Below are 57,671 nucleotides of genomic sequence, written 5' to 3'. Positions count from 1 at the left end.
CAGTGCTCCAATAATATGGAGCAAATACATAATCATTGTCAAAATGTCCATCCTCCTCAAAAATTTCAGTCAGTGTGCTATACATCACATCTCATTATACTGGGGAACTTATCCAAAGAAAAGAAAACCTCCGGATGATCCGAAGGTTTTCTGTCTGTTCCTGTCAAAAAGTTTTCAAACTTACAAGTTAACTACTGAAATGACGTTACGAACCGAATCCGCAGATTTGTCGAGTCCAGCTTTTTCTTCCGCAGTCAGTTCCAGTTCAAATATTTTCTCAATTCCGTTACCACCCAGAACGGTTGGCACACCAAGGAACAAGTCGTTGTAGCCATATTCCCCTTCAAGGTAAGCAATAACCGGAATGATTCGTTTTTTGTCTTTCAAAATGGCTTCGGTCATTTGCACCAATGAAGCTGCTGGTGCATAATATGCGCTGCCGTTTCCGAGCAGGTTAACGATCTCACCCCCGCCAACACGTGTGCGTTGTACGATGGCTTCAATGCGCTCTGCCGGGATGAGGGTATCGATTGGAATACCGCCAACGCTGGAATAACGAACGAGTGGTACCATATCGTCTCCGTGGCCGCCAAGAACGAATCCACGGACGTCTTCAACCGATACATTCAGCTCTTGTGCAATGAATGTGCAATAACGTGCAGTATCCAGAACACCGGACTGGCCGATTACGCGGTTTTTAGGGAAACCAAGCGTCTGATAAGCTGCATATGTCATTGCATCTACCGGGTTGCTTAGAATAATGACGATGGAATCAGGGCAATATTTTTTCACATTTTCACAAACAGACTTCACGATTCCTGCATTCGTGTTGACCAGATCATCACGGCTCATACCTGGTTTACGGGCAATACCTGCCGTAATAATAACAATCTCCGAACCTGCAGTATCCTCGTAGTTGGAAGTACCGACGATATTGCTGTCGAAGCCCTGAACAGGACTAGCTTCCCACATGTCGAGCGCTTTACCTTTAGTCGGGTTTTCCAATTGCGGAATATCAACCAGAATAACATCCCCGAGTTCTTTTTGGGCAAGCATCAAAGCCGTTGTAGCTCCGGTAAATCCGGCGCCGACTACTGTGATTTTTTTGCGCTGAATAGTCACGATTCACATCTCCCCTTACAGGTTTTTAATGATTTGATCAGCAAATTCAGAACATTTCACTTCAGTAGCGCCGTCCATCAGACGTGCAAAGTCATAAGTTACTGTTTTGTTGTTGATGGATGTTTCCATACCTTTGTAGATCAGGTTAGCCGCTTCTTGCCATCCCAGGTGCTCAAGCAACATTACGCCGGACAGAATAACGGAACCAGGGTTCACGACATCTTTGTCTGCATATTTAGGTGCAGTACCGTGAGTAGCTTCGAAGATAGCATGTCCTGTTACATAGTTGATGTTCGCTCCTGGAGCGATACCAATTCCGCCAACTTGTGCAGCCAGTGCATCGGACAGATAGTCACCGTTCAGGTTCAACGTTGCGATTACATCGAACTCACCTGGACGAGTCAATACTTGTTGCAGAGCGATATCGGCAATAGCATCTTTCACGATGATTTTGCCAGCATCTTCAGCTGCTTTTTGAGCTGCATTAGCTGCATCCGTACCGTCTTTTTCTTTAATGATATCGTATTGTGCCCAAGTGAACACTTTGTCAGCGAACTCGTCTTCAGCAACTTCATAACCCCAGTTTTTGAAGGCACCTTCTGTAAATTTCATGATATTGCCTTTGTGTACCAATGTAACGCTCTTACGGTTGTGATCGATGGCATATTGTACTGCTGCACGTACCAAACGTTTGGAACCTTCGGAGGAAACTGGCTTGATACCAATACCGGAAGTTTCAGGGAAGCGGATTTTGTTTGCACCCATCTCCTGTTGCAGGAATTGGATTACTTTTTTCACTTCTTCTGAACCTTCTGCGTATTCAATACCTGCATAGATATCTTCCGTATTCTCACGGAAAATGACCATGTCTACCAACTCAGGACGTTTAACCGGAGAAGGTACACCATCGAAATAACGAACAGGACGCAAGCAAGTGTACAGATCCAGTTCTTGACGAAGCGCTACGTTCAGGGAACGAATTCCGCCGCCGATTGGTGTAGTCAATGGTCCTTTGATCGCTACGATATACTCGCGAATAGCTTCAAGCGTATCGTTTGGCAGCCACTCCCCGTATGTATCGAATGCTTTTTGTCCAGCAAACACTTCATACCATGCGATTTTTTTGTTGCCGTCATATGCTTTTTCAACAGCTGCATCCAATACACGTTTGGAAGCTTTCCAGATGTCACGGCCTGTACCGTCACCTTCGATAAATGGAATGATCGGGTTATTAGGTACTTGCAGTGTACCGTTATCAATTTGAATTTTTTCGCCTTCAGTTGGGTGAGCAAATTTTTCTAATTTCATTAGTATAATTCCTCCTTGGGTTTCGTAGATGCAGTATGATAACACACCGCTTGTCTTATTGGAGGAAGGGTTATGAACGTGCTGCTAATTTCAGCCAACATGTTACACCCCTTCACCCCGTCCTTTTTATTATACTGGTTTTGATGCCATTAGCGAAGTTCGATTGAAACGTACTTCTGATCTGTTGGGCCTGTGTACTCGGCACGCGGACGAATAATACGGTTATCCGCAAGCTGTTCCAGAATATGAGCAGTCCAACCTGATACCCGGCTAATCGCAAAGATCGGTGTAAACAGGACCTCTTCAATACCTAATTGGGTATATACGGAAGCGGAATAGAAATCTACATTTGGTTTCAGACCTTTTTGTCCTGTCACCAGTTCTTCGATCTTCACTGACATATCGTACAGGCGTGTATCGTTGTTCATTTCACCCAGTTCCTTGGACATCTTTTGCAGATGTTTCGCACGTGGGTCTCCATTTTTGTAGACACGGTGTCCAAAGCCCATGATCTTCTCACGGTTGTTCAATTTTTCTTGAATAGCTGCTTCCAGACGATCAGGTGTTCCAATCTCATTCAGCATTTTCATAACGGCTTCATTTGCACCGCCATGCAATGGCCCCTTCAATGCGCCAATCGCAGAAGTTACTCCCGAATAGATGTCGGAAAGCGTAGCTACTGTTACACGTGCTGCAAATGTAGAAGCGTTCAACTCGTGATCCGCATGCAGGACAAGCGCTTGATCAAGGGCTTTAACAGCGGTCTCGGCTGGTTGTTCTCCAGTCATCATATATAAAAAGTTTTCTGCGATGGAAGCGCCTTCTTTTGGAGCCACAGGTTCTTTGCCCTGACGGATACGGGCTATGGCTGCCACAATGGTTGGCAACTGCGCTTGCAGCTTAACCGCTTTGTTCTCGTTCGCTTCCGCTGTCATCTCGTCAGCCTGCTCATCGTACAGAGCCAGTGCGGATACCGCGGAACGCAGTGCTGCCATGGTACTCATGTTTTTCGGATACAATTGGATTTGTGCAATCAACTCGCTCGGAATCGGCGCGTAATCGCTCAGGCTTTTGCGAAGGGATTTCAGTTCATCCGTAGTTGGCAATTTACCAAACCACAGTAAATAGGCAACTTCTTCAAAGCTTGCATGTTCTGCCAGATCGTCAATATCGTAACCACGGTATGTAAGCACACCGTCTACAATGGAGCTGATCGAAGAGGTTGTTGCAACGATGCCTTCCAGACCTTTGGTAGCTGTCATATTACATCTCTCCTTTAATAAACGAAATCAAGAACCCATCCAGAGTGTCATCTACGTGCTCAAACGCACTCGTCCTTCTTTTGTAACCATTTACATTTTAAAATTAATAAATACCTCAATATCCGGTTTTCATATCTGTCAATCGGTATTTCCTTATCTCATCATACTGGATTTTGTCGTTTATGTGAACATGATGCGAGGTCATCCGCACATCAAACTTCTTTATCGGAGTGATAAAGCATTTTTGAAAACCTTTACAAAAACAAGGTTGACATTTTATTCTTTTTATATAAATCCGTGCTATAAATCAAGTTTTTATTGCTATATTTTGTGAACATGAGGCATACTCTAGGCAAAAGAAAAGATATAATTCGACGACATCCTGGCGTTTCAAATCAGTGTATTTGCTCTATATTAACTAGATAGCTTCCTATGCTTCCTTCGTGGTAGCTTGAAATGGAATAAGGAGAGTTGATGCTTGGATAGAATCATAATGAAACGCCTGTTGCGCGGCTTATGGGTGATTATTGCGACCATACTCATTGCCGTTGCTATATACCTGCTGTTCCCGCTGTTATATCCTTTTGCCATCGCCTGGATTATCGCTTATGCGATGAACCCTCTGGTGAAGTTGCTTCAATACAAGGCCCGATTTCCCCGCTGGCTGGCTGTAACCTTATCACTAATCATTTATTTCGGGGCCATTGTCGTCGTATTGTCTGCTGCGGTAACCCGTATGGTAAAGGAAGTCATTTCACTAACGACGAGCTTTGACCTTCATGTCGATGAGATTAAGGCTACGTTCATCCGTTGGACCCAGAATGACACGATTCAGAGTTTAATTGGACAGATCAATGAATTTTACAAGGAAAATCCCAACTATCAGGAGACCATTAACAGCAATATTAGCAAAACAACCGAAACGGTAGGTACAGCTGTAACGGACCTGGTCACCGGATTTTTCAACATGATCCTGAACCTGCTCACTTCTCTCCCCAATATGGGAGCCGTACTAATCGTGGTTCTTCTATCAACTTTCTTTATTAGCAAAAGTTGGACCAGACACAGTATTACCGTATCGGGCTGGGTGCCCTCATCCATTCGCAAACCGATTACCGACATATGGAATGATCTCAAAAAAGCACTGTTCGGTTATGCACGAGCCCAGTTGATCATGATCTCTATCACCGCATTATTTGTCATGATTGGATTGCTTGTGCTCCAGGTTAAATCTGCCTTTACGATCGCTTTGCTCATCGGTCTGGTGGATCTGCTTCCTTATCTCGGCGTTGGCTTGGTGATGGTTCCCTGGGCAGCATACCTGCTTATGAATGGAGACTTGTACCTGGGGATCGGCATCAGTATTGTATATCTCATTGTGCTGATTGCTCGCCAAATCATTGAACCCAAAGTGCTTGCCAGCAGTGTCGGGTTGGATCCTCTGGCCACATTGGTTGGCATGTTTGTCGGATTGAAACTGTTCGGTGTACTCGGTTTGATCATCGGCCCTGTCAGCCTCGTTATCCTTGATGCATTTAATCGAGCGAACGTGTTCCGTGATCTCCGAACATATATTATTAACGGACGTGTCCGATGAAATCATGATTTCTGCTTTCTGTGATCCGCATATAATCAAGACTAAAAAAGGCACCGCTCATCAGACTGAATCTGATGGTGGGTGCCTTTCTTCAACTGATGCTGGTATATCCTATTTTTTCGGACCACGATAAAACTTAATACTTCCGTTTCTCATTTTTTTCTCCAGCCAGCCCAGGAAGAATAGACGGTACACTGAACGTGTTACTGGGAACAACAGTGTAAAACCGATCAGATCTGTGATAAATCCCGGGATCAACAGTAGAAAACCACCGACAAAAATAAATAGTCCATCTACCATTTTCCTTCCGGGCACCTTACCGCGCTCCATCTCGGATTTGGCATCAATAAGTACTTTTCGTCCTTCAAACTGCAACATTGCTATACCGATCAAGGACGTGAGAATCATGAGAAGCAATGTCTTTCCGGCTCCAATCCAGTCACTCATAAGAATGAAACCAAACAGTTCAATCACCGGAATGATTAATAGCAGGGCCCACATCCATCTTCGCATTACGTATTACCCCTTTCCTGAAAGCCACACTTTCTCAAGCGCGCTGTAGAGCTCAGAAGCTGCCTTATCCAGCCTGACTGGCTTCCAGTCCCCATTGACCCATACATGTTGGGTAGAGCCTGTAACCAATCGTTCACCAGGAAGGGACTCCTCAGATGACCATACTCGTTGCCCGCTGCCTATCTGCTCATTAAGGTCTGGAGTCATGCGCCTTATGTCATACTCATAGTTCAGTCGCAGACCACTAAATGCAGCAATACGGGTGAAAATGATGATGTCATCATCATACCGGGCAGGTTTATGATATTTCACATCCAGTCCGGTTACCGGAAGCAGTAACCCCTGTTCCTCCATTTTACGATATGTATACCCCATTTGGCGAATCATCTCGGTTCGACCGATTTCAAACCAATTCAAATAGTTGGCGTGATAGACCACACCCATCTGATCACTTTCTTGATAACGCACGCGAAGACGTGCCGTGTACCAACTGCCATTGCTTTGTTGTTGCATGTTACCGGCCTCCTTCGATAAACCAATTATTACGTATCTAGAGACGACAAAGTCTCATAAAGATGGAAAAAAAAGCAACGGGACGCAAACGCCCCATTGCTTCATTCCTGTTGCTTCTCGTCCAAACACAATTATGCGTTGTTTGGAATTTGGCTTACTTTGATCAGGTTAGTGGAACCCGAACGACCCAAAGGTACACCCGCTGTAATAACAACAAGATCTCCTTCTTTTACAAGTCCGGATTTCACGCCGCCTTCAATTGCATTTTCAAACAAAGCGTCAGTGGAATCAACAAGTCTTCCTTTGACTGGTGTTACACCCCAAGCCAATGCAAGACGACGGGAAGTTCTGTCTTCCGTTGTCACCGCGATGATTGGAGATTCTGGACGATATTTAGAAATCATGCGTGCTGTATGACCGGATTCAGTCGAAGTAATGATCGCTTTAGCGTTCAGATCTTGAGCTGACAGGGCAACAGATTGGCTGATTGCTTCAGTAACTGTTGTTTGTTGAGCAACACGTTGTTTCAGATACAGCTCTTGGTAAGGCAGAGCGGATTCTGCTTTTTCGGCAATACGGGACATTGTCAGAACGGATTCAACTGGGTATTTACCAGCAGCTGTTTCACCAGACAACATGATTGCATCTGTACCGTCGAAGATCGCATTAGCCACGTCACTTGCTTCTGCACGTGTTGGACGCGGGTTGCGTTGCATGGAATCCAGCATTTGTGTAGCTGTGATAACCGGTTTGCCTGCAACGTTACATTTTTCGATCATGCGTTTTTGTACCAATGGTACTTCTTCCGCAGGAATCTCTACACCCAGGTCTCCACGAGCAACCATCAGGCCATCGGACACTTCAAGGATTTCATCCAGGTTGTCCACACCTTGTTGGTTCTCAATTTTGGAGATGATTTGGATATGTCCAGCATTGTGTTTTTCAAGCAATTCACGAATCTCAAGGACGTCGCTTGCTTTACGAACAAATGAAGCCGCGATGAAATCGACACCTTGCTCGATACCAAATACGATATCGTTAGCATCTTTTTCAGTAATACCCGGCAGAGAAATGGCAACGCCAGGAACGTTAACACCTTTTTTGCTTTTGATCGTACCGCCGTTAACGATACGGCATTTGATCTCGGTGCCTTGTACTTCCACCACAGTCAGTCCGATCAGACCGTCGTCGATCAGAATTGTAGATCCCGGTTCAACATCACTCGGAAGATCTGCATACGTAATGGAGAGACGTTCTTTGGTGCCCAGAATTTCTTCTGTTGTCAAAGTGATGTACTCGTCTTGAACCAATTCGATTGGCTCCACTTCGAGTTTACCTGTCCGAATTTCCGGTCCTTTGGTGTCCAGCAAGATCGCTACTGTCTTGTTCAGCTCTTCGCATGCTTGGCGAATTGCTGTGATCCGTCCGCCGTGCTCATCGAAATCACCGTGGGAGAAGTTCAAACGGGCCACGTTCATACCGGCCATAATCAATTTTTTGGTATTCTCCAATGATTCACTGGATGGACCAATCGTACATACAATCTTTGTTTTGCGCATTTTGGGTTTCCTCCGATTTTAAAGGTCTATCTTTTTATCTCTTTTTCTTTTTCCAACTATTAAATTTACTATACTTTTGCTCATTTGTATAGGAAATTCGTCACATCATTCAGCATTTCCCGACAAATTACCTGCTGTATCGACTTCAACAGGTACTTGAGGGGCCTCAATTTGCACCTCAGGTTCAAACGTGACTGATCCAATCTTACGGAATTTCTCATACCGATCCTGCTTCAATTGGTCACCAGTCCAGCCTTTCATCTCGTCCAGATGACGAACCAATGCCTCGCTAATTGCAGCCGCAGATTCTTCATAATCCCGATGAGCACCACCGCGTGGCTCAGGGATTATTTCTTCAATGACCTCCATCTCCAGAAGGTCTTTGGCCGTTATTTTCATCGCTTCGGCCGCCTGATCTGCCTTGGATGCATCTTTCCAAAGAATGGACGCAGCACCGTTCGGAGAGATCGCTGAGTAAATCGCATGCTCCAGCATCAACACACGATTACCCACAGCCATAGCCAGGGCCCCGCCGCTTCCGCCTTCGCCGATGACCACTATAATAACAGGCACCGAGAGCTTCGCCATTTCCAGCAGGTTACGGGCAATAGCTTCCGATTGACCTCTCTCTTCAGCAGTATTACCCGGATACGCCCCTTTAGTATCAACGAATGTAATAATTGGACGACCAAATTTGTTCGCTTGCTTCATGAGACGCAGCCCTTTTCGGAATCCTTCTGGATGTGCGCTCCCAAAAAAACGGGCGATATTATCCTTCGTATCTTTCCCCCGCTGTTGGCCGATGACCGTTACTGTTTTTCCGTTTAGCTTCGCCAGTCCGCCAACAACCGCCAGATCGTCTCCGAACATGCGATCACCGTGCAACTCAATGAAATCGGTAAATATCAATTGGATTAAATCCAGTGCCGTCGGACGCTGCTGATGCCGCGCCAGATGCATTTTCTGAGCAGCCGTTATGCCGGTATAAATCTCTTCTTCGAGTCTATGATAACGTTCTTCCAGGCGTGCAATTTCATCAGTGAAGTCGATGCCTTTTTCCTGTCCAAACTGTACGAGCTCTTCGATCTTCTTGCGCATCTCAACCAGAGGCGCTTCATATGGCAACTCACCCGCCATTTAGACCCCTCCTTTTTCACTATGCATGTCTAGAAGCTTGCCAAGGGTGGCTCGAAGTTCTTTACGATGGACCACCATGTCCAGCTGACCGTGCTGCAAATTAAATTCTGCCGTCTGGAAATCATCAGGCAGTTTCTGACGGATCGTCTGCTCAATGACGATTCTACCGGCGAAGCCAAATACAGCTCCCGGCTCGGCGATGATGATATCACCAAGGCTCGCAAAACTGGCCGAAACTCCACCTGTCGTAGGATCGGTAATGACCGAAATATACAATCCGCCCTGTTCATCCAAACGGGACAAAGCCGCACTAGTTTTCGCCATTTGCATAAGGCTAAGAATACTCTCTTGCATCCGGGCACCCCCAGATGTTGAGAAAATGATCAAAGGTAAGCGTTTCTCTGTTGCATGCTCAATCGCACGGGTAATTTTCTCCCCTACAACCGAACCCATACTACCTGTGAAGAAGTCGAAGCTCATGACAGCAACAACCACAGGCAAACCTTCTAAAGTTCCCTCACCCGTAATGACAGCTTCCTTCAGTCCTGACTTCAGGCGCTGTTGTTCCAGTTTGTTACTATATCCAGGGAATTCAAGTGGATCAACTGATACCATATCAGCGTCATACTCCACAAACCCTTGCTCATCTAGAACCATGGCGATACGTTCCATTGCATTCAAACGCATATGGTAGCCGCAAGCCGGACATACTTTCAGATTTTTTTCCAATTCCTTGCTATATTGAATCGTGCCGCATTTGCTGCACTTGTTCATAAGTCCTTCAGGTATTTCCCGTTTTGGACGTTCTCCAGCTTCCTGACCTTCGCCACGAAGCGCACGCTCGGAAGGTATGGTGGCGTACTTCCGTTTTTTCTGGAATATATCTTTGAACACAACTACACCTCTCCAGCCGTTGATTTGATGGCCGCAACCTGCAGTCCGTTGCATGTAGCAACTTCATCCGCGCGCTGCGGTAAACCGCTTACGACCCATACGCTGCCATGGGCCTTGTCCAGCATTCACAACAAAAAAATCCGCCGGTATAAGGCAAGGATCAGCGGCTTCTGTCAGCACGATTGATGTTACCTGCAATAACCGAAAGATTGTTGCGCTGATGTTTGAATCTGTCTTGGTAGGGTCTCTGGGAGCAATCTGGTCAGTCCTTGTCCTAACAAAAAAAGAAGGAAGGACAGCAGCATACAATACATGCAAGTCGATTCCTCTTTCCGCTTACGCGGTCAGTCCCTTATGTACCATTGGTACTTCTTCATCTGCCAAGGCACGTCTGATATCGAATGAATCAGGAATGCAGAATCGAATTCAGCACTTCCTGAACCTCTTCCAATTCCCCTGAAGGGACGCGAATCTCAAATTGCTGCTTGGATAAACTGATGGGACGGGTCTGTACCAGAAAACCTTCTTCCGAAAGCTTGGTCTTAATCTTGTCCGCAACCTTTGCTGTCGGTGCAATGTAAATCACCGTCCACATGCCATGTCCGCCCCCTAAGCTAATGTTCAGAGCCCGTATATTGGACTAATGATAACATACCTCACTTTTTTTCTGCAAGGAAGGGTTCGGGACCTTTGGGGAGAAAACGAGATCTAGAGGGACATTTGTCCCGCGAGGATAACCGATATGGTTGATGCAATGTTCCTAAGACTTTCTTTATCAAAAAGGAATTCGAGGCCGCTCAGGGCAGCAACAGCCACCCTGGATGACCTTTCATTGAACAAACAAAAGATACCAAATGAATGAAAACACAAATGAAGAAAATCAGATATCCGATGGATATTTCTTGGCTTTAATATTTTTGTGAGCAATTCGGGCAGAAGCAGCAGCGGCGAGCCCGGCAACCAGGTCGTCCAGAAAAACATGTATAGCTGGTCCTGCTTCGTTCAGATCATGAATGACACCAATCTTTTCTTTATCCAGATAACCAAAACTGGTTAAACCGATCATACCATACACATGGGTAATGCCAAGAGCAAGAGTCTCGTCCACTCCATACAGGGATTCATCCGCCTCCATAATTGCCTGCAAAGGCTGCGGCAAAAGGCGTTTCTCAGCAAGCTCGTCGAGGGCTATACCTGTGTACAGCGTATATTGCACCTCACGTTTCTGCAGTACTGATTTCACACTCGTGACACAGTCATCCATAGTCAGTTCCGGGTGGTACCCTTTTTGCAGACGATATACAATTTCCGCGATTGCATCAATCTGTACACCCCGCCGGGCCAGCATGGCTTCTACGATTTCATATGACATATCTCGACCTCCCGCATCGCTCCCCCGAGGACCCCCAGGTCCTTCGGTGTTCTCAAGTGTATGCGGCAAACTTCCAAAATGTTCATAAAAAATGCGGAATGCACATTCGCTTTGATAGTCTGCTTATCCTATAAATTATGTAAAAAGATTCACATATTACATTCTTGCTTGCGTTCAATATCTCCTTCGCCTGCATACCTGATGGAATTGGTAAAATAAATACAAAAAAACCTGCTCGGCAGTTGGCCGAACAGGTTTCATCATTGGAAATAAGAGAGGTGTCCCAAAAGTCATGAGCATGGCTTGAGATACCTTTCAAGTTTTATTCGATTCGGACCTAACGAATCCAGCGCACGTTATTAGCTCCAATTTCCACAGAACTGCGGTTTAACGAATCACAGAGATGTTATTTCGTCATTCTATAAAGTCGTGCCGCAGTTTTGTACCGGAGTAACGTCACTGAAGTTCGTTAAATTTTGCATTTTACGATCATCCGCCTTTAAGGCGCGGTAGATTCGTTAGCGCTTTGAATCGAGAAACAATCTCTTGCGTGACAGCCTATTATTTTATTTTGACCGTGCCCTCACCCAGCATTTTCTCCATCTCGGAGAACAAAGAGGGCGAAGGTTTAATCCGGTAGGCATCACTCAATGCGAGCAGCTTCTGCTGCTGTTCATAGAAGAGCACCGTCGCCACCGGGCCCGAATGCTGCTGAAGCAACTGTTTCAGTCGGGCCAGAAGCTCGGGCTTCTCCGACTGCGGGGTGATCTTCACGAACACCCGCTGCTCCGCCACTCGTGGCCCACGACTCTGCTCCGTGCCGCTAGCGGCCTCAGGGGCCCGACGAGCCACGGAAGCGGCCCCATTGGCATCGGCCGCCCCAGATCCACCCCCAGCGCTGTGCGACGCTGCCGGACCCTGGCCTCCGCTGCTGCGCTGAGCTCCAGCATTCACGCCTGCGCTGCTGCGTGCAGCTACGGCTCCCGCGCCGCTCGCCTGCCGTGGCGGAGCCGCCGGGCGCGAAGCACTGCCGCCGCCGGGCTTGCCGCGCCGTTCGCGGCTGCGCAGCTGCTGTTCCAGTGCCGCCGGTGACAACGGCGCCACTTCCTCAGCCAGCAGCTTGAACCCTTCGTCCTGCTGCTGCACTTTGGCGCGCACGACGAGCAGTTCACCTTTCCCGACATGCTGCTGGCTGCGCCGCCATACTTCGGGAAAGAGAACCACTTCACAGCGTTCAATCTGGTCTTCCAACTCCATGAACGCCATAGCCTTGCCCTGTTTCGTCGTAATCGACTTCACAGACACGACCATCCCGGCTGCCACGGCCATCGTATCGTCAGCCGCTTCCGTCAGCTCCATAATGCGATCTGCGCCGCTGGATTCAAGCACATCTTCATAGTCATCTAATGGATGACCAGATAGATACAAACCTAACAGCTCACGTTCCAACTCCAATTGCTGACTCCCGGAATAAGGCGGAATTTGAGGATATTCAATCTCCCAGTTCGGCGTCTCGACAAAATCAAACAATTGAATTTGCAGATCCTCGCGTTCTTTGCGCCATTTCAAAGCCGCTTCCACAGTCTCATCCAGCATGGCAAGTAATTGGGCACGGTGCCCAGGCAATGTGTCAAAGGCTCCCGCCTGAATAAGCGATTCAATTACACGTTTGTTGCATACCCGCAAATCGACGCGACGACAAAAATCGAGCAAACTGTCGAACGGTCTTTCCTGCCGTACAATCATAATACTTTCCATCGCCTGGGTGCCTACATTTTTCACCGCAGCCAGACCGAAACGTATCGCCCCGGTTGCTGTATCTGCATCAGAGTTCTGATTCGACAATCCATCTTTCTCCTGTACAGCAGACATTTCATGCTGTTCAGAATGCGAGGACTCCTCTTCCCCAGTTCCATGCAGACGTTCTGCTGTAGAAACAGTCACTACGCCCGAATTAATCCGATCCTCGGACTGCTCTGGCACAGCCGTCGCTGCCTGCCACTCATAGGCACTACCGTCTTCGTCTGGTGAGGGACCCGGGTCATCTGGTAGAGGTGCTTCACCGTACTCCGCTTGTCCGGAATAATGATCATCAACATGTATGGCATGTTCCATCGTAGAACTTGCTGTACCGTCCTCCCCATGTTCTCCCTCTAAACGTTGGGTTTCCGCCGCTTGTCCAGCCTTTGTTCTGTTGGATGATCCAAGTACAGGTGTAAACAGAATGCCGCTCTCATTCACATCTGGTGGAAGTACTTCAATATCCATGCGACGGCATTCCACAACGTACTCCGCTACTTTGCGGTGACTGCCCATAACGGCTGTTAACATCGATGCCATAAAATGAATGGGATAATGTGCTTTCAGATAAGCCGTCTGGAAAGCAAGCACGCCATACGCAGCGGCATGAGCACGCGGGAAACCGTAGTTGGCAAACTTGACGATCATGTCATAGACCAGGTCTGCCTCCGCTTCACTGTATCCTTGCTTAAGACTGCCCTGGACAAAATGTCCACGTTCGAGATCCAGTACTTCCCGTTTCTTCTTGGAAACCGCTCTACGGAGCAAATCCGCTTCGCCGAGAGAGAAGCCCGCCATCCGGGAAGCAATCTGCATAATTTGTTCCTGATATACAATGATGCCGTACGTATCCTTGAGGATGGACTCCAGATCCGCATGCGGGTAATCCACTTCGATCTGTCCATGTTTGCCCTGAATGTATTTGGAGATGAATTCCATTGGGCCCGGACGATACAAGGCCAGCACGGAAATAATATCTTCAAATACACTTGGCTTCAGCTCCTTCAGGACACGACGCACTCCTGCGGATTCAAGCTGGAATATCCCCATCGTGTCGCCTCGACCAAGCATCTCATATGTGAGTGCGTCGTCATCCGGAATATGACGAAAATCCGGAATTTCGCCATTTTCCCCAATCCAGCGCAGACAGCGTTCAATAATTGAAAGGGTACGCAGACCGAGGAAGTCCATTTTGAGCAGTCCAATAGACTCCAGGTTTTCCATGGAATATTGCGTTAAGGCCGTTCCCTCACTGCCCTCCTGAAGCGGAACAGCATCCGTCAGCGGATCACGGGAGATGACAACCCCCGCCGCATGTGTGGAAGCATGACGAGGCATACCTTCCACCTTCATGGCCATATCGAGCAATTCACGTGTTTTCGGCTTGGTCTCATACAAAGCCTTTAGTTCAGGGGTGGCTTCCATTGCCCGCTGAATGTTAATACCAAGCTGTGCAGGAATCAGCTTCGCTGCCTTGTCCACCTCGCCGTAAGGCACATTCAGTGCACGTCCGACGTCCCGAACGGCTGCACGGGCAGCCATCGTACCAAAGGTAATGATCTGGGCGACATGGGCTTTGCCATATTTTTTCGCCACATATTCAATGACTTCGTCCCTACGTTCATCGCTGAAGTCGATATCAATATCCGGCATGGAGATCCGTTCCGGATTCAAAAACCGCTCGAAGAGCAGGTTATACTTCATGGGATCAACGTCTGTAATACGCAAGGTATAGGCAACCAGACTACCTGCCGAGGAGCCACGTCCCGGTCCGGTAACAATTCCCTGCTGATGAGAATAGGCGATAAAATCCCACACGATCAGAAAATAATCCGAGAATCCCATACTGTCTATAACCCGGAGCTCATAATCCAGCCGCTGTTCAAGTGCGGCTCTGAGCTCCGAGTCCGTCCAACGTGATGATTCACTATAGCGCTCTTCCATTCCCTCTTCGCACAACTGACGCAGATAGGTAGAAGGACTTTTCCCTTCAGGAAGCGGTCTGTACTCCGGCAAAATGGATTTGCCGAATTCGAGCTGCAACTCACATGACTCCGCGATGCGAACCGTATTCGCCAAAGCCTCGGGCACATGTGGGAACAAACGCGCCATTTCTTGTTCACTCTTGAGATAGAGCTGATTGGTTCCAATGCGCAGCCGATTCTCGTCATCTACCGTTTTCCCTGTTCCGATGCAGATCAACACATCCTGAAGCTCAGCGTCCTCTTCGGACAGATAATGCGCATCATTAGTCGCCACCAATGGAATATCCAGTTCTGCTGCCAGACGAATCAGCTGAGGGTTCACTCTTTTTTGCTCAGATAGCCCATGATCCTGCAGTTCCAGATAGAAATCGGCACCAAAAATATTTTTGTAACGCAGCGCCGCACGCTTTGCCTCTTCCTCTCGTCCATGCAGCAGATGCTGGGGAACCTCGCCTCCCAGACATGCACTTAAACAGATGATACCCTCGTGATGGGCAGCCAGACTCTCCATATCAATACGTGGTTTGTAATGGAAGCCTTCCAAATGTCCGATGGAGCATAGTTTCATCAGATTTTGATAACCCGTCATATTTTTGGCTAGTAAAATCAGATGATGGATCGGCTGATCCTTGCGGCTTCCCCGCTCTTTGCGAGACCCGGCAGTCATATAAGCCTCACATCCAATGATCGGCTTAATTCCCCGCTCGACGCATGCTTTATAGAAAGGAATAGCACCATACATTACACCGTGGTCGGTCAATGCCAGCGTAGTCATTCCGAGATCCGCGGCCTTATTCACGAGATCCGGTATACGCGCAGCGCCGTCCAGCAAACTATATTCACTGTGAACGTGCAAATGCACAAAAGAACTCATGTTTTTTTCTTCCTTTCGCCATGGACAGTCGCATCAACCTTTTTGCATCAGGTTACTGCACTGTCTTCTTCTATCCGTATTTTTCATCCTTCGGTTCAGACCGAAAGTCGTTTTCTGTATTCATGTAAAATGCTCTATTAATGAAATGAATGAAATATAAGGATTCATCCTAATGGAGCGCGTTTTATTATTCTATTTTATCATAACGTTCGGGGGCACGCCCATACAATAGAAGTACAAGCCGCTCCCCCTGTTACGGACCGAAGACAGGAGGTGTGCTGCTGGGTCTGAAAGGGGTGTTGCCGGATGAGCACATTTTTGTCCAAAGCTATTCTTGATTTCTTCATTGCGTTTGGGATCGTGCTGGGCGGCGCGATGATTGGAGGTATAGGAGCGGTGGTCTCTCTCCAGCCTCCGACACAGACGATGCTTGATGTCGCTGGGAAAATTAAAATTTGGGCGCTCGCAGCGGCCGTTGGCGGTACAATCGATCCGATGCGGGTGATCGAAAGCAACGTGCTGGACGGCAATCTGTCTCCGGCAGTCAAACAAATTTTGTACTTGATATCCGCCTTTATGGGCGCACACATGGGTACTGAACTGGTGAAATGGGTTTGCGGTGGAGGACGGGGTTAGCATGACTCCAGGACAGCGCCCATGAGAATCCCGCCTTTTTCACGTTACCGCCCGCTTATGCGCATGACTGCTGTCTTTGTTCTGGGAATGATCGCCGGTTGTGTCGTGTACAACGGTGTATTTCACCTGAGTTACAACGAGTTGTGGCTCAACAATCAGGAGTTGCAGCTTCAGCTGCATCAGAATGAGGAGGATATTAAAACGCTGAAAAAATACAGTAAACGCCAAACCGTCATCAAGGAAATCAAGGTCCGTGCAGAAGACTCTGACAAAGGTCCGGACGAGGCCTCCCTAAAAGTGATGTTGCAGAAACTGGGGGATGAACTTGAGGTGCTCCGGGGTCGCGACGTCTTCAATATCGATGAGTACAGCAAAATGACGCGGATTATGCTGAACCAAAAAGTGTATACGGTCAGAGAAAAGGAATATACCGTCCAGGTGAAAACGATGCTGGTGATGGAAGGTGTGCTGCAAGTTTGGGTACAGATTCGGATGCACGTTCCGGCTTAGGAAATGGATGACAGCCCCGGAAAAAAACTGCCCTTGCCCTCTGCCTGCATGGTACAATAAGGGCAGTAAATGCTTTCCAGAAAAGGAGCTGCGTCTTTGTGTTCATCGATGTACTCAAATATGCCCTAATCGCCATCTTTGCCCTGGCCATGGTCTGTTCAGCTCTGAACAGCATTCGTTCGCGCAGGACCACTGATCCCATCGCCATAGGTCTTTATCGCTCATGGACCAACATCTGGATGGGTAGCATGCTGATTATTCTTTCCCTCATCCTGATGTTTGTGTTTACCGGTTCTACGCTATCCGTCGTTGTGGAAGCGCTATTTCTGATTATAGGAGCGTACAATCTGTTCGCCGGATTACGTAACCGCAGTTACTATGCTCGTCTTCAGCAGCATGCAGACGGTGGAACTGGCAAGACATCCGGACAATCTGCCTGATGCACTTAGCACGATGTCATTGCTTTTTGCCAAAAAGAGAGTATCCTCATCTATCGAACAAGCCTGAACCATGCCGATTTCGGGGTACAGTTCGCTCTTTCGATAAGAGGATACTCTCTTTTTCTAGGCATGGTCAATGGATTGTAGGGTCATTACCGCTTTGCATACAACATTCCCATCACGGGAAATGACAATATCCATTTTGCAGGTCCGACGACTTGTCTCCAAAATAATGGGACGAACCAGAATCTGATCTTCAATCTGTACCGGACGAACAAAATACGTTGTTACATTATCCACGACATGGTCGTTTCCTGTAACATCCCAGGCTGCGCGCCGTCCCGCCTGTGTCATCACATTCAGCAGAACGCCTTCCGAGATGGTACCAAGGTCTGTCGCCATCTGCGGAATGATGAATCCGTGGAAAAACAATTCGTTCTGCTCTCCGCGCTCTTCCGCAAACCCGTTCCAGATCAGATGATCAAACGTCTCTCCAAGCTGTGGCTGCTTCTGTGCATCACGCATCGCCTGCAATACTTCCTTACGTGTGACGGATGCAATCAGTTTACGGTTCCGATCTACAATCGGCAGGAAGTCAATGCCTTCCCACGTCATGATCTGTGCAGCCGAAGCCAGTGAGGTTTGCAGCGAAGCTGTGATCGGGCGGCGTACGACACACTTCTCAATACTCTGATCCTCTTTTAACTCGCTCACATCTTTCAGACTCACAATACCGATAACCCGGTTCCATTCATCTACTACCGGGAAGCGATGCTCTCCCGTTTCTGAAACCAGCAGATGAAAATCCGCAGCTGAACTGGTCACCTTAAGCACCTGAATGCGGGGTTTCTGACCGATGATATCCTCTACCAACATAATCTTTTTCTTAATCAGTCGATCAAAGATCGCACGGTTAATCATTGAAGCCACTGTGAACGTATCATGTCGGGAGGAAATGATGGGCAGACCCAAATCATCAGCCATCACTCTCACTTCACGGCTTGTACCGAAGCCACCTGTAATTAATACACCTGCGCCCTGTTCGAGGGCAAGGGAGTGTGCATTATCCCGGTTACCAACAATCAACAGGCTTCCCGCGTCAATGTAACGGGCCATGGCCTGCTCTTTCATCGCACCGATCACGTACTTGTGAAGCGGTTTGGCAAGACCGTCACTTCCACCCAGCACATGACCTTCGACGATGGTTACCACATCGGCAAAAGTCAACTGCTCGGTCATACCGCGAGGTCTTTTCTCGATCCGCACCGTTCCAATTCGTTCCTTGGTCACGACCAGGCCGAAGTTCTCTGCCTCTTTTACCGCACGATATGCTGTTCCTTCGCTTACGCCCAGCTCCCGTGCCAGTCCGCGCACCGATATTTTACTGCCTACCTTCAGTTGTTCAATATGTTGAAGCAATTGTTCGTGCTTCGTCACGTTTTCTTCCTGTCCGTCCATCTGTACCACCCCCGAAGATGCATCTGTACTATTCTGTATCTATTATAACACGACCTTAGGAAAATAACCCCATTCTACGTACCTTTCTCCTAAAGAACCTCGCTACATGGATCTGAATAATCGGAGCAGCAAATTACGGGTATAAAAAAAGACCGGTTCCTTTTATGCCAAAGGGAATCCGGCCTTACTTAGACAGATAGAACCATCTCTATTACCATGTCGTATGTGATCCAAACCTTATACAGATTTGCTCTGCTCCTGCTTGTCCACCAGTTTCATCTCCCACTGCCGCAGCTTTGCCCGTCGAACAGCTTCCAGTGCACGCTTCTTCTCTTCATCCACACCAAGAATAAAATGCAGATGTGCACCAATGATTAATAACGAGAACAGCACCCATACGATGCCAAAAATATTAACCCAGTCCATTCCACCAGCAAAGGAAATCCGCGGCAACGCAATAACCAGCATCGACAACGCGATAACCAGATAGATCACATGTTTTGCTTTCTTTAACCTTTTCACCATTCACAGCTCCTTCATTCTTGATCGACTCTATATGTCTAGTCTATGAACGATAAGGAGCTAATATGAGAGGTTCAGGCAAAAAAACGGGACAAGGTTTAGGTTTAGGTTTAGGTTTAGGCTTCAGCGCCACCGTACAGATGACCCAGGCTGTCTGCAATAATTTTGTTCACGTCTTCGATAATGACACTCAGGCGACGTTCAGCGTCAAACAGACGACGGATATTCAGGTTCAGGCTCAATACTTCGAACAGTTTCTCCATTTTCTCCATTTCGTCCGGTGCAGGCATATCCCCACTCATCATACGTTGTTGCAATTCCATCTGTTGATCACGAAAATTATCCAGCATAGCCTTTGCTTCCGGATCTACTTCGATCAGCTTCATCGCAGAAGTAATTTCTTCCACCTCGCTGCTTTCTCTCAGTGCTTTGGCCAAATCATTGGCTTTGTCATAAATGTTCACTATAATTCCTCCTCAAATTGGGTTGTTCTTCTGTTATTCATTCGTATTCATTCGCATTCTCATCGCAACGTTCACCCGTGTTAATACACGTATTTCACTTCCGTCAAACAAAGGTTGCGGAAACATGCCATCCATTACCTACCGAACATCAAATGCATTTAATCCAAATGGGTCAATCACCAAGGGTTATATGTCCTCATATGATGAAGCACATGCCATGTTCAGATGCCGTTCAACTTCGAGATCAGACATCAAGTTGCCGCCCGGAAGGAGATCCGTGATGTCCACTAAAAAAGTAACGATTCAGGTTACCGGCTCGGGCATCCTGCAGGACGACGTCATCATGCTCGGTGAAGGGCTGCTCAAGGCGCTTAAAATCCCTTCGGGAAGGCCGCTTCAGCTGCAATTCGGCTCTTTCCGCCGTGAAGTTACTGTCATCCCTGTTCCCAGGTATGACGGTCTGCGCATCAATCAGACGGTAGCCAGCAAGACCGGCCTTGTTTCCCGTTCGGTCCTGAGCATATCTTATCGTTCAACCAGCCGTACTTTGCGTCTTGGACCCTACATCAGTGTATTGGTCAGCCAGGATTACCCCGATCAGCCCGATCGGCCCTTTGGCTCCATCACGATGTTCTGTCAAGAACTGGTGAACGCCTGCCGGAAGAAGGGCGCCTATGTATCCTTTTTCACACCGGAGGATATTGGAGCGGTAACGGGTTATATGAAAGGCTGGGTGTATGATGACGGCTGGAAAAAGACCGTTCTGCCTATAGCAGACGTCGTCAATAACCGGCTGACGTCCCGTAAGCTTGAGAACAAACCTAGCGTACAGCATTTTATGAAAGAAGTAAAATCGCTCTACGGTACACAAACCTTCAACGAAAAGTTTCTGGACAAAAATGAAGTATTCGATGCCTTGAAGTCCATTTCAACACTGAAGAGGGTACTACCCGAATCCCATTTGCTCAAAGCTTCCGCCACACTCAAAACGATGTGCAATCGATATCCGGTTGTCTTTCTGAAGCCTGTTCGCGGGTCGCTTGGCAAAGGTATCATCCGGGTCTCTCGTCAAAGCGACGGCAGCTTCCTCACCCTCGCTACAAGCGTTGGGGGGACCCGAAAACAAACGTATGCTTCTCTGGATAAACTGTATGCCAGTCTGTCTGGGAAAATGAAAACAACGCGCTACCAGATCCAACAGGGTCTTTCCCTGATTGATAACAGCGGCAGACCCGTAGACTTCCGTGCGCTTGTGCAAAAAAACCGTACGGGCAAATGGAGTGTCACTTCCATCGTCGCACGTATTGCAGGCGGCAGTCACTATGTATCCAACCTGGCACGAGGTGGAAGTCTCAGCACCGTCAAGGAAGCTGTAGCCAAAACCCAATTATCCTCATCAGCCAAAGCTTCTGCGTATGCAGGATTGCATACGGCGGCGCTGGATATCGCCAAAGGCATTGAAGGTGCCATCCCCGCCCATTTCGGTGAACTCGGCATCGACCTTGCCTTGGACACCAGCGGAAGGGTCTGGCTGCTTGAAGTAAACTCCAAACCATCCAAGAACGATAATACGCCACTTAGCGAGAGCAAAATCCGGCCTTCGGTCAAAGCGATGCTGGAATACTCCACCTATCTGGCCGGATTCTGAAGAGTCATCCATTAGAGGAGGTGCAGCGGCATGTTCCTGCAACATCAGACAAACACACTAGCCATCCTGGTTCGGGCAACAGAAGGCTCGCCTCCTTTCGTGGATGAACTCTTCTGTCGTCGTCTCAGTTTGGAAAGCGACCGTTACGGCCTAAATATCATTGTGCTGGCCGTAGCGAATAACCCCAGCGTATCTCGGCTCACACAGGGCTATGTATTTGACAGAGGAGAATGGAACATCGTGCCTCTTCCTGCTGTGGACCTAATCATGGACCGCTGTCTGCTGCCACTTCCCAGAACATTCAAACAGCAGCTTCAGCAGCTAGTTTCCTCAGGCAACGGACACCACGGTCGTTACTGGTCTGCTTCCTTGCCTGGTAAATGGAAGGTATATCGCGCTTTGTCTACTGATATAAGACTGCGTGCTCTTCTTGCGCCTACGACACTTCTTCAGTCGGATACCCGATGGGAGAAATGGCTAGAGCGCTGGCCGAAAGGCATTTTCTTCAAACCTGTATCGGGCACCCATGGTAAAGATACGTTTCGCCTTTATCGCGAAGATCACCACACCTCCTGGATTATGGAGGGCAGAAATACTCGCAATGAATTGATTCACCGTACATTTGAGCATCGCCAGGATGTCTCTGCCTGGCTGGATTCACACAAGGCCGGTAAAAAGATGATCTTACAGCCGTACCTGGAACTGAGTCATCACGGACGACCATTCGACATTAGGGCCTTGATGCAAAAAAATGGGCAAGGACGCTGGTCTCTAACCGGATGTATGGTACGGGAAGGGCCGGCTGGCTCACTCACTTCCAATTTGCATGGAGGGGGAAAGGCGTACCCTGTGCATCCTTATCTGCTGGAACGATATGGGAGCAAGCAAACCAGCACTCTGCTGGAGAAGATCAGGCAGGCTGCTGCCCGCATCCCTACCCTGTTGGAAAGCCAATTTGGCAGACTGGCCGAACTGGGTCTTGATTTCGGAGCAGATGTTCAGGGTCGCCTCTGGCTGATCGAAGTGAATTCGAGACCGGGACGTTCCTCATTCGCAGAGGCGGTTGACCCCCGTATGCACAGTCTGACCTACACCCAGCCGCTTGCCTATGCCCGTTATTTGCTGCAACAACATGTTCTCACGGACGTGAAGCGTCCAATGAAAATGCCGAATACATCCAGCACAGCTGGCCTGAAACCCATCCCGATTCACGGCGGTTGAGGCACGCAGCGCCCCGCTGCCATGGAGCCGAAGGATCTTTTCAGGATAGGAGGATAAATCATGAGTTTGACCTTTTGCAATCTGCATTTCACACAGCAACCGGATAAAGTGGTTTATGTATCCAACGCATTAATGAAAAGCCTAAATCTAACCGGCAAAAAAACGATTCATCTGCGGTTTGGTCGTGACAGGGTGCCCGCAACCATCAAACCGATCAAAAAGGCTGGCAAACATCTCTATCTCGCTTCTGGCATACGCAATCTGATGAACGTTCCGAAACGGGGCAGCATCTACCTCCGCAACTTGCAGAACGATGAAGTCCAGTTGGGTCCACTGATTGGCGTGCTGTCTGACGGACCTTCGTCTGGCTCCAATCCGTTTGGTTCCCGTACCGGTTTTATCAAGCAGTTGCTTCGCGAAGGCAGCCGTAAATCCTATATTTATGCGTTCACTCCAAGAGATATCAACTGGCAGAACGAAACGGTATCCGGTTTTTTCCTTAACGACAATGGAAGCTTCAGTCGCAAAACCGTACCTCTGCCAGACGTCGTGTATAATCGGTTACCCAGCCGCCGCTCTGACTTCTCACCAGCGATCAACCAACTGCGGGAGCGATTCATTCGCCGCAAAATCCCTTTCTTTAACTGGAGTTTCTTTAACAAATCAGATATCTACAATTTGCTGGAGAATGACCCGGCAGCAGGGAGATATATACCTGAGTCCATCACCAACCCGACGGTAGAGCAGATGAAAGAAATGCTGGAACGCCATCAGTTTGTCTATTACAAACCAACAGCGGGAAGTCTGGGCAACGGTATCTATCGATTGACCTACTCTCCCAAACGTGGATATTTTGCCCGATATCGCAAAAAAAGCGGCAACGCACTTCTGCGCTTCGGCTCATTTAACAGCCTGATGCGCATGCTTCAAGGCAGACATGGCAAACAACTTCGCGGTTATGTTGTTCAACAAGGCATCCGGCTTATTGAGATTGACGAATGCCCCATTGATTTTCGTTTTCACATGCACAAGAATGGCAACAATCAATGGGTCGTCGTTGGCATCGGCGCCAAAAAAGCTGGTCGCGGCAGTGTAACCACACATATCAAAAACGGCGGCTCCCTGATGACACCTGAGCAGGCACTCAAACGAAACTTTGGTGACCGCTCTGGAGAAGTGCTTCAGCATGCCAAATCTGTCGCTATTACACTGGCCCAGGCGATTGAAACCCAGCACCAGCATCTGATTGGTGAGATTGGCTTTGATCTGGGCATTGATCAGGAGGAACATGTATGGATGTTCGAAGCGAACGCCAAACCCGGCCGCTCCATTTTCCGTCACCCTTCGCTGCGGCTGGAAGGAAAATCATCAGTGGAGCACATCCTGGAACATTGCCTGTATTTGAGCAAATTCCGGAAGAAAGACGGCATTTGATGAGCTTGCAGGATGATTTTAGACCCGTTATTGCTATCCTGACCATGCATGATGATCAACGGATGTTCAGAGGAAACCATCAAAACTTCCTGGATATTGTGCAGACGGGCGAAAATATGGGATATGTGGTGTACGTCGTGACTGTAAGAGATTTAAACGTGAGCGGCCCCACCGTAAAAGGATACACTTACAACAATGGGAGTGGGAGATGGACTTCACAGTCCTTCCCCCTTCCCCATGTACTCTACAATCGGATTCCCAACCGGGAAGATGAACGCAAATCTTCAGTACAGCGAAAAATTGAAGAATGCATGCATTCTGGAATCGAACTGTATAACCCGTTTTTTTTCAATAAATGGAATCTGTTCGAATGGCTTAAGAAATCCAAATCCACCCAGCAGCTGGTCCCCCATACTCGCCGGATGCGAACAGCAACTGCTCTCGGGACGGTGCTGCGATCACATCCCTACCTATATCTGAAACCAGAGAGCGGCAAGGCCGGCAAAGGCATCATGATGCTCAAGTTCCAGGAAAAAGAACGTCTTCCTTACCGACTTAAAATACAGAGTACCCGAAAAAGCACCACGTACAAAGCAGCAACCCTTTCCAAGTTATGGGCAAGAATTCGCAAGGAGACCGGACACACGCCCTATATCATGCAACAGGGTATTGAGCTGGCGTCATCTCACAAGCGCCCATTCGATCTCAGGGTACTCGTGCAGAAAAACGGCAAGGGACAGTGGAGCGTAACCGGTGTTGGCGCCCGTCTCGCTGGCTCCCGAAGCATTACCACCCACGTTCCGCGTGGAGGTACGGTGGAGGACCCGGAGAAGCTGCTCACCGATCTCTTCGGGGAAGAAATGTCGAATACACTGATGAAGCGGGTGAAGTCCACTTCATTGTTGATCGCGAGACAAGTGGAACGAGGCTCAGGGCATACGCTCGGTGAGATGTCCATGGACCTGGGCATTGACGATCTGGGCGAGATCTGGTTCTTTGAAGCGAATGCAAAGCCGATGAAGTTCGATGAACCGCAGATTCGGCGGAAGTCACTGGAACGTATTTTTCAGTACAGCGCCTACCTTGCCCGTCAGTCCAAACGATGATGAACAGGAATAACAGCAAAAGAAGGTGATTGTTTGTGTCCTCACCTGTTCTGGGCATTATGACGTTGTACTTAAATGAACATCGCGCTCTGGAAGAACGGAGCATATACCGCAGAATGATCCTTGAAGGGCGCAAGCGGGGACTCGATATATATGTGTTCACACCTGCCGATGTACATCCAGGAGGCAAACAGATTGAGGCCATGGTCTTTCATTCAGGAAAAGGCTGGTCCCGGGAATGGCGTTCATTCCCGGATATCATCTTCGACCGTTGCCGCATACAGCGCAATCGCAGATTCCAGCAGCTGCTTGCCTTTCGGCAAAGGTATGGTCACTTGCTCTTTCTCAACCGCCCATTGCGTAATAAGTGGACCATCCATCAGACACTCTCGGCGAAATCAGCCTTTCGTGAGCATTTGCCCGACACTTTTCTGTATCAGGATATGTCCGACGTCAATCGAATGCTGAAGGCCTCCTCCCTGCTCTACCTGAAGCCCATTAATGGAACCGGAGGGCGCGGAATTCTCCGCATTGAACGCAGTGGCAGCGAGGCCAATACAGTTCTCGTACAAGGACGGGACCAGAAGCGGCGGATCATCACCCCGCGTAAAGTCCATCTGTCACGCTTGGGTTCACTTCTCCAGAACTGGAATATGAAAGACAAATATCTGGTTCAACAGGGGATTCAACTCCAGCTTCCGAATGGCCGTGTTCATGATTATCGAATGCTGGTCCAGAAGAACGGCGAAGGACAGTGGGAATTGACCGGATGTGCCGGACGGATGGGTGCGGAGAAAAGTGTTACCTCTAATCTGCATGGTGGTGGTCAGGCCATAGCGATGCACAAACTGATGAAACAATGGATCACGGATGAGAAGCAGCGAACAGAAATTTACGCAACGGCCGAGAAATTCGGGATTGATGTAGCTACGTTTCTGGAAAACACCTATGGCAACTTGTGTGAATTGGCTCTCGATTTGGCGATTGACAAGAGCGGGCACATCTATCTGCTTGAAGTGAATCCAAAGCCTGCGCGTGAGGTGTTTGCCCGCATTGGTGAGAATGATATCTATTCCAAAGCGATCACCCAACCATTGGAGTACGCCTTGTGGGTGTACCGCAATCATGCAAATACAATTCGTCCCCCTCGGGGGGTGAAGGTAACTAAACCGGTCAAACGCGTAAAAGGTAAATCCGCCACCCTCAAAAGAACCAGAGGATCCCGGTGATGACCGTCAGACTTCATTGGTAGTGAACCAAATCCTCCTTGAACTAAAAAACCGACCACTCCAATGTCCGAATGGACTAGGGGTGGTCGTTTTTTTGGGTTTTGTTCTACTCGGCTTCCCGATACAAACGAAGCAGTTCCGTAAAATCAGAGATCAGTACATCTGATCCTGCCAGTTCTTCGTCCCGTCCGAATCCTGCATAGGCACAGCCGATGACGGTCTGGTTATTCATTTTGCCTGCCTCCACATCCGAAGAGCGATCCCCTACCATCCATGCATCCTGAATCCGATGCTTCTCAAGCAGGATCTGAACCAAGTTAACTTTGGAAGGGGTCTTGTACTGTCCAGCACTATACACGCCTTCAAAGAGCGGCATAATCTCATGGGCAAAGGCCACGCCTTTGACATAGTCCTCCAGCCCGTTGCTGGCGACAAACAACCGCACACCCTGTTCTTTCAACGCTTTCAGCGTCTCTTTTACTTGTGGGTACAGCTGCGAGCTTCCCCCATCCAACCCTTCAATCTCCAACTGAAGCAGCAATTCGTCTGCACGTCGATGGGCCGCAACTGAAGCTTCGGGCATAACTACTTTCCATATATCCTCTAGCAACATCCCCAGGCTTCCCAGCATTCGTTCTTCAGGAGGAGTCTCTCCCTCAAAATGCCCTTCGGCCCGCAATGTATCAAACAGCTGATGATAGGCTGGCAACAACAGAGTTTCCGTCTGAAACAAAGTACCATCCATATCAAAAATCATCGCTTCCGGTTTACGCAATACCGTCTCTTTTGTCATGTCCAATGTTCCTTTCGGATTGGGATATGTATTCGGAATCGTTCCCCTTCCATGATAAACATAAACGTTTGGCAGTGTAAACCGCGCAATGTAAAACATCTGTATCGTCGACGCCATACAAAATCCACAAACATTATACTTAAATTAAACAAACTATATACAAGTAAACATCCTTTAAGTATAATACTGAAAATAGTTCTTTAGACACCACACCTAAAGGACTATAATAGCTATTGTTCAAGTTTTTTCGACAAATACATATACCCCAAGGAGAGGCATAACAAACATGAAAAAGCACAGGACCTTCAAAATTTTTTATAAGATTGGTTTAGGTTATTTGCTCGTACTCGCGGTGCTCGCTGGCTCTATTTTATTGATTCAAAACAGTATCAGCCAGTTGCAACGAGAACTGGACTTTCTGGTGGATCACGATATGAAGGTACATGATCTAACCTATGAGATTGAAAATATTATGGTGAACATGGAGACAGGACAACGAGGTTATGTAATTACAGGACAAGAAAACTACCTGGACCCTTATAACACAGGCGTTCAACAGAAGAATATACTCAAGGATCAGCTTGCGGTGCTTGTCTCGGATAACCCGGCACAGCAGGCACTTCTTGAAGAAATCTCGGCTAAAATGGATGACTGGATTCAGATCGCTGGCGAACCGGTTATTGCGCTTCGAAAAGCGAATGATATGGCGGCGATCAGGCAATTTTTTGTGGAGGACCCCGGCAAGAAGGATATGGATGAGATTCGCGGTTTATTGAATACATTTCGCACCAATGAGCTGGCGTTGACTGAAAATCGCACCGAAGCGCTGAAGCAAAAGAACAAAATTTTGAACTGGGAGCTTTACGGAGCGCTTATCGTTGTGGCCTTGATCTCGATCTTTGCAGCCTTGATTCTATCCCGTTCCATTGTAAAAAACATCCGAACAGTAATCCGCGCGCTGAATGACATCGGCTCCTCCAATGGCGATCTGACACTGCGCATTGCCACGCCGATGAAGGATGAAACGCGGGAACTTGCGGAGGCAGCCAATACGATGCTCCTTGGTTTGCAGCAGATGATGCTGGACGTCCAAAGCAACGCTACCACCCTGAACGCCGCATCAGACCGGCTGGACAAAGGCGTGTCCGACAGTCATCTGGCTGGAAAAGAGGTTGCCGCAGCCATGGAACGTGTGGCCGAAGGCGCAGATGAGCAAGTTGCACTTACACAGACGATGGTTGCCGCCATGGAACAATCCCTGACCGGACTCAACCGGGTTGCTGGCTCCGCATCGGAGGCTGCTGAACGCGCTGTACGCACAGAGTCCATTGCACTCGATGGACAGCAGCGAATTAATAATGCGGTTGGCAAAATGGGGACCATCGAACAATCCTTCCTGTCTGTTCAGGGAGCCATTCATGAAATATCCAAAATGTCCGATCAGGTCATCAACATTGCCGATTCCATGTCAGGCATTGCAAGACAAACGAATCTACTCGCGCTCAATGCCGGAATTGAAGCGGCGCGTGCAGGGGAGAATGGACGCGGATTCGCTGTAGTCGCTGGCGAAATTCGGAATCTGGCAGATCAAAGCGCCACCTCTGCCAAAGAAATTACAAGCATTCTGGAGACGGTCGTAGCTGGTATACAGAGCACCGTTCATGAAGTCGAAGGCAGTACACAGCATGTCAGCGAAGGCTTACAGACGATTGAAGACGCGGGCCAAGCCTTTGCGAATATTACGCAGCACATTCAAGACCTCAGCGCTGAGATGCTGGATGTATCCGCTGTGGTTGAAGAGCTCACCACAGGCAGCGAAGCAGTAATGACATCCATTAACGAAGTATCAGCCGTTGTAGAGGACACCGCATCTGCCACGGAGGAAGTATCGGCTATGACCGAGGAGCAGCTTGCGTCGTTACAGGAAATGGCGGATACGTCCAAGCAATTGAACGAAATGTCAGATGCGCTTGATCAATTGGTTAACCGATTCAAGCTGTCCTGACCCTATTGATCAGTCCCAGATAACACAAAGAAGCAGATCCTACTCTATAGGGATCTGCTTCTTTTTTTCAAAATGAAAGAACATTTAACACGAATCCTTTTCTAGCTCAGTACCTTTTTCGATCAGGATTGATCCGGATTACGCAGCGCTTCAAGGACAAGCTGTGCATGATAGCCATCGTTGAAATCGTATATTTTGGCAGGTTGGCCTTGAATACGGGCAATGACGTGTTTAAGTACAGGCAGCTGGCTTAAGGATTCATCCACTTCGACGGGAACAAGCGGCTCTCCGATGCGCCCACTCCATAGTTGGTCCCAGTTTTCCAAGGCAATCGTTCCTTCTGTACCGTAAACCACCATGGATACACGCTCTTCACCTGCAAAATGAGCAATCCCATTTAATTGAATTCGGGTTCCATCCTCTAGCTCCATCGCGGCCTGAACTTCATGTTCACATTCACCTGTATTTTGAGGAAATTGAACCTCACTGTTAATCACACGGATAGCACCAAACACATTTTGGATCATATGAATCCAGTGGATTCCCACTTCAAGAATGAATCCGCCCTGCTCGCGGCTGGTAATCCAGGCATTTTGCTGCCACGCTCGTGGCCACTGAGGGAATTGCAGAATCAGATCGATTTTGCGAATCTCACCAATCGTTTCCTGACGAATCAGCTCTTGCAATTTCACTACTGATGGTTCATGCGGCATGGAGAAATGAATTGCATGTACTACACCAGCCTTCTCGGCTGCCTCGAGCATTGCTCTAGCTTCCTCCACGCTATTGGCCAGTGGCTTCTCACAGAATACATGAATCTTGCGCTTTAATGCCTCCATAACGACTGGATAATGATATTTAGGTGGAACTGCTATGTACAGCAGATCAACCGGATGTGTGTCGAGCAATTGCTTGAAATCCATATACGTCTTCGTCTCCGGATGCGAGGAAGCAAACGATGTCAAATTTTCCTCACTGGAATCGCACACTGCTACAATCTCTACTTTTTCGGATAGTTCTGCCTCTGTTGCCTGATGTATCATATGTATTCCCATTTTGCCCAGACCAATTACGGCCATTTTTATCGTTGTCATTCAACTCACTCCCATCGAATTTCAGTATAACAGAAAGCATAATATTGCCAATCCTTGCACGGATACGAAATGGAAAGCATACGCTTCTAATTTGATCTACACAAAAAAATACATCATATTATATATTATTTTACATTTAATTCTATAAATCTTGTTTATAGGTAATTCGTTGCAGGAATATATAACTAATTTATTTTCTCATATGGGACAAGACATTAAGCGTTTCCAACCTAAGAATCAGGAACTTATACTCATAAAAGCGGTTGACAAAAAACCACAAAAAAAGCTACTCTTCCTATTAACAAGGATTTATTTCCTTTTACAACCTTAGACAACGACATACACTCCAAAAATGGAACTTGACCTGTGGGTCCAAAAACCTATTTTATGAAGCGAGGTGTCCCGCATGAGAACAGTTGCGGACTATTTGGCAGAAGCTCTGCGTAATTTAGGCGTTACTCATGTCTTTGGTATTATCGGAAAATCCATCTGTCCTGCTGTCCTGAAAATGGTCGATTACGGTTTGGAATTCATTCCAGGTCGCCATGAATCCAGTTCAGGCTTTGCCGCATCGGGTTATGCCCTCCAAACAGGGAAACTGGGTGTGGCCTTCGCCACTTCTGGTCCGGGCGGAACCAACTTGCTCACCGCTGCAGCCCATGCCAAGGCCAATAATTTGCCCGTCCTGTTTATTACGGGTCATCAATCCATTCAGGAATTGGGGCTTCCGCAATGTCAGGACTCTTCTTCCTACTTGGCTGATCTGGCGGAGATGTTCCGTCCTGCCACGCTATTCAGCAAACTGGTGGAGCGTGGTGATCATTTCAGCACCATATTGAATCACGCCCTTTCCATTGCACTCGGTCCCAACAAAGGGCCCGTCCATCTCTGTCTTCCTTTTGATGTACAAACCGAACAGCTTGCTGACTTTCGGGTTTTCATCCCGGAGCCAGAACCCCTGATTAGCGTATCCAACTTGAATCGTATCCTCCCCTTACTTCAACAGTCCAGTCATCCTTTAATTATTGCAGGCAAAGGCGTCAGCCGCGCCAGAGCCCATGATGAATTGCTCCATTTTGCCGAACATTTCAATATTCCTGTCATTACTTCTCCTGGCGGAAAAGGTGCCATTGCTTGGGATCATCCCCTATATCGTGGGCCCTGCGGTGTTGGTGGCTTCCCTCATGCAGATGAACTACTGAATCAAAGTGATCTCTATATCGTACTCGGTTCACGTCTAAGTGATATGACGATCTGTAATTTGAAGCCTGAGAACCATCCTGCACATCTGATTCAATTCGACGCTGATCCTACATTCGTTGGTAAAATACTTAACGCTCAAACCTTACATATCACCGGAGACTTGAAGGACAACCTGCAGTTTTTGCTCGGTACACTGACAGAACAACCTATTGTTCCAAAAGAAACGACAACTGTAGATTACACCGTACCTCTCCCGGATCTGCCGAACCTGTCCCTGGCATCCGTGCTGGAAGAAATGAGTGAACTGCTTCCATATGATCATAAGCTGTTTGTAGATGATGGTAGTCATGGTTTTCATGCCGTTCAACGATATAAAGTCAAGAAACCCGGCAGCTTTGTGTTTGACGCCTACTTTGCCTGCATGGGTAATGCCATCGGCATGGCTATTGGGGCCAAGACTGCCGCACCGGAAGAAACCATCGTATGCATTACAGGTGACGGATGCTTCATGATGCTTGGAACCGAGATTAACACTGCTGTATGCAACAATCTGCATGTCATCTTCATCGTCGTGAACAATAAACAGCTGGATATGGCACTGAAAGGCATGGAAAAAACAACAGGCCGAATCGATGGCACCTTGTACGAGGTTCCCGTGGATGCGGCAAAGTTTGCGGAGTCTCTCGGCGCTGTTGCTTTCCGGGCGGAAACACGGGCCGAATTCACATCTGCTCTACAGACCGCGCAGCAGCTGAACCAAGTTACTGTAATTGAGCTTCTTACCGATCGCGACGAGATTCCACCCACGGCTCACCGTACCGTGACTTTGAATTAGGAGGAACATAGGCATGAGTGAACAAGTGACTCAAGGATTGGAGCGTTTTGCAAAGCTTTCGGGTGAATATGGTGCAAAAGCATTGGCACCCATTAAGGATCAGTTCCCTGAGCTCGCCGAATTTATTATGGGAACGGCTTACGGTGATATTTTTCAACGTACCACCATTACCGATCAATGGAAGGAAGTTGCGATTATCTCCTCACTGATCTCACAAGGGCAGTATGAGCAGTTGGGGGTTCATTATACGATGGCGCTAAGTGTCGGTGTAACTGTAGATCAGCTCAAAGGAATTTTGCTGCATCTGGCACCTTGTGTTGGAGCACCGCGGATCATCAGTGCTTTTAATATATTGCTCGCTACACTGGATGAAATCCAATAATTCACTCTTCTACATTTTTATACACGATTCGACTTTTTTATTGATCTTATTACATCTCTACCTTTATAATATGGTTAAATTATCCTTCGAATCCGCCTACATCTCAGAAGCATTCAGCGAGGGCCTCAAGGCCTATGTCTTGGTGAGCGGGATAGCCTTAACTCATTTAAAGGAGAGATAACAATCATGGGAAGTTTTATACTGAATACTGACGTTCCGAACAAGGTGTTGAACATTGAACTGGAGGGCTCTTTCTCTCAAGAAGACGGTTTACGTTCCATCTCGGCATATCAGGACACGATCGCTCCGATTAACACCAAGGAGTATGAGCTGAATATTGATTGCAAAAAGTTGAATGTTACCGCTCCGGAAATTGTGCCTCTTCTCGAGGGCTGCCTGCAGATGTTCAAAAAAGATGAATATAAAAAAGTGGTGTTGACGCTTGAGAATAATGCCATTCTGAAAATGCAGCTGTCCCGTCTTGGACGGTCTGTCGGACTGGAAAATCTTGAGATCATCTCCACGGTTACGACCTAATAAACCAGGCGGACAAGCTGAGGGTTCACCCATCCGCTCAGAAGGAGAATGAAGATGGCTGGAATTCGTATTGTAGATATCGATATCTATCATCCAACGAACAAGGTGGGCAATGACTTTTATATTGAACATTTTGATGCAAGAGGTGTAGATATTCGGGGATTGTTAAAGGCACTTGGGCGTGATACACGTTACAAAATTGACAACGATGATGAGAACTCACTAAGCATGGCCTTTGAGGCCGCCAGTAATTTGCTCGAAAAGACCGGACTCACCGGTGCCGATATCGATCTGATTGCTTATGCAAGTCAAACGCCGGAATACATCTTTCCTACGAATTCCTTAATGATTCATCGCCTGATTAACGGGGCATCCCATACGATCTGCATTGATAGCAATGCCAACTGTGCGGGCATGACCGCAGCCTTTGAACAAGTTAGCCGTCAGATGATGAGCAATCCCAGAATTCGTCGTGCTTTGATTATTGGCTCGGATTACGTGGCTCCTCACGCCAGTCCGGATGATCCTGTATACTTCGCGAATTTTGGGGACGCAGCAGCAGCTGTCATTGTTGAGCGGAATGAGCAGGCTGTCGGGTTTATTGACTCGATCTATCAGACCGATACCTGTGTGTACGGCAATTCTCTTTTCCCGGCACAAGGTCTTGCAAAACTGGGCCAAACCGGTGTTGACGCAGGAGCCTTCCATGTCAAATTCATACCGTTTGATGATTCCATCTGTGTAGGTGCAGCCTCTGAATCGATTCGAACTTTGCTGAGTCGTAACGAAATCGGAGCAGATGAGATCAAAGCCGCTTGTTTCTCCCAATTATCCATTGGCAATATACGTGCTGTATCCGAAAACATTGGCATTGGCGAAGATATCGCCGTCTACATCGGAGACGAGTTCGGGTACACCTCAACCAGCAGTCCGTTTATTGCATTACATCGAGCCATTACATCCGGCCAAATTCAGCGTGGTGATAAAGTGCTGTTCTGGACCGTTGGTGCTGGGTGGCAAAATGTTGCCATGGTCGTTGAATACTGAGAGCTTGACACGGAATTCCAAAAAGCAGGACCATCCTTTTTTAACAAAAAAAAAAGGATGGTCCTGCTTTTTTATTATTTTATATTTGAATGATAACTTACATTGGATAACATTCCATTCCCATTACTTCAAAACCAACGAGGAGCATGCTCTAAACGTTCCTTTCATCGCAAAAACCGCTCCCTTTGCAGAGAACGGCAATGAGAATTGATATGTTGTCCTCATCAGAAAATCTTCTTTGTCTCCCGATCATCCTTCAGAATCTCTACGGCCTCACGAAAACGCAAGGAATGCACAATCTCCCGTTCTCTCAGAAACTTGAGACTGTCCTGTAGATCCACGTCATCCGTCAGATCGATCAACCACTGATATGTAGCCCGAGCCTTCTCTTCCGCTGCAATATCCTCGTACAAATCTGCGATTGGATCCCCTTTCGAAGCAATATAGGCTGCTGTAAATGGTACACCGGAAGAATTCGTATAGAACAAAGCAGAATCACGCTGTGCATAGTTCGGCCCAAGCCCCGCTGCTTCCAGTTGCTCCACAGTCGCATCCTTTGTCAGCTTGTAGATCATTGTTGCAATCATCTCAAGATGAGCAAATTCCTCCGTGCCTATATCATTCAACAGCCCGATAATCTTGTCCGGAATTGTATACCGCTGGTTCAGATACCGCAGGGCAGCCGCCAGTTCTCCGTCTGCGCCTCCATACTGTTCAGCCAGCAATTTCGCCATATGAGGATCACATTTGCTAACCCGAACGGGATATTGCAATTTTTTCTCATACACCCACATGCAGACGCCTCCTCTTTTAAATCAAATTCTACCTGTTACGATCCCTCGAGTTCCCGGCCTGGAACGACTGCAAGGAAACCCGAGGATGTTATCTCACACTTGCCAAGGCCATGGTGTCTGGGACCATTCCCACGGATATTTGGAGAAAGCATGCCCAAAGTTCATCAGCGGTCCGTACAATTGCTGAAACTCATGTGCCACTCTCATCCGCTCCTGGCTGAATTTGTTGTATTGCTCGATGCTTTGATAGTCGCCCGGGTGGGTATCCAGATACAGATTCAGCTCAACCAATACAAAATCCAGGGCCTGAAGTTCCTCCAGCAGCTCATAGTATTTTGCATCACAGGCTTTGGGTGCTTCAGGTTCCATCTGCTTCCACCTTCCTTCCCTTCGAGCTCGCAGGTGTATAAGGACTGTATAAAGCAGGCCACAACGTTCCAATTCTTAAAGCTTCTGCGGGACTGTACTGCGGCCAGCCCATCGGCTGAAATGGGATAAACAATTGCGGAGGAACCAGGTACGTCCGAATCGTCTTCGGTGGACATGGATCAAACGGCCCCACAAAAGGGGCGTAAGCACGAAGCTGCGGATCTGACACAGAACAACGCCTCCTTCATCACTGATTTGGTACATTCGACATCCCTACATTACAAGCTTTCATTTCCCGTCTCTATAACCATATGTCGCTGTCCCCCAAGTTAATCCCATATTTAGCGGAACGCAAAAAAAGACCTTCGAACAACTTCCCCCGCTGGGCAGTGTCCAAAGGTCACTTCATTTGATATGGCGGCATAAGCATCAATGATTATTTCATCAATACTCAGTCCCTGTTACGTTCACGATCATCATCCTGCATCGAACCTGGTTCCTTTTCTATTTCCACCTTATCTTCTTCAGGATCGGGTCGCTTATATACCTTCACACGGGTAATTCGGAGACGGGTGGATTCTTCCACTTCAAAGACATAACCGTTTTGCTCCCGTGTTTTACCTTTGACCGCGCTGCCTTCCAATTCCTTGAATAGCCAGCCGCCAATCGTATCGACTTCCTCATCCTCAATGACAGCTCCTGTCCATTCATGGACCTCTTCAATCAGGGAACGACCATCGATGGAAAAGGCTTCTCCACTGCGCTCCATATGCGGACGTTCGTCTTCGAACTCATCATATAGATCACCAACGATCTCTTCCAAAATCTCTTCAGCAGTCAGCAAGCCGGCTGTACCGCCATATTCGTCGACCACCAGCGTCATCTGGGAGTGCTTTTTCTGCATCAAACGAAGTACATGACTGATCTCCATCGATTCAGGAACATTCAGAATTGGTCGAACAAGCGCAGCCAGATCATGCTGCTGGGCTGGTTCAGCGAGAAGCAGATCGGTAATGTGGATAAATCCGATAATCTCATCCTTATCCTCAACAGCTACAGGGTAACGGGAATGCTTCGTTGCATTAATGATTTTCAGGTTTTCTTCCAGCGACATATGAGTGTACAGACAGTCCATATCCGTACGTGGCAGCATAATTTCGCGTGCCAGCATATCGGAGAAATCAAAGATGTTATCCATCAGTTTGATTTCATCCTTGTCGATAACACCACTCTTCGCACTTTGCTTCATCAAGATGCGAAGCTCATCTTCCGAATGGGCCTCCCCTTCGCTGGCGGGTTCGATGCCCGCCAAACGCAGCAGTGCATTGGCTGATACGTTCAGTACCCAGATGAATGGGAAGAAAATTTTATAAAATAACAGCAACGGCGCCGAGAGCAACAAAGCCACACCGTCTGTTTTTTGAATCGCCAGAGATTTGGGCGCAAGCTCACCCAGTACAATGTGCAAGAACGTAATGATACAGAAACCAATGATGACCGATACCGTGGATATAAGTCCTGTGTCCGCTACACCAAGCTTGAACATCAGAGGTTCGACCAGCAATTCGGAAATAGCCGGTTCACCTAGCCAACCAAGCCCCAGCGATGTCAGCGTGATTCCGAACTGGGTTGCCGATAGATAGGCATCCAATTTACCATTCACCTTCAGTGCATAACCAGCCAACTTATTCCCTTCACTCTGTAATTGAGTGAGGCGTGTTTGTCTAACTTTGACCAGAGAAAATTCCGCTGCGACAAATACACCATTCAAAAATACGAGCAGAAACACACAGACCAGATTAAAAACCAACTGCCCAAGATGAAATTCGGTATGAATACCCAAGTCGAAACTCCCCTTTTCTCTCTATTTCAGGAATACACCTGGAATATCAACGTGTAATTGCTTTTCTCGATTTGAAATCCACACCTTTATAATACATATCTGCCACCAGCAGATTCGGACCGCAGCAAGAAGCAGCATCACAATGACAGTTCACTGTCTGATTCAAAGGATGTTCCGCCGACCACTCATGGAATACGTCATCCAGCTTCCGGTCACGAATGTTGCCAAACGCCGGGATGTCGGCAAAATCGGTAACATACACGTTCCCAGTGAACATGTTCACGTTAACGCGGTTACGACCATCGGGATCATTACGAACCGTCACTTTAGGCTCGCTATACAGGCGGTTGATCAGTTCGCGATCCTGCTCTGCTGCACTGCATGCGAAGAACGGAAGTGTACCAAACAGCATCCACATATCCTTGTCACGCACATCTAACAAACGATGAATTGCTGCTCTCATATGATCAAGGGAAAGCACCGGCAGCGAAGAAGCAAAATTCGAATTATACATCGGATGCACTTCATGACGGACACAGCCCATCTCACGGATCAATTGATGAATGCCCTCAAGCTTGTCATGAGTACGGAAGTTAATCATGGACTCCGCAGAGATAAACATGCCCGCTTCACTGAGTTTTTGGGAATTTTCAATCATTTTCTCATACATCTTCACCGCGACTTCCCGTTTTACAGGTCTACCACTGTTGGCAAACCCAACTTGGTGAAAGTCATCGGCATTCAGATAATTGAATGAGATATGCATAACGTCCAGATAAGGCAGAAGCTGCTCGTACCGACGGTAATCCAGCGTCAGATTGGAGTTAATCTGGGTACGAATGCCCCGTTCCTTGGCATATTTGAGGAGCGGAATGATCATCTCATCCACGGTCTTCTGGCTGAAGCTCGGCTCACCACCCGTCAGACTGATCGTCTGAAGGTGCTCAACCTCATCCAGCCTTTTAAGCATCAAAGGCAGCGGAAGCGCAGGTGCTTCGCGCATCGTTAACATATCTCCTACCGCACAATGCTCGCAGCGCATATTGCACAGATGAGTCACGGTCATTTCTACACTGGTCAGCACATGGCGTCCATATGTACGCAAAGAGCCGATCGGATCCCAAGGATCATTAGTCGGCGATAAAGGCATCGGTTCTACCGATCCTGAGTTTAGCATGGTCATTGTTCTTCACCTTATTCCTTTTATTAACCTAAAAAGTTTTATTTACAACATACCCCGTCTGCAACTTTTGGAGTTATCTTTAATCATAGCACAATTTCCTGTGCTCTGGCATGAGCATGCTCTGTCCATTACATGACAAAAAACGCCCGCGTAATATCAAGGCCTTGCTGGCCCGGATATTACGAAATGAGCGTTGACCCATTCTCCATTTGACGTCAGGATATCAAAATAATTCGCCACGCGCTGAAGCTGGCGTAGCGTCTTCCACACCCTCAACACCTGTAATCATAACAGACAACGCTGTAGACAAATCGATCTCGTAGGGTGCACTTAATGTCTGTCCGTCTGCATCCTTGAGAACACGAATACGTGGTCGTTGCGGAATGCGCGTATGGATGTCTGCAACAACCCCGACCTCCCCTGTACTCAGCGTGACGGAGATACCTAAGGGATAAATGGCTACGCAGTCACGGAACTTCTCCAGCATTCGCTGTTCATATAAAGTTCCTGAACCCGTGTACAATACTTCCACAGCTTGATGTGGCAGCAAAGCTTGTTTATATACCCGATTGGTTGTCATCGCATCATACGAATCGGCAAGAGCTAGCCATTTGGCGTACTCATGAATCTCTTTGTCTTTCAAACCAAAAGGATAGCCGCTGCCATCAATCCGTTCATGGTGTTGTAATGCGCAATGGGCAGCAAGGAGCGGTATACCCGGTTCGTCTTTGAGAATACGATGTCCATATGTAGTATGCTGCTGTATGATTTTGAATTCCTCATCGCTCAATTTGGCAGGCTTGTGCAGAATTTCTGGAGCAATCTGTGTTTTTCCAATATCATGTAACAAGGCACCCAGACCAATCTCCATTAATTGCTGGCGGGTATAACCCGATGCCACACCAAGAACCAGCGTATACACACATACATTAAGAGAATGATTATACAGGTTAAAATCACTGGCGTTCATATCCATCAGCATAATCATTGCTTCCTTCTGACTGCCGATGTCCTCCAGAATCGTATTCATTAACCCGCTAAGTGCTTTTCCGAAGTGTGGGATTCGGCTTTTGGTTTTGAGACCCGACATACTCTGAAACTGCTGTTTGATCTCAACTAACGCTCTGCGCCTGGTCTCTTCCTGCAGCATATCCGGAATGATGATATCCTCTGTTGCTGCATCCGAAATATACACATATCCAATCCCCAGGTCCTTCAGACGTCCAATCAACCGACTGGTCAGCTCCACTCCCTCACTGAGCAGAACCAAACCCTCTTCACTATAAATTCGTTTCCCCAGCTTCATGCCAGGCTGCAATAGGTTTATATGTACTAAACGCACAGCCTATCCTCTCCCGCTCCGTAGATGTAATTTCCACTAGCCGCCGCTTCAGCAGAAGGCAAGTACTTGTTAGATTTTATGCCAACGGGATCGCAGGCTGTCATCCAGCGCCCCAGGCCTTTTTAATTCCGTTTCGAGCAGGTCACGTATGAATTCAGGAAGTCGATACGATATATCCGTTCCAAGAGCAAGGGACGGATATCCCACGTTAAAGGTAAACATGTCGAGTGTTCCTACCACATATTCATGTTCATCATGAACCGGCTCGCCCTCAATATATATGGCACGGATTTTCTCATATGGAGGCGAATGGGGGTCATACTCCACATCCATACCATCCATGCACAATGTTCCTAAAATATCCCCACGAAATCCAAACCCGATAATCGGTTTACGTGAAAACTCTGACAACAGGGACTGCTCCAGAGCCTCCCGAATCTGAATTCCATTCAAGCATATTGTACAGGCATTAATGGGAGATGGACATAGGGAATGTAACATTCCCTTCGTGATACTCCCCTGCGGAAGATTTCCAAGGAGCTGCCCGGCGTTAACAAGAGACAACTGCGCTCCAGTGAACTGCCGAACTGCCTGGGCAAGCAATGACGCAAACGGTGACTCATGATCGTAATCAATGGTCAGCGTCCTGTCCGTAATAACGGCTGTTTGGCCCAGCGCACGCTCAGCTTCCGTCCGGTGTGTATCTATAGCCAGCGATACGCTTTCTTCGAGCAACATGTTCTGGACCGGAACACAGCCGCTGCTCACCAGTGTAAGTTCATTCGCTTCATATTCCCGCTCCAGTACCACCTTACCGAGCCACTGGCCAAACTTCCCTGCCGCTCCAAGCACCGTCTGACCAATGATTAATGGTGCTTCCAGTACATGATGTGTATGTCCGCCCAGAATGACATCGATGCCCTGGATCTGTTCGGCCAATCTGCGATCTGTGGAAAGCCCCAGATGAGACAAAATAACGACTACATCCACCTGAGGACGCAAAGCTTCAACTTGCTCACGCAGCGTCTCTACCGGGTCCAATACATCCCAACCCAACAATTCATAAAAAGCGGTAAAGGGTGCTGTAGCACCAAGCAAACCGATGCGAAAAGGCCCCTTCTCCAAAATGAGAGAGGATTTCATCCAGACTGGTGGCAGGCCTGTAGCCTGGTCCACAACATTTCCACATACAACAGGACACAGAAGTCCAGAGTAAGACTGCGCCAGTTGCTCTGATGTAAATGTTAGTCCTTCGTTGTTCCCGATCGTTACCGCATCATAACCAGTCAGGTTAATGACATCCACGTTGGCTGCCCCCAGGGTACCCTCCGTCTCAACTGCCATCCGGTCCATATGATCTCCGATATCCACTACCAGAAATTCTCCAGCCTGTTCCTTCTCGTATCCGATCATGGCGGCGATGGAGCTCATGGAGCCAAAATGACTATGAATGTCATTGGTGTGTAGAATCGTTAATGTTTGCGCCTTCTTGGTGCTCATCACACCGCCTCCCTCATATCGTCGATAACGTACATTCCTCTAATGGATAAGCATAACATTTTCCGCGTCGTTATGATATATTTATAGGGTTTAGAGATTAAAAAGAGGTGAGTAATTTCCATGAAATTAACAATTCAACTATTTGCAGGAATCGCTGAACGTCTGGGCACATCCCTGCTTGAATATGATTATCCCGGAACGGATCCAACTCCTATGCAATTAAAAGAAAAACTGGGCCTTGCTTACCCTGAAGCGGCTGCTCAAATACGTGTTTCTTTTCTAGCAGTAAATCAGCAGTATGCTTCTGCCGATATTATAATCAAGGCCCAGGATGAACTCGCCTTAATTCCCCCTGTATCGGGAGGAGATGGTTCCCATTTGAATGGTGACGGACATCGTTCTACCCATCCTGAGCATCGTACGGATGACGGATTATTCCTGATCACCCAGTCCCCGCTGTCCGTCGAAGCTACAACGGAGCTCGTCATTACGGCAAACCATGGAGCTGCCCTTACCTTTGTTGGCACCACCCGTGAAATGACCGGACAACAACGAACGGTTCATCTTGAATATGAGGCCTATGTACCTATGGCACTTTCTCAGATGGCAGCTATCGGTAGTGAAATCAATGAACGCTGGCCAGGCGTAAAATGTGCGATTAGCCATCGGATTGGGAAGGTAGACGTAGCAGAGATCAGCGTCGTTATTGCCGTTTCCTCCCCTCATCGCAGTGACTGTTATGACGCAAGCCGTTACGCGATTGAAAGACTCAAACAGAATGTACCCATCTGGAAAAAAGAAATATGGGAAGATGGTTCCGAGTGGAAAGGTCATCAACTAGGACCCTGGAACCCTACAGACAATTAAATAACTAGTCATTCGACCTGTTCGACGGGTGATGAAATTAGTAAATAAGTCGTTGTCAACCCATTTTTTTCTTGTTATTATAATCATATATGTCGATATTAGTCGAGGAAAAGGTGGTTTATACGTGAGAGTGCATGTTACTGATCTTAAAACTGGCGACCTGTTAAAAAATGATGTGTACAACAGTTCGGGTCTCCACATGCTGATGAAAGGTTCCACACTCAGCGACGATGATATTGCCAAGCTGCTGCAGCACGGAATCGATTACGCAGATGTAGAGCATACAACATCTGACCTCCACTCTGATGCACAAACCTTACCTTCCGATCAAACCCGTCTGTTAACTAACCTGTTTAACGATACGATCAAAGGTACAGAATCTCTGTTTGGACAAGCGATGGAGAAGGGTTTTATTGATGAGACTCAGGTCGATGAAATACTGATAACCCTAACGGGACAGCTTGAAAAACAAAAGGACGTTGTCTCCTTGCTGCTGATGCTTGACGGGGATAACGACTATACCTACAACCATTCCTTACAAGTCGGAATGCTCGCTTTTTATATCGCCGGCTGGATGGGCTACAATCCTGAGGAGTGTCTAACCGTGGCCAAAGCAGGATATCTTCACGATATTGGCAAGTCCAAGATTCCTTCTGAAATTTTACATAAGCCGGGCAAGTTAACGCCGGAAGAATTCGAAGAAATGAAGAAACATACGTTATATGGTTATGAGATTGTCAAAGAGTCCACTCAGGACGAGATCCTTGCAACCGTTGCCCTCCAGCATCATGAGCGCGAGGATGGAAGTGGCTACCCTTACGGACTGAAAGGTGACGAGATTCATCCATTTGCCCGTATAACGGCTGTAGCCGATGTGTACAGCGCGATGACGACTAATCGGGTGTATCAGACCAAGCAGGAATTAATCTCCGTGCTATGCGAACTGTACAGCCTCAGCTTCGGCCAGTTGAATGCTGAAGTTACGCAGGAACTCATCAAACACATGCTACCCAATTTTATTGGCAAAAGGGTTCTGCTCACGACCGGCGAAACCGGTCTGATTGTCTTGAATAACCCTGCGGATTACTTCCGCCCACTCGTTCAGACCTCTACAGCCTTCATTGATTTAGCGAAGGAAAGAGATGTAGCTATCGTTGAAATTTATATCCAGTAACCATTAGCATTTAGGTATGCGCAGCAGCAGTTAGAGTAACCCAAGCTCAAGAGAATTTCTTACACGCTTATATTATTTGACGCAAAAAAGGGGAGCCGTTAAGGCTTCCCTTTTTGTATACCGATTTGTTCATATCATATTAAATAAAGAATGCTTTAGTGATGATAACCAACAGGATGAACAGTACCAAGATCGCACCCGTGTTTGTGAACATATTGTATCCGCCTACGCCGCCTACGTTGCCCCCACAGCCATATCCTACTTCGCTCATGTGATTGCCTCCTCTTCATCAGGTATACCCTAACATATGACGTTTGCGTTGGGATGAACCGGGCGAACTGGAAACATTCAATAAATGGTTGTCTGCCTGCTTTTGCCTAAATCAATCTTCACGTATACTCCTGATCTGTTCGTTAACTTGAGGAACTGGAAGAGACCTTGATTCCCTTCTCCTTACGATACATGATGACAAGTAATCTCCAAAAGTCATAACTGCCTGTTTCGTTCATTATATATGGTTGGTAGTAATGATGAGCTTCCTCAGCCCAAGACGGACAAGCCATACTGGAAATGCTCTTCTGCTGCTGAATCCAGGCTGACTGGGATTCCAGCATCTTCTCCATCGCTGTTAATCGTGCCCTTTCCTCCGTCGTCATTGGGGTCCCCTCCTGTCCTTCAACCGTCGAACTATATTCAGATTGCAAATATATCCCTGGATCAACAACACCATTTTCACTAGCCGTGTATCCATACGAAGGGGAGCTCGTTTTGCGTACCTCATAATGCATATGCGGACCCGTGCTTTCACCCGTGCTCCCCTGGTTGCCAAGAAGCTGTCCTTGTTTCACTTGCTGTCCAACTTTCACTGCAATTCTAGAAAGGTGAGCATAACAATGCAAGTAGCCCCTATGATCCTGTACTGCAACCGTAAGCCCGTAACCGCCGAATCCTGAGCCTGTAGCACCTTCCGCAGCAAAACGTACAGTCCCGTCCATAAATGCATGTATGGGCCCATTCCATGGCTCTGTGACGAGATCGATTCCACGATGAAATGTCTGACCGCCAGAAATAGGATGAATTCGATAGCCAAATGAACTCGTAATCCGATATCCCTTAAACGGATTTATGCTCATGTATTCACATCCTTTTCTATCATTAGATGCTTAAATCTAGTAAATGGCTTGTGCTATTGATCTTATTTTATTACAAATAAACCCAGGATAGAGCATCCCAGTTCGTTTCTACTGCAATAAAAAAAGATCGAGGGATAAACTCCCTCGATCTTTCTTGAAATGCTATTTAGTTCACGTGAAACTGATTCAGCACAACTTTGCCACAATCAGAATCGACGTTTCGAAACGGGTTAGGGCAGTTGGATTAACCAATTGACCCTTCCATTTCAAACTTGATCAATCTGTTCATCTCTACCGCATATTCCATCGGCAGTTCCTTCGTGAACGGTTCAATAAAGCCCATGATGATCATCTGTGTTGCTTCTGCATCGGTCAAACCACGGCTCATCAGGTAGAAGAGTTGATCCTCGGACACTTTGGATACCGTAGCTTCATGCTCAAGCATGATGTTATCATTCATGATTTCATTGTAAGGAATCGTATCGGATGTGGACTCATTATCCAGAATGAGCGTATCACATTTGATATTGGATTTTGCGCCCTCCGCTTGGCGACCAAAGGAAGCCAGACCACGGTAGGTTACTTTACCACCATGTTTACTGATCGACTTGGATACAATCGTTGATGTTGTATCTGGAGCCAAGTGAATCATTTTCGCGCCTGCATCCTGATGCTGATTTTTACCAGCTACAGCGATGGACAGAACCGAACCTTTAGCTCCGCGGCCTTTCAGTACAACTGCTGGATATTTCATCGTCAGTTTGGAACCGATGTTGCCATCGACCCATTCCATCGTTGCATTTTCTTCAGCAACCGCACGTTTCGTAACCAGGTTGTAGATGTTTGGTGCCCAGTTTTGAATCGTTGTATAACGAACACGAGCATTCTTCTTACAGATGATCTCAACAACCGCACTGTGCAGTGAGTTCGTGCTGTAGATTGGAGCTGTACAGCCCTCTACATAGTGAACGAAGCTGTCTTCGTCCGCAATGATGAGTGTACGCTCGAATTGTCCCATATTTTCGGAGTTAATCCGGAAATAGGCTTGCAGAGGCACTTCACATTTTACGCCTTTAGGCACGTAGATGAAGCTTCCTCCGGACCAGACGGCACTGTTCAATGCAGCGAATTTGTTATCTGCTGGTGGAATAACGGTTGCGAAATATTCACGCAGGATTTCCGGATGCTCTCTAAGTGCAGTATCCGTATCCATGAAGATTACGCCCTGGTCTTCCAATTCTTTTTGCATGTTGTGGTATACAACCTCGGACTCATACTGAGCCGATACACCTGCGAGGAACTTTTGCTCCGCTTCAGGGATACCCAGTTTATCAAAAGTTTCCTTGATTTCGGAAGGAACCTCTTCCCATGTTTTTCCTTGCTTGTCAGAAGCACGGACATAATACTGAATTTCGTTGAAATCCAATCCGTCAAGATCTCCGCCCCATTTAGGCATCGGCATTTTTTCAAATTGTTTCAGGGATTTCAAACGGAATTCCAACATCCATTCCGGTTCGTTCTTGATTTTGGAAATCTCCGTAACGACTTCTGCAGTCAGACCTTTACCGGTTTGAAAGATGGATTTGTGTTCATCACGAAAACCATATTTATACTCTTCCATTTCTGGTGCTTTTTTAGCCATCTTGCTCTACCTCCCTATCGTTATTGTACATTGTCCTCTTCGTCAATTCCTTTGCGTAAAGCATTCCAGGCCAATGTGGCACATTTGATGCGTGCAGGGAACTTGTTCACACCGGATAGGGCTTCGAGATCTTCATAATCGTCGAAATCGACTTCTTCCCCTTTCATCAGTGAGGAGAAACGGTTAGCCATGTCGAGTGCCTGATCCATCGTTTTGCCTTTGACTGCCTCGGTCATCATCGATGCCGAGGACATGCTGATGGAACAACCTTCCCCCGTATACTTGGCTTCCTGAACGATTCCGTCTTTCAGCAAAAGTTGCAGTGAAATCCGGTCGCCACACGTTGGATTGTTCAAATTCACCGTGACAGCTTCATTATCAAACGTTCCGCGGTTCCGCGGGTTTTTGTAGTGGTCCATTATGACACGCCGGTACAGATCATCAAGTTGCATCGCCAAAATACTCCTTTGTCTGGATTAAGGCGCTGACAAGCCGGTCCACATCTTGTTCGTTATTGTATAGATAGAAACTGGCACGAGCTGTTGAACTGACTTCAAGCCAGCGCATCAGCGGTTGGCAACAGTGGTGTCCAGCACGAATGGCTACGCCACTCGCATCAAGCACAGTTGCCACATCATGCGGATGTACATCACCGAGGTTAAATGTAACCACTCCGACATGACGCTTAGCTGGCCCATAAATGGTCAGTCCGTCAATCTCGGCCATACGTTCCGTTGCATAAGCTGCCAGCACACTTTCATGATGAGCAATCTCATCCATGCCAATCTGCTCCAGGAAATCGATAGCAGCGCCCAATCCAACCGCACCTGCGATAATCGGTGTTCCACCTTCGAATTTCCAAGGAAGCTCTTTCCAATTGGATTCATAGAGACCCACATCATCAATCATTTCACCGCCGAACTCAACCGGCTCCATGGACTCCAGCAGCGCCTTTTTGCCGTAAAGTGCACCGATCCCGGTTGGTCCGCACATTTTATGGCCGGATAATGCGTAGAAATCACAGTCCAGATCCTGCACATCCACCTTCATGTGCGGTGTGCTCTGTGCGCCATCCACAACGATGACAGCACCATTGCGGTGTGCAATTTCAGCAATTTGTTTTACCGGATGAACAACACCCATAACATTGGATACATACGCGATTGCTACAATTTTGGTATTGTTCGTAATCGTCTTCTCCACATCAGCCAAATCAATGTTGCCATCCGGCTGTAGCGGAATGTATTTCAATGTCGCTCCCGTTTCCTTGGCTACTTGCTGCCATGGAATCAGATTGCTATGGTGTTCCATCTGCGTAATAACAATCTCATCGCCTTCTTTGCAGACTGAGCGTCCGTAGGACGAAGCCACCAAATTCAGAGCGGTCGTTGTCCCACGGGTGAAAATAATCTCCTGTGTGCGCCGTGCGTTGATAAACTTGGCAACCTTCTCACGTGCGCCTTCATAAGCATCCGTTGCACGGCTTCCAAGCGTATGAACACCACGATGCACATTGGAGTTCTCAAATTCATAATAATGTTTAATCGCTTCGATTACAGCCAGCGGCTTCTGGGAAGTCGCTGCGTTATCTAGGTATACGAGCGGGTGTCCGTTGATTTCCTGGTGGAGGATCGGGAACTGCTCGCGGATAGCCGGGTTCATTGTCCCAGTTTCCGTTCGATGAGAGACTGCAATTGGGTACGCAGTGCTTCCAAAGGAATATCCGCCACCACCGGAGCCAGGAAGCCGTAAATGATCAGGCGTTCCGCATCCGTACGGTTAATCCCGCGCGACATCAAGTAATGAATTTGCTCCACATTGACTTGACCTACAGAAGCCGCGTGACCAGCTGTTACATCATCCTCATCAATGAGAAGGATTGGGTTGGCGTCTCCACGTGCTTTCGGGCTCAGCATCAGTACTTTCTCTGTTTGCTGTCCGTCCGCTTTGGTAGCACCTTTCTCAATCTTCGTGATTCCGTTAATGATTGCAGAAGCCTCTTCACGCATAACTGCACGTGTAATCATCTGACTTGGCGTGTTTTTGCCAAAGTGACGAGCTTCTGTTGTGTAGTTCAGTTTTTGGGAACCGGAACCTACTGCGATAACTTTGGAATCGGAGCTTGAGCCGTTCCCTTTAAGAACCGTCATCGTGTTGCTTGCAGTATCACCGTTGTTCATCTCACCAACGATCCACTCAATCGAAGCGTCGTTCTCCACCACTGCACGGCGGAAAGATACGTCAGTAACACTTGTGCTCAGTTGGTGAACTGATGCGAAACGGACTTTGGCACCAGCTTTCACGAATACTTCCACAACACCGTTATGGAATACAGGTGAAGACAGTTCGCCAGATACATAGTTATCCACATAAGTAACGGAGCTGTTGGACTCAGCAACTACAAGCACATGCGGTGCAAATGTTGCAGTAGCATCATCTGTAAGCAGTACCGCTTGCAGCGGAACTTCAATCTCTACGTTTTTCGGAACATAGAGGAATACCCCACCGTTCCAAAGTGCTGCATGCAGTGCAGCAAGGGAATGCTCATCTGCTTTCACAGCCGTATTCAGATATGGTTTTACCAGATCGCTGTGTTCGCGAACCGCTGTAGCAAGATCCGTGAAGATAACTCCTTTTGCTGCAAGATCAGCAGACAACTTGGAATATACCGTACTGGAATTACGCTGGATAACCAGACTGCCTTCCGCTTGGTCCTTAACCAGATCTTTAATGGAAGCTGGTACTTCCTCAAGGGAAGCAATCGCTTCACTAGCTTTATACGTGCCGTACTCGCTGACATTCCAGCGTTCGATTTTTTGTTTTTCCAGTTTAGGAAGCGCAAGCCCACTTGCTAGCTTAAGGGCTTCGAGACGCTGCTCGGTCAACCAGCCGGGTTCATTGTTGCTTTCCGACAAGGCGCGAAGCGCTTCAGATTCAACCGGAAGAATTGTTTGTGTAGTCATTGATTATCCTCCTCCGTTTTGTCTTTACGCTTGACCTACAGTTTCGTCTGTGATTCCCAGCTCTTCCTTAACCCAGTCATATCCTTCAGCTTCCAGACGGTGAGCCAGTTCAGGTCCGCCAGACTTCACGATACGACCTTGCATCATTACGTGTACGTAGTCAGGAGTAATGTAGTTCAACAGGCGTTGGTAGTGAGTGATGATCAGGAAGCCGCGATCTTCGCTCTTCATTGCGTTTACACCGTTTGCTACGATTTTCAGAGCATCGATATCCAGACCGGAGTCGATTTCATCGAGTACTACAATTTTTGGATCAAGCAACATCATTTGCAGAATCTCGTTCCGTTTTTTCTCACCACCAGAGAAACCTTCATTCAGGTAACGGTGAGCAAACTCAGGGTTCATGTCGAGTTCTTTCATTTTACCTTCCATTTGGCGAATGAACTTGATCAGGGAGATCTCGTTACCTTCACCACGACGTGCGTTGATTGCGCTACGCAGGAAGTCAGAATTCGTTACGCCAGCAATTTCACTCGGGTATTGCATAGCCAGGAACAGACCTGCACGAGCGCGCTCGTCTACAGCCATATCCAGTACATCTTCACCATCAAGTGTAATCGTACCTTCTGTTACTTCATATTTAGGGTGCCCCATAAGTGCAGAAGCCAGTGTTGATTTACCTGTTCCGTTCGGACCCATGATTGCGTGGATTTCTCCACCTTTCATTTCCAGGTTGATGCCTTTCAGGATTTCCTTACCTTCGATCGTCGCTTTCAAACCTTCAATGACGAAATTCGTAGCCATGTGTATTGTTTCCCTCCATTGATTAAATTGATGTTTACTGTCGAAAACGAAAAAGCACCTATTAATATCTGAACAGGGCTTCCCCTGAATTTCTCCTGTACTCCAATCTCCAAAGCAAGAATCACTTTAGAATAATTCTAAACTGATTCTCAATGATTATCAAGTCATTTCCTAAGAACTCTTGTCCCTTACAGGAAACATTATTCTATCTGATTCTATAATAAAAGCCAGATTGAATCAAATGACAAAACTTCTACGTCATAAATAGACAGTGAGAAAAATCACAGGGATTCAATCTTTTATCAAATCTGATCCTCTCAATTGAAAAAGGACCTATCCATATCATGGACAAGTCCTTCCGATAAATAACATTACATTTTGAGCGTCTCGTTAATCTTCTGTACCTGTTCGTCAAAATCCGCAACGTCCACCACCGGCGTCATTTCGCGCGGCACCGGACCATTCGGAATGGAAATCCATGAACGGCATCCGTTGTATTCAGGTAATACGGGAATCTCCATCGGTTCCTTCAAACGGTACACTCGGAGTATCAATACGTGGAGTGGATCTTTGCGTTTCCACTTTAGGCGATCTTCGGCAAAATCCGCAGTCCACATATGAAAGTCAAGAAGTCGATCCAGCATCTCCTGATCTCTGATCTCCAAATCCTGTGTCACTTCAGCATATGCTGTGAGATGGATCGTCGAAGCTTCAGGCACCCATTCGGCCAATGATTCCTCAACATAGAAATGATCAGAGGACTTTATCAGTTCTTTACGCTGATGTTCATAAGTCGGATACAGATAGAACGCTGGACTTTTCAACTCAAAACGTCGGGTTTCCTCCACAATCCCGCCTTTGCGCATCACCATAACTTGGCGACCCGTTTCCAGCGCTTTGATTGCGGAGGCCCATTCTTTTAACGCTGGTATCGTTGTGCCTATCATAAAGTTCTCCTCCCGAAGTCAGTCTTGTCAGCAGTATAGACGCTAGGCGTCATCCTGACAACGTGAAAGTAGGTGGGAGTAACTGTATGGTTTATAAGCCAACAAACTCGATAAATGCGGATGGAATTAGCCCAAGAAAGAGCGCAGCATCCACATATGTTTCTCCAGATCAGCTTTGAAGCCTGTCAGCATATCAGATGTTGGTTGGTCTTCCGCAGCGTCTGCCACTTCAATACCTTCCTGGTACTCGTTCGACAATGTAGCAAAATCTTCGATCAGATTCTGTACCATTGTGTTGGCATCTTCGCCACCAGCTGCTTCCTGAATAGAGGAAATCTCCAGATATTCTTTCATCGTAGCAGCTGGGCTACCTTTGAGGGTAAGAATACGTTCAGCAATTTCATCCATTTGTACAGTCACTTCATTGTAGAATTCTTCGAATTTTACGTGCAGTGTGAAAAAGTTAGGTCCTTTTACATACCAGTGATAGTTATGGATTTTAACATACAGGACGTTCAGGTTTGCCACCTGACGATTAAGTACTTGTTCCACCGATTTTGCTTGATCTGTTTTGTTTTTTGTAGCCATCTTAATCCCATCCTTTTATTATAAAATTAGTCTGACATTCACTAAAAGCAGGTTATCCTGCCGTAAATGACAGAGATTTAACATTTCGGCACCACCCAGTGGTGGGGAGCCTTGTCGGCGGTATTTCTGTCAACCGTCCGGCCTATTTGTTTTTACCCGTACACCGGAAGTTCGAAACAAGTCCAGTATGGGCTGTCTCAAAAAAAGGGTACAAAATCACAGTTATTTCCGATATACTGACATATACCAAGCAAAGAAGTGGGTTTTCCTGTTTCTTCATATATATGGAGGTGGCATTCTTGTCCCAATATCACCCTTTTACACCCCAGGATGCAATCGAACTGGCCAAAACTTTACCGGGTCCGTTTGCGGCAGATGCGAATCTGGAATGTCGTGAGATCGGTGACGGCAATCTGAATTTGGTCTTCCATATCACGGATCAGAACTCCGATAAAAGTATCATTATCAAACAGGCTCTTCCTTATGCGAAAGTGGTCGGAGAATCATGGCCATTGTCTCTGGTACGTGCCAGAATTGAACGGGAAATCCTACAGGAAGAGTATCGTCTATGTCCGGGAATGGTGCCGGAAGTGTACCATTATGATGATGATCTCGCCTTAACCGTGATGGAAGATTTGAGCGATCATGTGATTATGCGTAAAGGCCTCATCGATGGCGGAACATATCCTCTTTTTGCACAACATATTGGGGAGTTCATGGCAAGAACATTGTTTTTCACGTCAGATCTTGGCATGAACCAGCAATTGAAGAAAGAGAAACAGGGCAGATTCGTCAATCCGGATCAATGTAAAATAACCGAAGATCTGATCTTTGATGAACCGTATCGCATTGCGGAGAAAAATAATTATGAGGCTTCCATTGAAGATGAAGCGGAAGCACTTCGTACAGATGGAGAACTTCATCTTGAAGTAGCCTTGCTGCGCGAGAAATTTCTCACCCATGGTCAAGCTCTACTTCATGGTGATTTGCATACAGGCAGTATTTTTGTCACACCTGAATCCACGAAAGTCATTGATCCCGAATTTGCCTATTTCGGCCCAATGGGATTTGATGTAGGAGCCGTGCTTGCCAATCTGCTTCTCCACTACGCGTCGCTGCCAGGTCGAATTCAGGATCAAAAGGCTCTTCATGAGCGTGAAACGATTTTGCTGGATATGGTTCGTGACGTATGGACTGAATTCGAATCCCGCTTCCGTGGTCTGTGGAATTCCGATCTGGTTGATCCTATGGCCAAAGCACCTGGATATGAAGATCTTTATGTACAACAATTATTCAGAGACTCTGCTGGCTTTGCTGGCGCAAAAATGGTCCGTCGTATTGTTGGACTCGCGCATGTCGCAGATATCGATACGATTGAAGATGCGACACAACGTGAACGTGCTCAGCGCAAAGCGCTGGCGATCGGTAAAGCACTCATCAAGCGTAATCGCAATCTGAACACCATTGGTGAACTTCTAGATACAGTAGCTACTGCGGTTACTTCTATTAAAGCCTGACTCAAAGAATGCATACAGCTTAACTCAAGGAACGGAGGAACATCCATGACAACCCCTGAACATCAGCCTCTGTCCTCCCTTATATGGAAACAGGACAAGCTTGAAATGCTTGACCAGCGTCTGCTGCCTGAAACGATTTTGATGCTGAAACTGTATACACCCGAGGAAGTATGGGAATCCATCCACTCGATGAAAGTACGCGGTGCTCCCGCGATCGGGATCGCTGCTGCATTTGGCGTCGTGCTCGGTGCCAAGGCATATGACGGACTTGCCGTACAAGGCTGGTTGGATCATGTAAAATCCATCTGTGCTCATCTTGCCACTTCCCGTCCAACGGCTGTGAACTTGTTCTGGGCGTTGGATCGTATGATGCAAAAAGCCAGTGACCTCGCTGAATCCGGTGCAAGCATCGAAGATAGCAATGCTGCCCTTGAAGCGGAAGCACTTTTGATTCAAAAAGAAGACGAAGAAGTCTGCCGTCTTATCGGTGAAAATGCTCTTCCTTTGTTCGCAGACGGTATGGGTGTGCTCACACACTGTAATGCAGGCGGACTTGCAACCGCAAAATACGGAACGGCGACTGCACCGATGTACCTCGCTCACGAGCGTGGCATCAATCTGAAAGTATTCGCAGACGAAACTCGCCCTGTCCTTCAGGGTGCACGCCTTACGGCCTTCGAGCTTCAGCAAGCGGGCATTGACGTTACTCTGATCTGCGACAACATGGCAGGCATGGTCATGTCCAAAGGCTGGATTCAGGCAGTTATCGTGGGTACAGACCGCGTCGCTGCCAATGGGGATGTAGCTAACAAAATCGGAACATACAGCGTAGCGGTCCTTGCCAAAGCGCACAACATTCCATTCTATGTAGCCAGCCCACTGTCCACCATTGACCTGTCTACGCCATCCGGAGACCTCATTCCGATTGAGGAACGTGCTGCGGAGGAAGTAACCGAAGGATTTGGCAAACGTACAGCACCGCAAGGTGTGAAAGTATTCAACCCAGCGTTTGACGTCACACCTAACGAATATGTAACAGCCATTATTACGGAAAAAGGCGTCGTTCGCGCTCCTTTCAAAGAGAATCTAGCTGCCTTGTTCGCCAAGGATGAAGCTTAATTAGTGGAAACATGTTTTATCGTTTGATATAGGATTTGTACATGTAAATTAAAGAGAGGACTTCCCAGTAGGGGAGCCCTCTCTTTAATTGTTGATTATTCAGGGATTAGATCATCTTGAGCAATGCTTCTACACCCGTCATGCCAACCGTAATGCCCATAGCTTCGGCTTCCGTTGTCACCGACTCCATAGGTGCATGCAGCAGCTGTTCCAATGTGCGCACGCCAACCGCCCGAGCTGCAATAATTTTGCGATCCCCAAGCTTCTCATTAAGTAATCCCACATCGAGTGCTCCGCACATGATATATCCTTTGGATGTATTAATCGTCAGTAATGTCGTTTTGGGCAACTTCACTTCTACCCCGACCAGAACATGTTCTCCAACCACAATCGGCTCCATCGTCACCATAATTTCCCGATACACCTCCTCTTCCACAGGTCACGATAATTGTATGCCTCATTCTGGATAGCGGTGTGGACACCTGCGGAAAAGGATTGGAAATGCATATGGTTTTACTTGATTTCGCCTAAGTGGTTGCTCATTTTCTATGTCTCCAGCACTATGATTATTGCCTTTTTAATGATATAGTGTATTGAAGCATGTTTTTGCTGACATATCTTTTAACGGGGCTGGGATCAATGAAAGAAACCTTATCCAACGAAGAAGAAATCGGCTTTTTATTCAATGTCGATATTCTTATTAAGAGCCGCTCGAATGCATTGGCACTGCAGTCCCTGTTGGAGTTTATAAACAAAGAGGAACAAATTGCAGACTTCCGGATTCAATCCGGCATAGAGCTTGGCAAAATTATTGAAGTGACTCTGCAGTCCAAAAAGGACTCATTCGCCTTTCTTCATAAAGAAAGAAAAAAATCACAATCCAATGCAAGACAGAAGAACTCTTCACCAAATCAAGCGACGGCTTCAACCGTTCCAGTTAAACCACAAAGTGAAATCGAAACACCTGCTTCCCAGAAAGCTCCTTCAACCGAAGCATCCAACACTACCAACGGAAATTCATTCGATGTATGGATTGATACCCTTATCAAAGAAAACCGTCTTACTCGGATCGTTGTGAACAACAAGAACGGCCGGCATCAGAGCATTCCATGCCGAATCTTGAATTTTGATCGGGATACCAGCATTGTAAGCGTCTACCATGTGGATGAAAAACAAGTGTATACGTTCCGAACCAATGAAATTGATGAGTTTCTCTAACTCAATGAGCATTCAAACAAAAAGCAACTTACGGGGGAATTCCATAACATTTCCCAGGCAAGTTGCTTTTTTAGGTATTCATTCATGTAACAATGAACTGGTACATCGTAAGTTGTCCATAACTATGCCCATCCATTGTAAATCATCATGAGCGATCTTTTCCCCGCTGCCAGACGTCTATTGCTAATAACAACCATCCGACAATAAAGGCTACCCCGCCAATTGGGGTGATGGCTCCCAATATTTTAATACCTGAAATACTCAGTACATACAGACTACCCGAGAATATGATAATTCCGATAAATAGCAGGCGTGCTGCCCACTTGAGCTTGGTGGACGGTCCAAGTTGACCCGCTGTAAGACCAATAATCAGCAGTGCGATTGCATGTATCATGTGGTACTGCACTCCGGTTTCATACACGGCTATGGCGTCTGCACCAATTTTTCCCTTGAGCATATGTGCACCAAACGCACCAATAGCTACCGAAAGCATTGTCAGTACAGCACCAAGCATCATCCATTTCCGTTGCATTTAACTTCTCTCCCTTAATTCATCTCTCAACTATTATTTTAGCGAATCCTTGCAGTGTTTACCAGCCAGCTCCGATGCGGAAGGCATTTATATGTCTGGTTATATATACTTTGTTGCGCTTTTGCCTCAAAATCGACGAAAACTGGCGTTAAACCTTGATTTTTATCGATTTTTATGGAAAAGTAAAAAGGAATGCCTTCATTCTCTTGATGAGAATCATAATACCCGGATTAGGTTAATTACACTCATGACCACGATTAAGGGAGGGATAAACCATTTATGGATAATCAAAATAACCAGAATAACAATAATCGTTATCAATCCGGTTACGGCACGAATTATTCAGATCCCAATCATGACAACCTGTTTACACCTTCCCCCTCCGCCCTTGAAGATCCATCCATGGGTCGATTGAAACATTCCGGGCCTGGTATTGCAAGTTTTGTGATTGGATTGGTCTCAATCATTGGTTACATGCTGACTTTTTTTATTGCCACAATGGCTATAAATAGTTCAATTGGCGTTGTAACCACACCGATCCAAGTGGAGGAGATTGCATTACATCCAGCAGTTGCCCTGGCTTCTCTGGCTGTTCTAGTTTGTCTGATTCTTAATCTGGCCGGAATCATTCTCGGCGTGATTGGGCTTATTCTCAAAAATCGAAAAAAAGTCTTTGCTATTATTGGAACCATTCTCAGTGGAGCCATGATCCTGGCGTTTGCAGGGCTTATTATTGCAGGTATCTATATGATGTAGAAGCGTATATCCGCTTTACATTCATTCTTCAAAAATGATAATGAAATAACACTGATTCATCTCAACATGATCCATTTGATCCATTCTATTGCCAAATTTTCGTATCCAAAGGAGATTGACATGTCACGAATCAAAATTTTCACGGACAGCACAAGTGATCTGGCCCCAGCATGGATCCAGCAGCACGATATCGGTATCATCCCTTTATATGTCGTGTTCGGTGAGGAATCACTGAAGGACGGTGCTGAAATTAAGCCGGAGCAGCTCTATGAACGTGTAAGCAGGGATGGGCGTCTGCCCAAAACAGCAGCACCTTCACCTGCTGATTTCATGACGGCATTTCAACCTTACATAGAACAAGGGTATGATATCTTATATATCAGCTTGTCCTCTGAACTTTCGTCAACTTACCAAAATGCAAGATTGGCCAGTTCCGAGTTCCCGGAAGGTCGCATCTCTGTCGTGGATTCTCTGAATCTTTCTTCCGGAATTGCCCTGCTGGTGATGAAGGCAGTTCATGCAGCAGAAAAAGGGCAAAGCCTGACGGAGATTACACATCTCGTTGAAGCCATCAAGCCAAATGTGCGAACTGAGTTTGTCATCGATACGTTGGAGTATCTGTATAAAGGTGGACGCTGCTCGGGCATGCAAAACCTGATTGGCAGTCTGCTGAAAATTCGCCCCGTCATTCGGGTAGCCGATGGCAAGATGTCTCCTGCCTACAAAGTCCGTGGCAAACGGGAAAAGGCGCTGGAACAAATGCTGCAAAACACACTTAACCATAAGGAACAGATCGATCGCGATCTCGTTATCGTCGTGCATACCATGGCCGAGGAAGACGCGCTTGATTTGCAAAAGTCTCTGCAGGAGCAGACTGGAG

The 57,671-nt window shown here is 47.2% G+C and carries 56 protein-coding genes (2 of these 56 running past the window's edge); 21 read left to right on the top strand and 35 right to left on the bottom strand.

Annotation, left to right across the window (positions count from 1 at the left end; genetic code table 11):
- The 4 genes from PTQ21_RS14910 to citZ form a co-directional block, all read right to left on the bottom strand.
- Positions 1-42, bottom strand: partial view of a hypothetical protein gene (locus tag PTQ21_RS14910; protein ID WP_231952601.1) — the beginning only. The gene continues 384 nt to the left of window position 1, outside the view; the window shows 42 of its 426 coding nt (coding positions 1-42); the start codon lies at positions 40-42; the stop codon falls past the left edge of the window.
- 138 nt (positions 43-180) lie between these two features.
- The gene (mdh, locus tag PTQ21_RS14905) at positions 181-1,122 is read right to left on the bottom strand and encodes a malate dehydrogenase (RefSeq protein ID WP_072733980.1); all 942 of its coding nucleotides are present in this window, start codon (positions 1,120-1,122) and stop codon (positions 181-183) included.
- Between the two features lie 15 nt (positions 1,123-1,137).
- A complete protein-coding gene (icd, locus tag PTQ21_RS14900) occupies positions 1,138-2,430 on the bottom strand; it encodes an NADP-dependent isocitrate dehydrogenase (RefSeq protein WP_063568094.1) in 1,293 nt (430 codons plus the stop codon).
- A gap of 149 nt (positions 2,431-2,579) precedes the next feature.
- Positions 2,580-3,692, bottom strand: coding sequence for a citrate synthase (gene citZ, locus PTQ21_RS14895; protein WP_063568093.1), 1,113 nt, complete (start codon positions 3,690-3,692; stop codon positions 2,580-2,582).
- Positions 3,693-4,170: 478 nt separating this feature from the next.
- Between citZ and ytvI the strand changes: the two genes are divergently transcribed.
- Positions 4,171-5,289: a sporulation integral membrane protein YtvI gene (gene ytvI, locus PTQ21_RS14890; protein WP_063568092.1), complete on the top strand. Its 1,119-nt coding sequence runs from the start codon at positions 4,171-4,173 to the stop codon at positions 5,287-5,289.
- Between the two features lie 111 nt (positions 5,290-5,400).
- On the opposite strand, the gene PTQ21_RS14885 is transcribed toward ytvI, so the two are convergent.
- The 8 genes from PTQ21_RS14885 to PTQ21_RS14850 form a co-directional block, all read right to left on the bottom strand.
- On the bottom strand, positions 5,401-5,802 hold the full coding sequence (locus PTQ21_RS14885) for an FxsA family protein (protein WP_063568091.1): 402 nt from the start codon (positions 5,800-5,802) through the stop codon (positions 5,401-5,403).
- Positions 5,803-5,808: 6 nt separating this feature from the next.
- On the bottom strand, positions 5,809-6,315 hold the full coding sequence (locus tag PTQ21_RS14880; RefSeq protein WP_063568090.1) for an acyl-CoA thioesterase: 507 nt from the start codon (positions 6,313-6,315) through the stop codon (positions 5,809-5,811).
- 131 nt (positions 6,316-6,446) lie between these two features.
- Positions 6,447-7,874, bottom strand: coding sequence for a pyruvate kinase (gene pyk, locus PTQ21_RS14875; RefSeq protein WP_063568089.1), 1,428 nt, complete (start codon positions 7,872-7,874; stop codon positions 6,447-6,449).
- A gap of 105 nt (positions 7,875-7,979) precedes the next feature.
- Positions 7,980-9,011, bottom strand: coding sequence for an acetyl-CoA carboxylase carboxyltransferase subunit alpha (locus PTQ21_RS14870; RefSeq protein WP_063568088.1), 1,032 nt, complete (start codon positions 9,009-9,011; stop codon positions 7,980-7,982).
- Complete coding sequence (gene accD / locus PTQ21_RS14865; RefSeq protein ID WP_063568087.1) at positions 9,012-9,905, bottom strand: acetyl-CoA carboxylase, carboxyltransferase subunit beta; 894 nt, start codon at positions 9,903-9,905, stop codon at positions 9,012-9,014.
- 406 nt (positions 9,906-10,311) lie between these two features.
- The gene (locus PTQ21_RS14860) at positions 10,312-10,500 is read right to left on the bottom strand and encodes a hypothetical protein (RefSeq protein WP_017689496.1); all 189 of its coding nucleotides are present in this window, start codon (positions 10,498-10,500) and stop codon (positions 10,312-10,314) included.
- Positions 10,501-10,785: 285 nt separating this feature from the next.
- Positions 10,786-11,277, bottom strand: coding sequence for a phosphatidylglycerophosphatase A family protein (locus PTQ21_RS14855; RefSeq protein WP_024629130.1), 492 nt, complete (start codon positions 11,275-11,277; stop codon positions 10,786-10,788).
- A 561-nt stretch (positions 11,278-11,838) separates the two neighbouring features.
- On the bottom strand, positions 11,839-15,936 hold the full coding sequence (locus PTQ21_RS14850; RefSeq protein ID WP_274570353.1) for a DNA polymerase III subunit alpha: 4,098 nt from the start codon (positions 15,934-15,936) through the stop codon (positions 11,839-11,841).
- Positions 15,937-16,242: 306 nt separating this feature from the next.
- Here PTQ21_RS14850 and PTQ21_RS14845 point away from each other — a divergent pair, with 306 nt between their 5' ends.
- The 3 genes from PTQ21_RS14845 (at position 16,243) to PTQ21_RS14835 (ending at position 17,522) form a co-directional block, all read left to right on the top strand.
- Positions 16,243-16,572 (top strand): YtrH family sporulation protein, encoded by a 330-nt coding sequence (locus tag PTQ21_RS14845; RefSeq protein WP_024629128.1) that lies wholly within the window; start codon positions 16,243-16,245, stop codon positions 16,570-16,572.
- A 21-nt stretch (positions 16,573-16,593) separates the two neighbouring features.
- Positions 16,594-17,082 (top strand): sporulation membrane protein YtrI, encoded by a 489-nt coding sequence (locus PTQ21_RS14840; RefSeq protein WP_063564310.1) that lies wholly within the window; start codon positions 16,594-16,596, stop codon positions 17,080-17,082.
- A 98-nt stretch (positions 17,083-17,180) separates the two neighbouring features.
- Positions 17,181-17,522, top strand: coding sequence for a YtpI family protein (locus PTQ21_RS14835; protein ID WP_244552145.1), 342 nt, complete (start codon positions 17,181-17,183; stop codon positions 17,520-17,522).
- A gap of 123 nt (positions 17,523-17,645) precedes the next feature.
- Here PTQ21_RS14835 and PTQ21_RS14830 read toward each other — a convergent pair whose 3' ends face one another.
- The 3 genes from PTQ21_RS14830 to PTQ21_RS14820 form a co-directional block, all read right to left on the bottom strand.
- Entirely contained in the window at positions 17,646-18,980 is a 1,335-nt protein-coding gene (locus tag PTQ21_RS14830; protein ID WP_274570352.1) for a DRTGG domain-containing protein, read from the bottom strand.
- 237 nt (positions 18,981-19,217) lie between these two features.
- Entirely contained in the window at positions 19,218-19,505 is a 288-nt protein-coding gene (locus tag PTQ21_RS14825; RefSeq protein WP_063564309.1) for a hypothetical protein, read from the bottom strand.
- Positions 19,506-19,618: 113 nt separating this feature from the next.
- On the bottom strand, positions 19,619-19,966 hold the full coding sequence (locus PTQ21_RS14820) for a YlbF/YmcA family competence regulator (protein WP_024629123.1): 348 nt from the start codon (positions 19,964-19,966) through the stop codon (positions 19,619-19,621).
- 280 nt (positions 19,967-20,246) lie between these two features.
- On the opposite strand from PTQ21_RS14820, the gene PTQ21_RS14815 reads away from it, so the two are divergent.
- The 5 genes from PTQ21_RS14815 to PTQ21_RS14795 are packed head-to-tail and all read left to right on the top strand — an operon-like array spanning position 20,247 to position 26,604.
- Positions 20,247-21,614, top strand: a complete 1,368-nt coding sequence (locus PTQ21_RS14815; protein WP_063564308.1) for a YheC/YheD family endospore coat-associated protein — start codon at positions 20,247-20,249, stop codon at positions 21,612-21,614.
- 30 nt (positions 21,615-21,644) lie between these two features.
- Positions 21,645-22,835 (top strand): YheC/YheD family endospore coat-associated protein, encoded by a 1,191-nt coding sequence (locus tag PTQ21_RS14810; protein ID WP_274570350.1) that lies wholly within the window; start codon positions 21,645-21,647, stop codon positions 22,833-22,835.
- A gap of 60 nt (positions 22,836-22,895) precedes the next feature.
- Positions 22,896-24,269 (top strand): YheC/YheD family endospore coat-associated protein, encoded by a 1,374-nt coding sequence (locus PTQ21_RS14805; RefSeq protein WP_090954515.1) that lies wholly within the window; start codon positions 22,896-22,898, stop codon positions 24,267-24,269.
- Positions 24,269-25,375, top strand: a complete 1,107-nt coding sequence (locus PTQ21_RS14800; protein ID WP_274570508.1) for a YheC/YheD family endospore coat-associated protein — start codon at positions 24,269-24,271, stop codon at positions 25,373-25,375. Before PTQ21_RS14805 ends, PTQ21_RS14800 begins: the two co-directional genes overlap by 1 nt.
- A gap of 35 nt (positions 25,376-25,410) precedes the next feature.
- A complete protein-coding gene (locus tag PTQ21_RS14795) occupies positions 25,411-26,604 on the top strand; it encodes a YheC/YheD family endospore coat-associated protein (protein WP_063564304.1) in 1,194 nt (397 codons plus the stop codon).
- Between the two features lie 106 nt (positions 26,605-26,710).
- Here PTQ21_RS14795 and PTQ21_RS14790 read toward each other — a convergent pair whose 3' ends face one another.
- Positions 26,711-27,397: an HAD hydrolase-like protein gene (locus PTQ21_RS14790; RefSeq protein ID WP_064640984.1), complete on the bottom strand. Its 687-nt coding sequence runs from the start codon at positions 27,395-27,397 to the stop codon at positions 26,711-26,713.
- Between the two features lie 286 nt (positions 27,398-27,683).
- Between PTQ21_RS14790 and PTQ21_RS14785 the strand changes: the two genes are divergently transcribed.
- Entirely contained in the window at positions 27,684-29,402 is a 1,719-nt protein-coding gene (locus tag PTQ21_RS14785; RefSeq protein WP_274570348.1) for a methyl-accepting chemotaxis protein, read from the top strand.
- A gap of 122 nt (positions 29,403-29,524) precedes the next feature.
- Here the strand turns inward: PTQ21_RS14785 and PTQ21_RS14780 are convergent, their stop codons facing one another.
- Positions 29,525-30,496 (bottom strand): Gfo/Idh/MocA family protein, encoded by a 972-nt coding sequence (locus PTQ21_RS14780; protein WP_072733986.1) that lies wholly within the window; start codon positions 30,494-30,496, stop codon positions 29,525-29,527.
- A 406-nt stretch (positions 30,497-30,902) separates the two neighbouring features.
- Here PTQ21_RS14780 and PTQ21_RS14775 point away from each other — a divergent pair, with 406 nt between their 5' ends.
- The 4 genes from PTQ21_RS14775 to PTQ21_RS14760 all read left to right on the top strand — a co-directional run bounded on the left by PTQ21_RS14775 (position 30,903) and on the right by PTQ21_RS14760 (position 34,500).
- Positions 30,903-32,534, top strand: coding sequence for a thiamine pyrophosphate-binding protein (locus tag PTQ21_RS14775; protein WP_274570345.1), 1,632 nt, complete (start codon positions 30,903-30,905; stop codon positions 32,532-32,534).
- Positions 32,535-32,547: 13 nt separating this feature from the next.
- Positions 32,548-32,916, top strand: coding sequence for a carboxymuconolactone decarboxylase family protein (locus PTQ21_RS14770; RefSeq protein WP_024629113.1), 369 nt, complete (start codon positions 32,548-32,550; stop codon positions 32,914-32,916).
- A 186-nt stretch (positions 32,917-33,102) separates the two neighbouring features.
- The gene (locus PTQ21_RS14765; protein ID WP_063564300.1) at positions 33,103-33,453 is read left to right on the top strand and encodes a hypothetical protein; all 351 of its coding nucleotides are present in this window, start codon (positions 33,103-33,105) and stop codon (positions 33,451-33,453) included.
- 54 nt (positions 33,454-33,507) lie between these two features.
- Positions 33,508-34,500, top strand: a complete 993-nt coding sequence (locus PTQ21_RS14760; protein WP_063564299.1) for a 3-oxoacyl-[acyl-carrier-protein] synthase III C-terminal domain-containing protein — start codon at positions 33,508-33,510, stop codon at positions 34,498-34,500.
- 224 nt (positions 34,501-34,724) lie between these two features.
- Here the strand turns inward: PTQ21_RS14760 and PTQ21_RS14755 are convergent, their stop codons facing one another.
- The 7 genes from PTQ21_RS14755 to PTQ21_RS14725 all read right to left on the bottom strand — a co-directional run bounded on the left by PTQ21_RS14755 (position 34,725) and on the right by PTQ21_RS14725 (position 41,531).
- Positions 34,725-35,294, bottom strand: coding sequence for a manganese catalase family protein (locus PTQ21_RS14755; protein WP_063564298.1), 570 nt, complete (start codon positions 35,292-35,294; stop codon positions 34,725-34,727).
- 93 nt (positions 35,295-35,387) lie between these two features.
- The gene (locus PTQ21_RS14750; protein WP_063564297.1) at positions 35,388-35,663 is read right to left on the bottom strand and encodes a spore coat protein CotJB; all 276 of its coding nucleotides are present in this window, start codon (positions 35,661-35,663) and stop codon (positions 35,388-35,390) included.
- Positions 35,653-35,892, bottom strand: coding sequence for a spore coat associated protein CotJA (locus PTQ21_RS14745; protein WP_063564296.1), 240 nt, complete (start codon positions 35,890-35,892; stop codon positions 35,653-35,655). The genes PTQ21_RS14750 and PTQ21_RS14745 overlap by 11 nt, the downstream gene beginning before the upstream one ends.
- Positions 35,893-36,114: 222 nt before the next feature.
- Positions 36,115-37,500 (bottom strand): hemolysin family protein, encoded by a 1,386-nt coding sequence (locus PTQ21_RS14740; protein WP_372829737.1) that lies wholly within the window; start codon positions 37,498-37,500, stop codon positions 36,115-36,117.
- 52 nt (positions 37,501-37,552) lie between these two features.
- On the bottom strand, positions 37,553-38,689 hold the full coding sequence (gene yfkAB, locus PTQ21_RS14735; protein WP_090808721.1) for a radical SAM/CxCxxxxC motif protein YfkAB: 1,137 nt from the start codon (positions 38,687-38,689) through the stop codon (positions 37,553-37,555).
- A gap of 223 nt (positions 38,690-38,912) precedes the next feature.
- Positions 38,913-40,031 carry an HD-GYP domain-containing protein gene (locus tag PTQ21_RS14730; RefSeq protein ID WP_274570343.1) on the bottom strand — a complete coding sequence of 373 codons (1,119 nt, stop codon included), beginning with the start codon at positions 40,029-40,031 and terminating at the stop codon, positions 38,913-38,915.
- Positions 40,032-40,100: 69 nt separating this feature from the next.
- Entirely contained in the window at positions 40,101-41,531 is a 1,431-nt protein-coding gene (locus PTQ21_RS14725) for a bifunctional metallophosphatase/5'-nucleotidase (protein ID WP_274570342.1), read from the bottom strand.
- A gap of 120 nt (positions 41,532-41,651) precedes the next feature.
- Here PTQ21_RS14725 and PTQ21_RS14720 point away from each other — a divergent pair, with 120 nt between their 5' ends.
- Both PTQ21_RS14720 and PTQ21_RS14715 read left to right on the top strand, forming a co-directional pair.
- Positions 41,652-42,398: a molybdenum cofactor biosynthesis protein gene (locus PTQ21_RS14720; RefSeq protein WP_063564292.1), complete on the top strand. Its 747-nt coding sequence runs from the start codon at positions 41,652-41,654 to the stop codon at positions 42,396-42,398.
- 124 nt (positions 42,399-42,522) lie between these two features.
- A complete protein-coding gene (locus tag PTQ21_RS14715; RefSeq protein ID WP_063564291.1) occupies positions 42,523-43,572 on the top strand; it encodes an HD-GYP domain-containing protein in 1,050 nt (349 codons plus the stop codon).
- A 139-nt stretch (positions 43,573-43,711) separates the two neighbouring features.
- Here the strand turns inward: PTQ21_RS14715 and PTQ21_RS14710 are convergent, their stop codons facing one another.
- The 9 genes from PTQ21_RS14710 to PTQ21_RS14670 all read right to left on the bottom strand — a co-directional run bounded on the left by PTQ21_RS14710 (position 43,712) and on the right by PTQ21_RS14670 (position 51,649).
- Positions 43,712-43,843, bottom strand: coding sequence for a YjcZ family sporulation protein (locus PTQ21_RS14710; RefSeq protein WP_211754048.1), 132 nt, complete (start codon positions 43,841-43,843; stop codon positions 43,712-43,714).
- Between the two features lie 142 nt (positions 43,844-43,985).
- Positions 43,986-44,705 carry a M23 family metallopeptidase gene (locus tag PTQ21_RS14705; RefSeq protein WP_274570341.1) on the bottom strand — a complete coding sequence of 240 codons (720 nt, stop codon included), beginning with the start codon at positions 44,703-44,705 and terminating at the stop codon, positions 43,986-43,988.
- Between the two features lie 244 nt (positions 44,706-44,949).
- Positions 44,950-46,347: a Fe-S cluster assembly protein SufB gene (gene sufB, locus PTQ21_RS14700; protein WP_024629097.1), complete on the bottom strand. Its 1,398-nt coding sequence runs from the start codon at positions 46,345-46,347 to the stop codon at positions 44,950-44,952.
- A gap of 20 nt (positions 46,348-46,367) precedes the next feature.
- Positions 46,368-46,799 (bottom strand): Fe-S cluster assembly sulfur transfer protein SufU, encoded by a 432-nt coding sequence (gene sufU, locus PTQ21_RS14695; protein WP_063564289.1) that lies wholly within the window; start codon positions 46,797-46,799, stop codon positions 46,368-46,370.
- Complete coding sequence (locus tag PTQ21_RS14690) at positions 46,789-48,009, bottom strand: cysteine desulfurase (protein WP_063564288.1); 1,221 nt, start codon at positions 48,007-48,009, stop codon at positions 46,789-46,791. Before PTQ21_RS14690 ends, sufU begins: the two co-directional genes overlap by 11 nt.
- Positions 48,006-49,310 (bottom strand): Fe-S cluster assembly protein SufD, encoded by a 1,305-nt coding sequence (gene sufD / locus PTQ21_RS14685; RefSeq protein WP_063564287.1) that lies wholly within the window; start codon positions 49,308-49,310, stop codon positions 48,006-48,008. Before sufD ends, PTQ21_RS14690 begins: the two co-directional genes overlap by 4 nt.
- A 24-nt stretch (positions 49,311-49,334) precedes the next feature.
- On the bottom strand, positions 49,335-50,114 hold the full coding sequence (sufC, locus tag PTQ21_RS14680; protein ID WP_063564286.1) for a Fe-S cluster assembly ATPase SufC: 780 nt from the start codon (positions 50,112-50,114) through the stop codon (positions 49,335-49,337).
- A gap of 371 nt (positions 50,115-50,485) precedes the next feature.
- Positions 50,486-51,061, bottom strand: a complete 576-nt coding sequence (locus PTQ21_RS14675; RefSeq protein ID WP_090808713.1) for a DUF1802 family protein — start codon at positions 51,059-51,061, stop codon at positions 50,486-50,488.
- 126 nt (positions 51,062-51,187) lie between these two features.
- On the bottom strand, positions 51,188-51,649 hold the full coding sequence (locus PTQ21_RS14670) for a Dps family protein (RefSeq protein WP_063564284.1): 462 nt from the start codon (positions 51,647-51,649) through the stop codon (positions 51,188-51,190).
- A gap of 299 nt (positions 51,650-51,948) precedes the next feature.
- Between PTQ21_RS14670 and mtnK the strand changes: the two genes are divergently transcribed.
- Together mtnK and mtnA are read left to right on the top strand one after the other, a co-directional pair.
- Complete coding sequence (gene mtnK, locus PTQ21_RS14665; RefSeq protein ID WP_090808711.1) at positions 51,949-53,166, top strand: S-methyl-5-thioribose kinase; 1,218 nt, start codon at positions 51,949-51,951, stop codon at positions 53,164-53,166.
- Positions 53,167-53,211: 45 nt separating this feature from the next.
- A complete protein-coding gene (gene mtnA, locus PTQ21_RS14660; RefSeq protein ID WP_099854766.1) occupies positions 53,212-54,285 on the top strand; it encodes an S-methyl-5-thioribose-1-phosphate isomerase in 1,074 nt (357 codons plus the stop codon).
- Positions 54,286-54,391: 106 nt separating this feature from the next.
- Here the strand turns inward: mtnA and PTQ21_RS14655 are convergent, their stop codons facing one another.
- Complete coding sequence (locus PTQ21_RS14655; protein WP_017689545.1) at positions 54,392-54,694, bottom strand: YunC family protein; 303 nt, start codon at positions 54,692-54,694, stop codon at positions 54,392-54,394.
- Between the two features lie 230 nt (positions 54,695-54,924).
- Here PTQ21_RS14655 and PTQ21_RS14650 point away from each other — a divergent pair, with 230 nt between their 5' ends.
- Positions 54,925-55,503, top strand: coding sequence for a hypothetical protein (locus tag PTQ21_RS14650; protein ID WP_053780514.1), 579 nt, complete (start codon positions 54,925-54,927; stop codon positions 55,501-55,503).
- A 145-nt stretch (positions 55,504-55,648) separates the two neighbouring features.
- Here the strand turns inward: PTQ21_RS14650 and PTQ21_RS14645 are convergent, their stop codons facing one another.
- Entirely contained in the window at positions 55,649-56,035 is a 387-nt protein-coding gene (locus tag PTQ21_RS14645; RefSeq protein ID WP_274570337.1) for a DUF423 domain-containing protein, read from the bottom strand.
- Positions 56,036-56,314: 279 nt separating this feature from the next.
- Between PTQ21_RS14645 and PTQ21_RS14640 the strand changes: the two genes are divergently transcribed.
- Positions 56,315-56,791, top strand: a complete 477-nt coding sequence (locus PTQ21_RS14640) for a hypothetical protein (protein ID WP_274570336.1) — start codon at positions 56,315-56,317, stop codon at positions 56,789-56,791.
- A 120-nt stretch (positions 56,792-56,911) separates the two neighbouring features.
- Positions 56,912-57,671, top strand: partial view of a DegV family protein gene (locus tag PTQ21_RS14635; protein ID WP_063564278.1) — the 5' portion only. It continues 89 nt past the right edge of the window; 760 of the gene's 849 nt are visible here — the first part of the coding sequence; the start codon lies at positions 56,912-56,914; its stop codon lies off the right edge, out of view.

The organism is Paenibacillus marchantiae (genome assembly GCF_028771845.1).
In the GTDB taxonomy this organism is placed as follows: domain Bacteria; phylum Bacillota; class Bacilli; order Paenibacillales; family Paenibacillaceae; genus Paenibacillus; species Paenibacillus marchantiae.
Note: the sequence above shows the minus strand (reverse complement) of the source record. Positions and strands in the feature narration are given on the sequence as shown.

Bases quoted from the DNA above. Each gene is read 5' to 3' on its own strand.
- mtnA (WP_099854766.1), top strand. From the start codon at position 53,212: ATGACAACCCCTGAACATCAGCCTCTGTCCTCCCTTATATGGAAACAG.
- PTQ21_RS14640 (WP_274570336.1), top strand. From the start codon at position 56,315: ATGGATAATCAAAATAACCAGAATAACAATAATCGTTATCAATCCGGT.
- PTQ21_RS14870 (WP_063568088.1), bottom strand. From the start codon at position 9,011: ATGGCGGGTGAGTTGCCATATGAAGCGCCTCTGGTTGAGATGCGCAAG.
- PTQ21_RS14770 (WP_024629113.1), top strand. From the start codon at position 32,548: ATGAGTGAACAAGTGACTCAAGGATTGGAGCGTTTTGCAAAGCTTTCG.
- PTQ21_RS14840 (WP_063564310.1), top strand. From the start codon at position 16,594: ATGAGAATCCCGCCTTTTTCACGTTACCGCCCGCTTATGCGCATGACT.
- PTQ21_RS14830 (WP_274570352.1), bottom strand. From the start codon at position 18,980: ATGGACGGACAGGAAGAAAACGTGACGAAGCACGAACAATTGCTTCAA.
- sufU (WP_063564289.1), bottom strand. From the start codon at position 46,799: ATGCAACTTGATGATCTGTACCGGCGTGTCATAATGGACCACTACAAA.
- pyk (WP_063568089.1), bottom strand. From the start codon at position 7,874: ATGCGCAAAACAAAGATTGTATGTACGATTGGTCCATCCAGTGAATCA.
- PTQ21_RS14785 (WP_274570348.1), top strand. From the start codon at position 27,684: ATGAAAAAGCACAGGACCTTCAAAATTTTTTATAAGATTGGTTTAGGT.
- sufC (WP_063564286.1), bottom strand. From the start codon at position 50,114: ATGGCTACGAATTTCGTCATTGAAGGTTTGAAAGCGACGATCGAAGGT.
- PTQ21_RS14775 (WP_274570345.1), top strand. From the start codon at position 30,903: ATGAGAACAGTTGCGGACTATTTGGCAGAAGCTCTGCGTAATTTAGGC.
- PTQ21_RS14845 (WP_024629128.1), top strand. From the start codon at position 16,243: ATGAGCACATTTTTGTCCAAAGCTATTCTTGATTTCTTCATTGCGTTT.
- PTQ21_RS14650 (WP_053780514.1), top strand. From the start codon at position 54,925: ATGAAAGAAACCTTATCCAACGAAGAAGAAATCGGCTTTTTATTCAAT.
- PTQ21_RS14710 (WP_211754048.1), bottom strand. From the start codon at position 43,843: ATGAGCGAAGTAGGATATGGCTGTGGGGGCAACGTAGGCGGCGTAGGC.
- PTQ21_RS14860 (WP_017689496.1), bottom strand. From the start codon at position 10,500: ATGTGGACGGTGATTTACATTGCACCGACAGCAAAGGTTGCGGACAAG.
- PTQ21_RS14855 (WP_024629130.1), bottom strand. From the start codon at position 11,277: ATGTCATATGAAATCGTAGAAGCCATGCTGGCCCGGCGGGGTGTACAG.
- PTQ21_RS14690 (WP_063564288.1), bottom strand. From the start codon at position 48,009: ATGAACCCGGCTATCCGCGAGCAGTTCCCGATCCTCCACCAGGAAATC.
- PTQ21_RS14720 (WP_063564292.1), top strand. From the start codon at position 41,652: ATGAAATTAACAATTCAACTATTTGCAGGAATCGCTGAACGTCTGGGC.
- PTQ21_RS14675 (WP_090808713.1), bottom strand. From the start codon at position 51,061: ATGATAGGCACAACGATACCAGCGTTAAAAGAATGGGCCTCCGCAATC.
- PTQ21_RS14815 (WP_063564308.1), top strand. From the start codon at position 20,247: ATGTCCACTAAAAAAGTAACGATTCAGGTTACCGGCTCGGGCATCCTG.
- sufD (WP_063564287.1), bottom strand. From the start codon at position 49,310: ATGACTACACAAACAATTCTTCCGGTTGAATCTGAAGCGCTTCGCGCC.
- yfkAB (WP_090808721.1), bottom strand. From the start codon at position 38,689: ATGACCATGCTAAACTCAGGATCGGTAGAACCGATGCCTTTATCGCCG.
- PTQ21_RS14790 (WP_064640984.1), bottom strand. From the start codon at position 27,397: ATGACAAAAGAGACGGTATTGCGTAAACCGGAAGCGATGATTTTTGAT.
- PTQ21_RS14800 (WP_274570508.1), top strand. From the start codon at position 24,269: ATGAGCTTGCAGGATGATTTTAGACCCGTTATTGCTATCCTGACCATG.
- PTQ21_RS14850 (WP_274570353.1), bottom strand. From the start codon at position 15,936: ATGAGTTCTTTTGTGCATTTGCACGTTCACAGTGAATATAGTTTGCTG.
- PTQ21_RS14765 (WP_063564300.1), top strand. From the start codon at position 33,103: ATGGGAAGTTTTATACTGAATACTGACGTTCCGAACAAGGTGTTGAAC.
- PTQ21_RS14750 (WP_063564297.1), bottom strand. From the start codon at position 35,663: ATGGAACCTGAAGCACCCAAAGCCTGTGATGCAAAATACTATGAGCTG.
- citZ (WP_063568093.1), bottom strand. From the start codon at position 3,692: ATGACAGCTACCAAAGGTCTGGAAGGCATCGTTGCAACAACCTCTTCG.
- PTQ21_RS14670 (WP_063564284.1), bottom strand. From the start codon at position 51,649: ATGGCTACAAAAAACAAAACAGATCAAGCAAAATCGGTGGAACAAGTA.
- PTQ21_RS14755 (WP_063564298.1), bottom strand. From the start codon at position 35,294: ATGTGGGTGTATGAGAAAAAATTGCAATATCCCGTTCGGGTTAGCAAA.
- PTQ21_RS14810 (WP_274570350.1), top strand. From the start codon at position 21,645: ATGTTCCTGCAACATCAGACAAACACACTAGCCATCCTGGTTCGGGCA.
- icd (WP_063568094.1), bottom strand. From the start codon at position 2,430: ATGAAATTAGAAAAATTTGCTCACCCAACTGAAGGCGAAAAAATTCAA.
- PTQ21_RS14780 (WP_072733986.1), bottom strand. From the start codon at position 30,496: ATGACAACGATAAAAATGGCCGTAATTGGTCTGGGCAAAATGGGAATA.
- PTQ21_RS14645 (WP_274570337.1), bottom strand. From the start codon at position 56,035: ATGCAACGGAAATGGATGATGCTTGGTGCTGTACTGACAATGCTTTCG.
- PTQ21_RS14705 (WP_274570341.1), bottom strand. From the start codon at position 44,705: ATGAGCATAAATCCGTTTAAGGGATATCGGATTACGAGTTCATTTGGC.
- PTQ21_RS14880 (WP_063568090.1), bottom strand. From the start codon at position 6,315: ATGCAACAACAAAGCAATGGCAGTTGGTACACGGCACGTCTTCGCGTG.
- PTQ21_RS14885 (WP_063568091.1), bottom strand. From the start codon at position 5,802: ATGCGAAGATGGATGTGGGCCCTGCTATTAATCATTCCGGTGATTGAA.
- PTQ21_RS14725 (WP_274570342.1), bottom strand. From the start codon at position 41,531: ATGAGCACCAAGAAGGCGCAAACATTAACGATTCTACACACCAATGAC.
- PTQ21_RS14655 (WP_017689545.1), bottom strand. From the start codon at position 54,694: ATGGTGACGATGGAGCCGATTGTGGTTGGAGAACATGTTCTGGTCGGG.
- sufB (WP_024629097.1), bottom strand. From the start codon at position 46,347: ATGGCTAAAAAAGCACCAGAAATGGAAGAGTATAAATATGGTTTTCGT.
- PTQ21_RS14825 (WP_063564309.1), bottom strand. From the start codon at position 19,505: ATGGTGAAAAGGTTAAAGAAAGCAAAACATGTGATCTATCTGGTTATC.
- PTQ21_RS14805 (WP_090954515.1), top strand. From the start codon at position 22,896: ATGAGTTTGACCTTTTGCAATCTGCATTTCACACAGCAACCGGATAAA.
- PTQ21_RS14760 (WP_063564299.1), top strand. From the start codon at position 33,508: ATGGCTGGAATTCGTATTGTAGATATCGATATCTATCATCCAACGAAC.